This window comes from Variovorax brevis, from assembly GCF_030317105.1.
GTDB classification, from domain to species: Bacteria; Pseudomonadota; Gammaproteobacteria; order Burkholderiales; family Burkholderiaceae_C; genus Variovorax; species Variovorax brevis.
The window spans coordinates 280,440-337,351 of sequence record NZ_JASZYG010000007.1; the positions used below are offsets into that span (position 1 = coordinate 280,440).

Genomic DNA, 56,912 nt, shown 5'->3' on the forward strand with positions numbered 1-56,912 from the left:
GATAGCTGGTGGCCGCCCATGAACTTCGCGCAGGGCTTCGAGATCTGGCGCGAACTGGGCGTCGGATCCAACGGCATGTCGGTTGAATTCGCGGCGCTCACGGCCATCCACTACGTGCATCGGTTGATGTCTTATGTCGTCTTTGCGTCGATTGGTCTGCTCTGGTGGAAGCTGGCGCGCATTGAGGCATTGAAAACCCAGGCCCGCTGGCTCGCCGGCCTGGCCTTGATGCAGCTGGTCACGGGTTTGGGCAATGTTCTACTGGGCTGGCCGCTGGCGGCCGCCCTGCTGCACACGGGGGGCGCTGCGGCACTGGCCGTCGTGCTGACCTGGGCGCTGTGCGAAAGCCGTCGCGCCCGGATCGACGCGCCGTCGCGGCAGGCCCGTCGCGCGCCGCAAGCTGCCGGCGCTGGAAAGGTTTTTGAATGAGCACGACATGGGGCCGCCCCCAGCCAACTCGCGTCGCCCTGTGCGCCTGTGAGGTTTCGACATGAGTACGCCCCTGTCCGCGCAGAGCGCATCCAGCGCGAGCGTACTGCGCCAGTTCTATGCGCTGACCAAACCGCGCGTGGTGCAACTCATCGTGTTCTGCGCCTTCATCGGCATGGTGCTGGCCGTGCCGGGACTGCCGACGCTGGCCGAAGTACAGCGGGGCGTGTTGGCCTGCCTTGGCATCTGGCTGGTGGCGGGCGCTGCCGCGGCTTTCAACTGCCTTGTCGAAAAAGGCATCGACGCCAAGATGAAGCGCACCGCGTGGCGACCCACGGCGCGCGGGCAGCTGAGCGACACGCAGGCCTTGCTGTTTTCGGCGGGCCTTTGCGCACTGGGCTCCGCCGTTCTGTGGTTCACTGTGAACCCGCTCACGATGTGGCTGACTTTCGCGACCTTCGTGGGCTACGCGGTGATCTACACCGTGGTGCTCAAGCCGCTGACGCCGCAGAACATCGTAATCGGTGGCGCATCGGGCGCCATGCCGCCGGTGCTGGGCTGGGCGGCCATGACGGGCAGCGTTGATCCGGAAGCGCTCATTCTTTTCCTGATCATCTTCCTGTGGACGCCCCCGCACTTCTGGGCGCTGGCGCTCTACCGGGTCGAGGACTACCGCAAGGCCGGCCTGCCGATGCTGCCCGTGACGCATGGCAACGAGTTCACGCGGCTGCAGGTGCTGCTCTACACCTTCATTCTCTTCGCCGCCTGCCTGATGCCGTTCGTCTACGGCATGAGCGGTTGGCTCTACCTGGTGGTGGCCATCGGGGTGAGCATCGGATTCACCGGCTATGCATTTGCCCTGTGGCGGAACTATTCGGACGCGTTGGCGCGCAAGACCTTCCGCTTTTCGCTGATTCACCTGAGCGTGCTTTTTGCCGCGCTGCTGGTGGACCACTATGTCTTCTGAACCATGACCGCATCCATGAACAAGCGCAGTGCCCTCAAGATCCTCGCCTCGACGGGCTGGCTGGCCGGGGCATCAGCCGTGGGCCTGGGCCTTTCCGGCTGCATGGAAAAGAAGCAGAACTTCAACGCGGTCGACATCACCGGCGCGGATTACGCCAAGGATTTTTCGCTGAAGGACGTCGATGGCAAGACGCGCACGCTGGCGGACTTCAAGGGCAAGGCGGTGGTGCTCTTCTTCGGCTACGCGCAATGCCCCGACGTGTGCCCCACGACCATGGCCGAGATGAAGCAGGTCAAGGAGCAACTCGGCAAGGATGGCGACAGGCTGCAGGTGCTGTTCGTCACGGTCGATCCGGAGCGGGACACGCCCACCATCATGAAGGCGTACATGGAGGCTTTCGACCCCGCCTTCGTCGCTCTCATTCCAACGCCCGATCAGCTCGTCGCGCTCGCGAAAGACTTCAAGGTCTACTACAAGAAGGTCGAAGGCAAGACCCCAACGAGCTACTCGATGGACCATTCCGCAGCCAGCTTCGTGTACGACCCGCAAGGCCGGCTGCGCCTCTACGCCCGCTACGGCGCCGGTGTTCCGCCACTGGTGTCAGATCTCAAGACGCTGCTGGGCTGATCGGCAGGGGCCGGGGGTGGTGGAGCATCTCAAGTCGCGCAAGGGCGCATTCCGCATCGCGCTCATTGCGCCGGAGGTGCTCGACGGCCTCAACGAAGGGCTGCTCGAAACCGTCAATCTCAACGAATTCCTTGCGCTGGAACTGCCACGGCTTGCCCGCAACGTGGCGGGGCATGTCGGGCTCGACGCCTCGGCCGAGCGGCTGGTCGACACGCTGGCCATGCTCGGCGCCTTCAAGCCGATGCAGCGGCACGGTCACGTGGCCCGCGCGCTGTACGACATGACCGCAAGCCACGCGCAACGCGATGCCGTCGCGCATCGGCTGGCCACGCACGCCAGCGACGTGGCGCGCTGCTGGGCGACGCAGTGGGTCACGCTTTCGGGGCTGCCACTCGCCGGCCAACTCGAAGCCGTGCGGCGATTTGCCGCCGACCCGCATTTCGGCGTGCGCGAGTTCGCGTGGATGGCGGTGCGCGACGCCGTAGTGCGCCAACTCGACGAAGCCATCGTGCTGCTGCAGCCGTGGGTGCGCGATGGCGATGCCAACATTCGCCGCTTTGCCAGCGAACTGACCCGCCCGCGTGGCGTGTGGTGCGCGCAGATTGAAGCGCTCAAGGCTGAGCCGTGGCGCGCGCTGTCGCTGCTCGAACCCTTGCGTGCGGACGGAAGTCGCTACGTGCAGAACTCCGTGGCCAATTGGCTCAACGATGCGAGCAAAACGCAAGGCGAGTGGGTCGATCAGCTTTGCGCACGCTGGGAGCGCGAAAGCGACCAAGCTGCCACGCACTACATCGTGCGGCGGGCCTCCAGAACCTTGCGCAAGGGCGCATAGCCTTCGAAGACGAATAGCAAAAAGCCCGCATGCGCGGGCTTTTTGCTTGGAGAGCGTCGACCGATCAGACCGTCGCAAACGCACCCGGCCTCGACAGATGCAGGGCATGCATCCACGCACGGCGCAGCACCGCCGGCGAACGCGACTCTTCGGGAATCAGCAGGAAGCCGCGTTCACGAAGATGGATGCCCAAGCCGATCTGGCTGGTGACAACGGTCAGCGGGATGGCCAGCAGCAAGGGCAGGCCGACCGGCATGAGCCACATCAGCGCGCTGGCGTCGATCAGGGCGATGCCAACCGCCAGCAGGGCGATCACGGCGCTCATCGGAGCCAGCGAGGCGGCTGCGTCGCGCCAGCCCACAGCAGCGGCTTCCCGCGGAGGCGACTTCCATTCCAGCTTGATGCCCGTGACGGCGACCAGCACGAACAGCGAGTGGGCCAGCATGCGCACCGGCGCCTGGACGACGGCCATGGCGCTTTCCAGCACGGAGCTCTTCAGGATGCCCCAGATGCCGCCGTATTGCCGCTGCTCGCCGCGCATCACCACCGCAAGGATGCCGAGGAAGCGGGGAAGGAACAGCAGGCACAGCGTCCACAGCCACAGGCCGGCCAGTTCCATCGGAAGGGCGTCGATGCTGGCCAGCATGTTGGAGCCGGTAAGCCACAGGGCCGTGCCCAGCGTAAGAAACGCCAGCCACAGGGGAGCCGAAGCGTAGGCCATCGTGCCCGTCACGAACATGGCGCGGTGGACCGGGTGGATGCCCGGCTCGGCCATCAGGCGCGCGTTCTGCATGTTGCCCTGGCACCAGCGGCGGTCGCGTTGCAATTCGGCCAGCAGGTCCGGCGGTTGCTGTTCGTAGCTGCCGACCAGGTCTGCAACCAGCCACACGTGGTAGCCGGCGCGGCGCATCAGCGCGGCTTCGACGAAGTCGTGCGACATGATGCCGCCCGACATGCCGCCCGTGCCCTTGATGGGGGCCAGCGCGCAATGTTCCATGAAGGGCTCGACGCGGATGATCGCGTTGTGGCCGTAGTAGTGCGACTCGCCAAGCTGCCAGTACTGCATGCCCAGCGTGAACAGGCGACCCGTCACGCGGGAAGCAAACTGCTGTGCACGGGCGTGCAGCGTGACATGGCCGATGGCCTGCGTCGCGGTCTGGATGATGCCGGCCGTGGGGTTGGCTTCCATCAGCTTGACCATCGAGGTCAGGCAGTCACCGCTCATCACGGAGTCGGCGTCCAGCACCACCATGTAGCGGTAGTCCTTGCCCCAGCGGCGGCAGAAGTCGGCCACATTGCCGGCCTTGCGGTGCGTGCGGCGGGTGCGCAGGCGGTAGTACACCTCGACCTGCGGCTGGTTCTCGTTCTCTGCGAGCGCAGTGCGAAGACCTTCCCAGGCGGCGCGTTCGGCGGCCGCGAGTTCGGGGTCATAGCTGTCCGACAGCACGAAAACATCGAACTGCCTGGCGTGGCCGGTGGCGGCCACCGATTCGCAAGTTGCGCGCAGGCCGGCAAACACGGTTGCAACGTCTTCGTTGCAGATCGGCATGATGATTGCCGTGCGCGCTTCCGGGTTCATCGGATGGCTGGCGACCTTCTTGGCCGACAGCGCGTGCTTGTCACCGCGAACGGAGACATAAAAGCCCATCAGCGCCGTCACGAAGCCCGTGACCACCCAGCCCGACAGGAGGGCGTACAGCGAGATCTGGCCGTATTCGAGCCAGAGGTTGTCGTAGTCCGGCTGGATGCTGGCAAACAGCGTGGCGGCAATGGCCGTGCTCAGGATCGTGAGCATCAGGAACGCAAAGCGGCGTTGCTCCGCTGCGCGTTGCCACGGTTGCTTGACCTGCGGCGTGCCTTGGGTTGCCTTGACGGCCTTTCGACCGCCGCCGGCACCCAGCCTGACCAGCACGGCCGTGCCGATGCTGTTCCAGAAACCACGCCAAGGGCGCGGCACCATCGACCCGCGGTTGACGGGCGGTGCCGTCACCGAATTGGGGTGCCGTTCTTCGCGCACCAGGCTGCGACCGGCAAATTCGGTCTCATCCAGCACGCGAAGCTGGGAATAGTCGTTTGGCTTCATGTCGGCTTACCAGCGTTGCTTGTCGCGAACGGGGGTGTCGCCGATAGCAGGAAGGCGTTTGAAGACGCTGTCGGCGGCCATGCCGCTGCCAGCTTCCAGGGTGCCGAGTGAATGGCTCGTGGAACGGGTCCGCGAGAGGGAAAACTGCTTTTGACGCAGGCCATCGCGCTGTGCGCGCATTGCAAAGGATGGGCTTGTGAGTGCTGTCATGCCTCTACAGGGGCAAGCACTGTGCCAGCTTGGGAAAACGCTTTGGAATCAACGACTTGCGGCGCTTTTTCCTTGGTCGGAAGCGGTCTTCGCCCGATTTGCCTCTCAAACCCCCTGATTTTGTCGCCGGATCACGACAAGCATGGGGTCGCCGGAAAATTACTCTATATAAATCAACGATTTAACCCTGTCGCTCGTCAGCGACGCCGTCGCCGGGGGCCGTTCCGCCGTCCGCCTTGAAGAGGCCCGGCGTGAGTTCATGCTTCTGCAGGAGCCGGTAGAACTCCGTGCGGTTGCGGTCGGCAAGGCGGGCCGCGTCGGCCACGTTGCCGTCCGTGAGTTTCAAGAGGCCCACGAGGTAGTCGCGCTCGAAACGCTGCTTGGCCTGCGCATAGGTCTGCACCTCGACCGAGGGCACGCGCAACGCCCGCTGCACCAGCGCCAGGGGAATCAGGGGCGAGGTGGACAGGGCGCACACCTGCTCGACCACATTGAAGAGCTGCCGCACGTTGCCGGGCCACGCCGCCGTGGCCAGCGCCTTGAGCGCCTCGGGCGCAAAGCCCGACAGGCGCTTGCCGTACTTGCCCGCCAGCTTGTGCAGGAAGTGGTTGGCCAGCAGCGGAATGTCTTCCCGGCGCGCCGCCAGCGGCGGCAGGTTCAGCGTGACGACGTTGAGCCGGTAGTACAAGTCTTCGCGGAACTGGCCGGCTTCCATCGCTGCGTCCAGATCGCGATGTGTCGCAGAAATGATGCGAACGTCGACGTTGATCGACTGGCTGCCGCCCAGCGGCCGCACCGCGCGCTCCTGCAACACGCGCAGCAACTTGACCTGCAGGGCAGGCGGCATGTCACCGATTTCGTCCAGCAGCAACGTGCCGCCGTCGGCCTGCTGGAAAAGTCCCTTGTGGTTGGCCACGGCGTCGGTAAAGGCGCCCTTCATGTGACCGAAGAGCTCGGATTCGAGCAGCGCCTCCGGAATCGCGCCGCAGTTGACGGCGACAAAGGGCTTGTCGGCCCGCGCGCTGGCACGGTGGATGGCGCGCGCCAGCAACTCCTTGCCGGCGCCGCTGTCTCCGCGCAGCAGCACGCTGGCGTCGGATTTGGCGACCATGCGCGCCTCGGCCAGCAGTTCGGCCATGCGATTGCTGCGGCTGACGATTTCGGCGCGCCAGCTTTCGTCGACGCCCTTGCTCGGCGTGCTCGCGGGTGCGGCCAGCGCCAAGGCCTGGGCAATCTTGTCGAGCAGCTCGCGGGCGTCGTAGGGTTTGGTCAGGTAGGTGAACACCCCGCGGGCCGTGGCTTCGACGGCATCGGGAATCGTTCCGTGGGCGGTCAGCAAGATGACCGGCAGCGTGGGGTGGCGCTGGCGGATTTCGTCGAACAAGGCGAGGCCGTCGCGTCCAGGCAGCCGAACGTCGCTGAGCACCAGCTGCGGGTGCTCGATTTCCAGTTGCGTGAGGGCCGATTCTGCGGAAGTGACGGCCGTGACGTGGTAGCCCGCCCCGGTCAGTCGCATCGACAGCAGGCGCAGCATGTCGGGATCGTCGTCGACCACCAGCAGGCGGGCGCCGCGAACGCTTTGGGGCGTTTCGCTCATCGTCATTTATTTGCCATTCGCCGCCGGAGCGGCCGGTACGGGTGAGGGATTGCTCGGCCGCGTAAAGCTGCGTTCGATGGCGCGCAGGGCTTCGATGCGGTCGTTGAGCTGGTCGATGCGCCGGGCGCTGTCGCGCAACTGTTGCGCTTGCTTGTCGCGCTCGTCTTCGACGCGGCGTTGTTCGGCGTAGCGCGTCGCGAGCGTGCGGGCCAGTGGCTGCAGGGGCTGCGCGTCCGGCGACTGGCTGGTGGCCACACGCTGCATCAGGCCGGCGGCGCGGGCCAGATCGGCGGTTTGCTTCGTCTGCGCGAGTGCAAGCGCAAGCTGCATCTGGATCAGGGGAATTTCCCCGGGCTCGCCAATGCGGCTGATCTCGGCGTTGATTTCAGGCGGGCCCAAGGGGCGAACCTTGTCGGCATAGGCCAGCACGGCAGCCACCGGGCCGGCCGTTGCCGCCATGAACTGCAGGGCAGGCTGCGTTGCCGGCGCGGTGGGTTCCGCTTCGACGGGAACCACGCGCGGCGTGGCCGGCACGACGGGCGGCGGTGGCGGCGGCTGCACGACAGGCCGCGTGATGGGCGCACTGCTGCAGGCGACAAGCAGCACGGACGTGGCCACGACCCAGACGAAGGCGGTTCTGCGAACAGGGGATAAAAACATTGACAAAGGAAATCGGGGGCGCGTGAGGGGGACGGGTCAGGCGGTGCGCGGCAGTTCGATCCGGAAATGGGCGCCTGGACCGTCGGCCAGCAGTTCGACACTGCCGCCATGAGCTGCAATGTACTCCTGCACGATCGAAAGACCGATACCCGTTCCCTTGACCGCATGAACCGGTTGCCGTTCACCGCGAAAGAAGGGCTCGAAGATGCGTTCGCGATCGTTCTGCGCAATGCCGGGGCCAGCGTCGGCGACGTCGATGCGCGCCACGCCGGGCGCGCTCGACACCTTGACCGAGATGGTGCCGCCGCGCTCCGAAAAGCGGATCGCGTTGGACAGCAGGTTGGCGATTGCGGTGCCCACTTTCGTGGGATCGATCGTGACGTTGATGTCTTCGCCTTCGGCCTTGACGGACAGGCCCTGGGCCTGCCATTGCAGCCGCTGCGCGTAGATCTGCTCTTCGACCAGCGGGAGCAGGGTGGTGCGTTCGCGCCGCAGCTGCCGCGCCTCGAAGGCGGCCGCGTTGAAGCGCAGCAGGGCTTCGATCTGGCTTTGCAGCGTGACGGTGTTCTGTTGCAGGATCTGGGCGACCTCGCGCTGTGCCGGATTCAGTGCGCCTGTCACGCCGTCTTCCAGCAATGAAACACCTTCGCGCAGCGCGGCCAGGGGCGTCTTGAGTTCATGCGAGACGTGTCGCAAGAAGCGCGCCTTGTCGGCGTCGAGCTCGGTCAGGCGCAGGCGTAGCCATTCGAGCTGCTGCGACACCCGCCGCACGTCGGCCGGGCCGCGGATGTCGATGACTTCGTCGAGCCGGTTTTCGCCCAGGCCGATGATGGCGCGCTCCAGGCGCTTGAACGGGCGTGCCAGCCACACGCCGAAGGCCAGCGCCAGCGACACCGCCAGGCCGCTGGCGGCAAGCACCTGGCGCATCAGGCGCGTGCGGGCGCTTTCAATGCGCTCGGCCAGCTCCTTGTTCTGCGTCTCGATGAGCATCTGCGCCTGCTGCGCGACGTTGGTGTTGAGCGCGTCGAGATCGCGGAACTGCAGGGCCATTTCGCTTTCGCGCGCGAGGGCGGTTTCCTGCGGGCCGCTCATCAGGCCCTCGATGGAGGCGATCTGGGTGCGCCACGCATCGGCGGGCGCTGCGAGCAGGCCGTTGTCCACGAGCCGGTCGACCACCCCGTGCGCGTCACGCGCCGCGTCGTCGAAACGGCGGCGCAGCACGGCGTCGTTGAGCACCAGCGACTGGCGACCGGCACGCTCCATGGCGGCGCTGCGTTCGGCCAGCGTCTGGGCGGCGCCGGACAGGGTCAGCGCCCGTGCGGCCGCGTCGCGGCTTTGTGCCATGAGCGCGTCGTACTGAAACACCGAGCGCAGCGCCACGCCCACCAGCAGGGCGGTGATCAGCAGGAACGCAAAAAGCAGCAGCTGCTGGAACGAGCCGCGCGAGGATTTGAGCGGCGCCATCAGGCGGCGAGCGGAACTTGTTGTTCCCCGAAGGCCGCCGGTTCGCGCGTGGGCACTTCGCCGCGCAGCGTGTACGCCAGCGAGCGGGTGATGCGCAGGTCGATCATCTGGCCCACCAGCCGCGGGTCGCCTTCGAAGTTGACGACACGGTTGCACTCGGTGCGGCCCATCAGCTCGTTGGCGTCCTTGCGCGAGGCGCCTTCCACCAGCACGCGCTGGATGGTGCCCACCCGGCTTTCGCCGATGCGCTTGACGTTGCCGTCAATGACCCGCTGCAGCTGGTGCAGGCGCGCCAGTTTCACGTCATGCGGCGTTTCGTCATGCAGCGCCGCGGCCGGCGTGCCGGGGCGCGGGCTGAAGATGAAGCTGAAGCTGGCGTCGAAGCCCACGTCGTCGATGAGCTTCATCATCCGCGCGAAGTCGTCGTCGGTCTCGCCGGGGAAGCCGACGATGAAGTCGCTCGACAGCGCCATGTCGGGCCGGATCGCGCGCAGCTTGCGGATCGTGCTCTTGTATTCCATGGCGGTGTAGCCGCGCTTCATCGCCATCAGGATGCGGTCGCTGCCGTGCTGCACCGGCAGGTGCAGGTGGTTCACCAGTTGCGGCACACGGGCATAGGCCTCGATCAGCCGGGGGGTGAACTCGTTCGGGTGGCTCGTCGTGTAGCGGATGCGCTCGATGCCCGGGATCTCGGCGATGTATTCGATGAGCAGCGCGAAGTCGGCGATCTCGGCGGTGTCGCCCATCTTGCCGCGGTAGGCGTTCACGTTCTGGCCGAGCAGCGTGATCTCGCGCACCCCCTGGTCGGCCAGGCCGGCGACTTCGACGAGCACGTCGTCGAGCGGACGGTTCACTTCCTCGCCGCGGGTGTAGGGCACCACGCAATAGCTGCAGTACTTGGAGCAGCCTTCCATGATGGAAACGAAAGCGGTCGCGCCTTCGACACGTGCCGGTGGCAGATGGTCGAACTTCTCGATCTCGGGAAAGCTGATGTCCACCTGCGGGCGGTCCTGGCGGCTGCGCTGCGCGAGCAGTTCCGGCAGGCGGTGCAGGGTCTGCGGGCCGAACACCACGTCGACATAGGGCGCGCGCTTGATGATGGCGTCTCCTTCCTGGCTGGCCACGCAACCGCCCACGCCGATCAGCACGCCCTTGGCCTTGAGATGCTTCACGCGGCCGAGGTCGGAGAAGACCTTTTCCTGGGCTTTTTCGCGCACCGAACAGGTGTTGAAGAGGATCAGGTCGGCCTCGTCCACGTCTTGCGTGGGCTCGTAGCCTTGCGCGGCGTTCAGTACGTCGGCCATCTTGTCCGAGTCGTACTCGTTCATCTGGCAGCCGAAGGTTTTGATGAAGACTTTCTTGCTCATGGTGTGCCCGTCAGGGGGATGGCGGGGCGAACGGGTGTTGCGGTCATCGCAAACGCCGTCCGGGTCCTGCCCGTCAAAGGAAAAAGAGCGACACCGGCACTTTGCCGGAATGTCGCATCGAATGGGTCTCAAGCGTGGCGGGCGACCCGCTCACGTGCAGTTCTTACTGGCCGTAGCGCGGCAATTGGTCGAAGGGCGTGTTCCCGTCGTCGCGCGGTCCGGTGTTGGCCACGAAAGGCCAGAAATTGAAAAAGGGCCGCTCCGCGCTCTGGCGCTCGGTCCGCGCCTCGTCAGTCGACAGGAGCCAGACGCTGCTCACCAGCCCCATCGTGTCTTTCATGTAGTTCACGACGTAGGTTTGGCCCACCAGCGCCGCCGGCATCACGAGCATGCGCTGCGCGCTCTGGACGCGCGAGCCGGGCGACAGGCGCGCCGGCTGGCCGTCGAGCAGGACCTGTTGGGCGTTGACGAAGGTGATCTGGCCGCGCAGCGTGCCCACCGGGAAGTTGCGACCGCCAACGGCCGCTTCGTTCTGGGTCTGGATGGATTGATCCTGCGCCTGCGCAGGCGCGTGGAGCCACAGGGCCGAGGAGACGAGCAGTGCGTAGCCGACAGCTATAGAGGGAAGGTTTTTTGAAGGAAACTTGACGCAGCGATTCATGGGGTATATCCAGAGGCTGAACAGCCGATTTTAACGGTGCACCCGCGTCCGGCGGCCAATTGGCCCACGTGCCGCGCTGCACAGCGCTTTACATTTCTTTGCGGAAGCTATGGACCTTCTGGGGGGTTCGCTGGTCCAATAGTTTCCGCTGGTTACAAGTGTCCTCACAATACTGCGTTCCGTCGTCCCCACTGTTGTTTTTGCTCCATGAAGAAAAAAGTTGTCCTGCCCCTGCTGGGCGTGCTCGTTGTTGCAGCCGCGGCGGGCTGGTGGTGGAGCGGATCTTCGGCGCGGCAAGCCGCAACAGGGGCGAGTAGCTCCCAAGGCGCGGCCAACGGTTCTGCCAGCGGAGCGGGCAATGGTTCGGCGACGGGCGCCGCGGCATCCGCCCTGGTGACGCTTGCGCCGGCCGTGCGGCAGGACGTGCCCGTTACCGTACAGGTCAACGGCAGCGTGGTGTCGCTCAACAGCGTCGACTTGCGGCCGCTGGTGACCAACACCGTGCGCGAAGTGCATGTGAAGGAGGGGCAGTTCGTCAAGGCCGGCCAGTTGCTGTTCACGCTGGATGACCGGCCTGACCAGGCCAATCTGGCCAAGGCCCGTGCGCAACAACTCAAGGATGAAGCCACGCTGGCCGATCTGGATCGCCAGTACAAGCGCAGCCAGGAGCTCGTGGCGCAGAACTTCATTTCGAAGAGCGCCGCCGATTCCACCCTGTCGCAGCTCGACGCGCAGCGCGCCGCCGTGGCGGCCGACCGCGCCGCCGTCCAGTCGGCGCAGGTGGCGCTGGGCTATGCAACCTTGCGTGCGCCGATTGCCGGACGCATCGGCACCGTCGCGATCTACCCGGGCAGCCTCGTGCAGCCGACGACCTCGCTGGTCACCATCACGCAGCTCGATCCGATCGCCGTGAGTTTCCCGGTGCCGGAAGGCCACTTGCAGGATCTGCTGGCCGCTGCGCGCACCAACACGAAGGTCGAGGCCATCGTGCAGGGCCGCAAGCCGGTGACCGGCGCGCTCAACTTCGTGGACAACACGGTCGATCCGCAAATCGGCACGGTCCGCGCCAAGGCCGTCTTCGAGAATGCGGACCAAAGCCTGTGGCCCGGCCAGTTCGTGGAAACGCACGTCACGGTGCGCACCCTCAAGGACGCCACGGTGATCCCCGCGGCGGCCATCATGATGCTGGCCGATGGCAGCTCGGTCTACGTCGTGGACGCCGAGCGAAACGCCGCCCGCCGCAAGGTGCAGACCCTCCATTCCTTCGGCTCGCAAGTGGCCGTGAAGGGGCTGGAGCCGGGAGAGCAGATCGTCGTTGAGGGCAAGCAGAACGTGCGGCCGGGCGGCAAGGTGCGCATCGATCCCGCGTCGGCACCGTCGGCGCCTGCAGGTCCGGCGGGCCCCTCTCCGGCCGCCGTCCCCACCGGCCCCAACGCCGCCATCGCGACGCCGGACAAGGTCGCCCCCTCGAAAGTTCGGGAGCAGACATGAACATCTCCGAGCTGTGCATCCGTCGTCCTGCGATGACGGTGCTGCTGTCTGCCGCGGTGGTGGTCATCGGCATCTTTGCCTACTTCAGCATTCCCGTCGCGGCGCTGCCGAGCTACAACACGCCGGTCATCAACGTGTCGGCGCAGTTGCCGGGCGCGAGTCCCGACACCATGGCCTCGTCGGTGGCGCTGCCGCTGGAAAAGCAGTTCTCCACCATCCCCGGCCTGTCGACGATCAGTTCGGTCAACACGCAGGGCAATACCTCGATCACGCTGGAATTCGTGAGCAGCCGCGACATCGATGCAGCGGCCGTGGACGTGCAGGCTGCCCTGTTGCGGGCCCAGCGCCAGTTGCCGGCCGAGCTGACGCAGCTGCCTTCCTACCGCAAGGTGAATCCCGCCGATGCGCCGGTGCTGCTCATCGCGATGATTTCGGACTCGATGACGCCGTCCGAGCTCAACGACTATGCCGAAAACCTGGTCTCGCCCACGCTGTCGACCATCGACGGCGTGGCGCAGGTGGCGGTGTTCGGGCAAAAGCGCTTCGCGGTGCGCATCAAGGCCAATGCCGATTTGCTCAACGCGCGCAACATCACGCTGGACGAACTGGCCAACGCCGTTCGCATGGCCAACGCCAACACGCCGGTGGGCGTGCTCGACGGTCCGCGCCAGACCTTGACCATCCAGGCCAACCAGCAAATGCTCAATGCCGAGGCTTTCACCAAGGTGATCGTCGGACAGCGCAATGGCGCGCCGGTGCGGCTTGACGAGGTGGCCACGGTCGAGGACAGCTACGAATCCGTCAAGACCGGCAGCAGCTACAACGGCAAGGCCTCGGTCACGCTGGCGGTGCAGCGCCAGCCCAATGCGAACACGGTGCAGGTGGTGGATGCGGTGCGCGCACTCATGCCCCGCTTCCAGCAGCAGTTGCCGCAGTCGGTCGAGATGCACCTGGTCAACGACCGGTCGCTGTCGATTCGCGCGGCCGTGCACGATGTGCAACTCACGCTGCTCGGGACGATCGCGCTGGTGGTGATGGTGATCTTTCTTTTCCTGCATCGCCTGGTGGCCACGCTCATTCCCGCGGCGACGATTCCCATCTCGCTCATCGGCGCGGTGGCCTTGCTCTACGCCTTTGGCTACAGCCTGGACAACGTGTCGCTGCTGGGCATCACCCTGGCGGTCGGGCTGGTGGTGGACGACGCGATCGTGGTGCTGGAAAACATCATGCGCTACGTCGAAAAGGGCATGGAGCCCATGGCGGCGGCTTTGCGGGGCGCGCGCGAAGTGGGTTTCACCATCGTGTCGATCTCCATTTCGCTGGTGGCGGTGTTCATCCCGATCTTTTTCATGCCGGGCGTCATCGGCTTGCTGTTCCACGAATTCGCGGTGGTGGTGGCGCTGGCGGTGCTGGTGTCGGCCATCGTTTCGCTCACGCTCGTGCCAATGCTGGCCAGCCGCTTGCTGAAACACACGCCGCGGGCGGAAACTGCCGGCGACGAGCCCGCAAGCGGCGAAGCCTTGGCGCATCTGGACCACGAAGAGCAGCACCCGGAACCCGGCACTGCGGTGGGTCGGGCCTTCGAGCGCGGCTACCGCTGGGTGCACGCGTCGTACCTGCATTCGCTCGACTGGACGCTGCGCCATCGTGGGCTGATGCTGTTGCTCGCGGGCGCCACCTTCGTGCTCACGGCGTGGTTGTCCATCACCATCCCCAAGGGCTTCTTCCCCGAGGAAGACATCGGGCAGATCCAGATCACCACCGAGGCGTCGGAAGACATCTCCTTTGTCGCGATGGCGGCGCTGCAGGAGCGCGTGGCGCAGGCAATTCAGGCCGACCCGAACGTGCAGGACGTCAACTCCTTCATTGGCGTGGGCGGCGCCGCCTCGACGCAGAACACCGGGCGGATGTTTGCCGTGCTCAAGCCGCGCAGCGAGCGCCAGCCGATGACGCAAGTGCTCGAAGGCTTGCGCAAGCGCTTCCGCGACATCCCCGGCATCGCCGTCTACATGCAGCCGACGCAGAACCTTCGCCTGGGCGGCCGCGCCAGCAAGGCGCGCTACCAATATTCGCTGCAGAGCGTGAGCGCCGGCGCCCTGAGCGATTGGGCCGGCAAGCTCATGGAACGCATGCGCACCGATCCGGCCTTCCGCGACGTGACGAGCGATTCGCAGAACCGCGGCCTGCAGGCCACGCTGGACATCGACCGCGACAAGGCCGGCGTGCTGGGCGTGGCCATCGGCGACTTGCGTACCGCTCTCTACAACGCCTATGGCGACCGGCAGATCGGCAGCATCTATGGCGCCAGCAACACCTATCAGGTGATCCTTGCAGCGGCCGACAGCGATCGTCAGTTCGAGGAAGACATGGCGCGCCTGTCGGTGCGCAACAAGGCGGGTGCGCTGGTGCCGCTGTCCGCGTTTGCGACCGTCAAGCGAACCGTCGGGCCGACGGCCGTCAACCATCAGGGCCAGCTGCAGGCGGTGACGGTGTCCTTCAACCTCGCGCCCAATGTGCCGCTGGGCGACGCCACGGCCAAGATCGACCGTTTCACGGCGGAGCTGAAGATGCCCGCCTCGATCATCTCGAGCTACGGCGGCGATGCGGCCGTGTTCCAGAGTTCGCAGGGGAGCCAGGCGGCGCTGCTGATCATCGCGGTGCTGGTCATCTACGTGTTGCTGGGCGTGCTCTATGAGAGCTACATCCATCCGATCACGATCCTTGCGGGCTTGCCTTCCGCAGCCATTGGCGCCTTGCTGTCGCTGAAGCTGTTTGGCTTCGATCTCACGTTGATCGCCACCATCGGCATCCTGCTCCTGATCGGCATCGTGAAGAAGAACGCGATCATGATGATCGACTTCGCCCTCGACGCGCAGCGCACGCAGAACCTCGCCCCGGTCGACGCGATCCGCGAGGCCTGCCGGTTGCGCTTCCGCCCGATCCTGATGACCACGCTCGCGGCCCTGATGGGTGCCTTGCCGCTGGCATTGGGGCTGGGCGCTGGCGCGGAACTGCGCCAACCGCTGGGTGTTGCGGTGGTGGGGGGCTTGATCTTTTCGCAGGTCATCACGCTCTACATCACGCCGGCGATCTACCTTGCGCTGGATCGCTACAGCGGCAGCGGGCCGCTGCAGACGCTGCCCGGCGCAGCGCCTGAGCACAAGGTTGCTTCGGCCCAGGCGTGAATGGCAAGCGGGCCACTGCTGAAGGCCCGTTCGTTGTCAGCGAGGGGTAATCAGGCCGCCAGTCGCGCGTCGATGCGGTGTTCGGCTGCCAACGGTTGCGCCGGCGTGCCGGGAGTCGCAGTCCGGCGTTCGGTGGCGCCTGCGGCTGCGTCCCGAGGTTGCTTGGCCGCGACCTCGACCGCCCACTTTCGCACCTCGTCCAGCAACTTGCGTTGCGCCGCGAGCGTGGTGATGGTGTGGTCGACATCCGGCCAGAACTTGTAGCGAATACGCTGCAGGAAGGGCGGATTGCCCAATCCCTTCAGCAGATCGCGGTTGTGGTCGACCGAATGCAGCGTGGCTGAATACATGAGGTACATATCGACGCCGCGATCGACCAGCTTGGTCATGTCGCGTGTGAAATCAGCGGCTTCGTATTCCGGCGATCCGTCTTCGAAGATCCCGGTTTCCTCGGTTGACTGGGGTGCTGCGCGTCCCGCGAACCGACTCAGCACCTTCTGGCGCGCCGCTGCATCCAGCGGATTGGAAGCCCACTCCGTCCAGTCCACCCAGCCACGGAAGCTCCGGCGGATCGACGGGTTGAAGGGAAAAGCCAGGAGCCGGCGAATCTTTCGCTCGAGGCGCACCGCCTTCGTCAGGAAGATGTAGCCGTCGAACTTGGCCAGCCCCACGATGCGCGGGTCGGCCAGGGTCAACGCCATGCCGTTGGCGGCGCCCGAGCAAATGCCGAACACAATGAATTGCCGAAGGCCTGTGGAAGCCTGCAACTGGTCGATGGCCGCCTGCATGTCCAGCAGGGCCTGCGTGCGAAAGTCCGCGCGGCCACCGGAGGCGCGACTGTCCCCAACGCCCGAAAGGTCGATGCGCAGCGACGGAATGCCGACCGAAGCCAGCTCGCGCGCGGCCTTGACGTTGATGCGGCGCGGACCCATGCGTGGATTCACGCCGACGTTGAGCAGCAGGCAGCCCACGGAACTGGTGGGCGTGTTCACCGGTTGCGTCAGGACGCCGACAAGCGTGCCGTCCGGCCCGAAGGTCAGTGGTGTTTCATTGCTTTCCATTGAGCTCCCCCATCATTTTTTGCAGGGCCTCAGCTGGAACCATCTCATTGTTGGCAAACGGATTCGAGGTCCAGATCAGCGGATGCTTGAACGAAGCGTATTCGATTTTTGCGCCTGCGTGCTTGGCACCAATGGTCGATGCCCATCGCTTTGCTGCGTCGTCGTCGGGGTCAGCCATCAGGCTGATGTGGTTGGGAGCAAATTGCGCCGGGGAAGACGTGTCGAGGCCGGCCATCTGCTGACGCAACTTCGGCGAGATGGCAAAGCCCAGGCATTCCCCTTCGAAGATTTTCGTGTCGCGCGTGAGGGAGCTGCGCCACGCGGGGTCGGGAATGTTGTGGCTGAGTTCCAGCTCTTCGACTTGGGCGCGGTGAAGTTCCTTGAGGTAGGTGGTGCCGTCAAAAATGGCGTCCCATAGCACCAGCTTCTGGACGCGCGGCATGGATTGGGGTGCCGCTGCCAATGCCAGGTTGGCGCCCAGCCGAGCGCCGAACCAGGTCACTTGCGATGCGCCCGAGCGACGCAACAGTTCCCGGTGCGCCTCGCAGATGTCTTGCGCCCAGCCGGTCATCTCGCCCTGTTCGTCATCGCCGGGTGAATCGCCTGTGGCGTGATAGTCGAAGCGCAACACGGCGACGCCCTGGCGCGACAGGCGCTCGGCCATCAGTCGATAGAAACGGTGAATGCGCAAGGCTTCGTGGCCAAAGGGGTAGCACAGCAGCACCGCCGCGTTGGTGACGCGACGCTCCTCGGCGGGATGGAACAGGCCGAACATGCGGCGCTGCGAAGGGCCAAAGTTGATCGGTGTCATGGCGTGGCTTCGGTTGGGGGTTGCGCGAGCGCGCCACTCGATCGTTCGGATGGAACGGCCAGCAGAGCGATCGAGGCGATGGCTTTCACTGAAGCGAGTTCAAACGATTGGACGTCGGCCATCATCTCACTCGCCTCCGGCCACGGGAAGCGAACAGTATGGCAATTCTTCACGATTCCGGTCGCAGGCATGGGCCCCGCGGCAAAACCTGTTCCCAGTGCCTTCAGGCATGCTTCTTTTCGCGTCCATCCGACGAGGAATGCATGGGAGCGGGCAACATTTGCAAGCGAGCCCAATGCCTCGAGTTCCTGGGCATCGAAATACTGTTGGGCCATGTCCATGGCGTCTGGAACGTCCCGTGCGACTTCCACATCGACGCCCACGGGACGCGCGTCAGCTCCAATGGCGATCAGTCCGATCGCGTCGCTGTGGCTCATGTTGAAGCGGCAGGCGGGCACATCCAGCAGTTCGGGCTTGCCGTGCTCGCCGTAGCCAAAGCGTAACGACCCTGCCGTCAAGCCCGTGTGTTGTGCGAGTACGTGACGCAGCGCCAAGCGCGCCGTCACAAAGCGATGGCGATGCGTCGCGAACATGAATCGGGCGGCACGTGCGCATTCATCGGCAGACAAGCAGGCGCGATCCAGTTCATCGACTGGCGCGTCCAGATCCACCAACCACAATGCGCAACCTGCCTCCGATGCAATTTGCTGCGGTTGCTGCACGAAGATTTCTAACCCTCCGGCCGTTTAACTTATTTTCGACCAAACGCCGACATCATGCGTCCCAGAAGGCCGCGAGGCGCCGTTTCGTCTTGCACCGTTGCCGTTGCCAATTCTTCGACCTTTGCACCGGCGTTCGATGACAGTTGCGCCAGGCTCTCGAAAAGATAGCGCCGTGCCTCGATGCGAAATCCCATGGACTGCTCGGCCTGTTGCACCGCGCGCATGGCCAGCAGTGAATCGCCGCCGAGGTCGAAGAAGTTGTCCGTCGCGTGGATCTCATTGACGTCGATGCCCAGCACGCCGGCCCAGACCTGCGCGAGCCGGGCCTGCTCCGGCAGCAAGAGCTGTCGTGCGTTGGCGCGTTGAGCGGCCAGTCGGAGTTGGGCGTCGGTTGCCTGAACGTCGCTCGCATTCAATCGTTGCAGCAGGGCTCCCGCTTGCGAATCGTCGTTGGCCGCAAGGACGTCGAGCTTTGCGTCGGGCATCGCGGCAAGCTTGTGCAGCAATTCCACATAGCGGTCACGGAACGCTTCACCTGTCTCGGGCAGGTAGATTTCCGCGTTGTACATGAAGGCGCCTTCGATGCCGTTGGGCTTGTCCAGGAGCCACACGCCCAAGTCGTCCGTCGCGCCGCTTTGCAGCAGGTGGATCTGCTGATGGCGCAGTGCGCCCACCTGCTGGGGGCGGTCACGTGCGTCCTGGTACGAGAACATCGCCTGGTACATCGCGCTGCGTTGCGCGCGCTGGGTGAACTCCGGTTCGGACGCAAGGCGTTCAAAGGGAACCTGCTGGCTGTTCATCGACGACACCACTTCCCGCTTGATGCCGGCCAGGAATTGACCGAGCGAGAGCTGGCCATCAACCTCGAAGGGCAAGGGCAGCAGGTTGTTGAAGAAGCCCATGACCGATTCGAGTTCGGGCGCCTCGCGTCCGCGGACAGGCGTTGCAATGACGACCGAAGGCGAGCCGGTAGCCTGGCTCATCATCAGCACCAGCACGGCCAGCGTGAGCATGTTCAGCGTCACGTTGTGGTCGCGCGAGATGTCCCGCAACCGCTCCGTCGTGGCCTTGTCGATGTGCATCAGGTAGCTGCGCCCTTCGCCCGTCATGCCCGCGCGGCGCGGCATGTCGGTGCGCGGCGAAGGCGAAGGCCGCGCCTTCGCAAAGCGCTGCTTCCAGTAGCCCAACTGTGTGGTGGCGTCTGCGCTTGACAGCCAGCCCTTGTACCAACTTGCGTAGTCGCCGTAGGTCACGGCAAGTTCAGGCAAGGGGCTCGGCCGGCCATTGGAGAGGGCGGCGTAGATTGACGACAACTCGCTCAGGAAAATGGCGAACGACCAGCCGTCCCAGATCAGGTGATGCGGAACAAAGGCAAGCGCATGCTCCTCATCGGCCAGCTGATACAAGGCCAGCACAAAGAGCGGGCCGCGGTGAATGTCCATGGGCGCGTCGGACACCGCTTGCAGGCGTTCGCGCAATGCCGCTTCGCGTTCGCCGTGCGGAATGTGGCGCAGGTCTTCGAAAGGCAGCTCGACGTCGAGCGTTTCCTTTACCAGTTGCGCCGGTGCGCCGGTTTCGGGGTCGACGCCCATGTAGCTGCGCAGGGCCGGCTGACGGCGAACGATTTCCTGTAGCGTGGCTTCCAGCGCTTGCCGGTCGAGCGGGCCTGTCAGGCGATGGGCCGAAGGAACGTTGTAGACCGACCGCCCCGGATGCAACTCTTCGAGGAATCGAATGCGCTCCTGCATCGGCGTGAGCGGCGCGCTGCCCTGGCGAGCGCGACGAACGACGTTTTCGCCGGACTTGATGTTTCCTCGTTCCTTGAGCTGGTCGATGGCAGCCGAGAGACGCTGTGCGCTGGGTGCTTCGAAGAGCAAGCCCAGCGGCACCTTCATGTCCAGCGCACGGCTGAGTTGCGAGGTCAGTCGCGATGCCAGCAGCGAGTGGCCGCCCAGCGCGAAGAAGTCGTCGTCCATGGAGAGCTCTGGAAGATTGAGCACTTTCTCCATCAGCGACACGACGAGGCGCTCCATGGCGCTCGACGGTGCGATGCGGGCCGTGCTTACCGCCGAGGCGGCGCGCACGTCGGGCGGTGGCAGCGACTTGCGATCCAGCTTGCCATTGGGCAGCTGCGGCACGGCGGCGAGTTCGACGAAGTGCGCCGGCACCATGTAGTCGGGCAGGAAGCCCGCGAGATGGCGCTTGAGATCCGACGCGGCCGGCATGGCGCCGCGGGGCACAACGTAGGCCACGATGCGCACATCGCCGGGCACGTCTTCGCGCGTGATCACCAGGCTCTGCGCCACGCCGGGGTGCTTGCCCAGGTTCGATTCGATCTCGCCCAGTTCGATGCGGTAGCCGCGCACCTTGACCTGGTGATCGGCACGGCCAAGGCATTCGAGCACGCCGTCCTTGCGCCAGCGACCCAGGTCGCCGGTCTTGTACCAACGCTGCTGTGCATCGGCAGATGTCGGATCGGGCAGGAAGCGCTCGGCCGTGAGGTCCGGCCGATTGAGGTAGCCCAGCGTCACGCCGGCACCGGCAATATAGAGCTCGCCCACCACGCCGACCGGCAAGGGTTGCAACTGCGCATCCAGCACGTGGAATGCGGTGTTGGCGACAGGGCGGCCAATCGGAACCACGGTGTCGACGTAGTCGAGGCGATGGAAGCTGGACCAGACGGTGGTTTCGGTCGGCCCGTAGCCGTTCCACAGGGCGCCTACGCAATGCAGCAGCTTCCGGCCGAGATCGGGCGGAAGGGGCTCGCCGGTGCAGATGGCCACCAGGTCCTGGCGGCCGGGCCAGCCGGCATCCAGCAGCAGGCGCCACGTCGACGGCGTCGCGTCGATGAAGTTGACGCCTTCGCGTTCGACGAGTTCGCGCAGCCTGTCGCCGTCGGAGGCTTGCGCCTTGTCGGCGACGACGATGCGTGCGCCAACGCTCAAGGGCATGATCACTTCCGACACCGCGATGTCGAAGGACAGCGTTGTGACGGCGAGCACGGTGTGCTTCGCCTCCATGCCGGGGGCCTTGCGCAGGCTGGTCAGCAGGTTGACGACCGTGCGATGCGGCACGCGCACGCCCTTGGGCTGTCCTGTGGAGCCCGAGGTGTAGATGACGTACGCCACGTCCTCGGCGGTGCCGCGCGATACAGGCGCCGCATTCGTGGCCGCCACGCCATCCGCGAGCACGATTTCGACCGGCTTGTCCGCCCAGGAGGCTTGCGTGCTCTCGTCCGCGACGAGCACGCGAAGTCCGGCATCCCGCGCCATGAAGGCCAGACGCTCTTGCGGAAAGGACGGATCCAGCGGCACATAGCCGGCGCCCGCCTTCAGGATGCCCACGAGCGCGACGAGCATGTGTTCGCTGCGCGCGCAGCAAAGACCCACCAGCTCGCCAGCACCCACGCCGCGCTCTTGCAGCACCAGTGCGAGCGCGTTGGCGCGTTGGTTCAGTTCGCGATAGCTCAGTTGCTGCGCGCCCGCCACGATGGCGATGGCGTCGGGGGTGGCGGCTGCCTGATCGGCGATCAGCGATTCGATGCGTGCCGCGCGGTCGTACGGCGCTTCGGTTGAATTGAACGCGGCCAGCAGGTTCCGGTCGGCGTCGCCCAGTGCAAACGCCTGTGTGACGCTGATGCCCGCGTCTGCGACGAAACGCTCGAGTGCAGTCTGGAACATCTCCAGCCAACGGCGCACGCTGCATTCATCGAAGAGGCCGGTGTTGTACTGGCACTCAAGCCGCAGGCCCTGTGGCGTCGGCGCGCAATTGACGAACAGCTCGAAGTTCTCGAACTGGCGCGGATTGACGCTGAGGTCGACCTCCAGACCCGGGTAGGCGCTGGCGGACATCGCTGCATCGCGATCGAGGTTGAACATGACGCTGACCAGCGTCGGGCGGCTCGGATCTCGTGGAAGCGCCAGCTTTTTCAGCAGGGTGCCATAGGTCACCGTGTTGTGCTCGAAGGCGTCGAGCAGCGTTGTGCTCGACTGCCGCACCAGGTCCTTCATGGAGAGGCTGGAATCGACGTTGACGTGGATCGGCAAGAGGTTCACGCAATGGCCGACGAGGTTCGGCATGTCGTTCACGGCCTGCCCGGCGGAAGGCACGCCGATGATCAGGTCGCCTTGCTGCGTCAGGCGGTGCAGCGTGCCGGCGAATGCGCCGAAGAGCGTTGCAAAAAGGCTCGCGCCGCAAGTCCCGCCCTGCTTGCGCACTTTCTGGATGAGGTCGCCGTCCAGCATCACGTCCAGGCGATCGGCCTGGAAGGTTCGCATCGCAGGACGCGGACGATCCGTTGGCAGGTCGGTCAGTGGCGCATGGCCACCGAATCGGTCCAGCCAGAAGCGCGTGTTCTCCTGCGCTTCAGCAGAACGCGACAGGTCGCCTTCCTGGCGCACAAACTGCTCGTAGGTTGCCGGCGGATCCAGCTCCGGTGCGAGACCCAGTTGCTGTGCATAGAGCAGGCCGATGTCTTCCACCACCAGGCCCCAGGACCACCCGTCGCAAACGATGTGGTGCGTCGTCAGCAGGAGCTCGTGCTGTTGCGGCTCGCAGCGGTAAAGCGCTGCGCGAAAGAGCGGGCCGTTCTCGAGGTCGAAGCGCGTCGCGACGGATTCGGTGCGCGCCCGCGCCAAGGCCTCGGCGCGAGCGGCTGGCTGCAGCGCGCCGAGATCGTGCCTGGCGAGTGCAAATGGCGTGGGCTCGTTGATCATGAGCTCCATGCCGTCGGCGGCCACGGTCGCACGCAGGGATTCATGGCGCGCGACCACTTGATTCACGGCCGTTTGCAAGGCCTCGAAATCAAGTTCACCGCGCAGCGTCAGGCTGATGGATTCGTTGTACGCCAACGAAGCTTCGGGTGAAAGCTTGTCGGCGAGCCAGATCTCGCGTTGCGCCTCGGTCGTACCGATGACGCGTTCAATGGCACCACAGGCAAAAGGATCAAATTCGGGCGTTATTGATGGGAGTTCTGCAGTTCTCATCGGCTCTTTTTTTATACCTCGACGCGCCTGAACTTGCCTGGCGATGCGGGGTCGGGGATGAACCACGCGGGCTGTCCGTCCTTGTCGCGGCCAAGGCGCGCGTTGGGCAAGGGCGGGCGCGATGCATCCATGCTGGTGTTCGACGCCGGGACATTGCGTGGCAGGAATTCCGCCTCTTGCATCTCGGCCACAGACTCCTTGAACGCCGACTTGATCAGCGCGATGTCTTGTTGTGTGTGGGCAGTGGTCATGAAGCAAGGGAAGTTGTCGAGGATGTGGACTCCTCGGCTTCGCATCATCGCAAAGAGCAGGTCTTGCAGGGGGTGGTCCTCGAGCCACGTCACGCGCCAAAGCGAGGAGAAATACCGGATCTCTATGGGAGCGCCTACTTCGCGGCAAAAGGCCGTGAGCTCGTCCGCCATGGCTGCCGTATGCAGGTTAAGAGTTGTTTGCAATGCATCACCGGCTTGCTTCAAATGATCCAGCGAAACCTTGCATGCGGACAGCGCCAACGGATGCCGAACGAAGGTGCCGGCGAAGTAGGTGACGCCCACGGTCGGCATGGAATCGTCGCCGTATTGCCAGCCGCCGCCGTCCAGGGAATCCATGTACTCGCGCTTGCCGGCGATGACGCCGACCGGGAAGCCGCCGCCAATCACCTTACCGTAGCAGGCGAGGTCTGCACGAATGCCGAAGATCGCCTGCGCGCCGCCGAGGTGCGAGCGAAAGCCCGTGATGACCTCGTCGAAGATCAGGCAGCTGCCGGCCTTCTCGGTGATGGCGCGCACTTCGCGCAGGAACTCGCGCGGCTGGAAGTCGGGGCGACGGCTCTGCACCGGTTCGACCAGCACCGCGGCCAGGTCGTCGGCATTCGAGCGAATGAACTCCAGCGCCTCCGGCGTGCCGTAGTCCAGCACGCGAACATCGCCGAACATGCCTTGCATCACGCCGGGCGCGGCCGACATGCCCTTGGCGTTGCGGCCGGCACGCACCAGCACTTCGTCGAAGGTGCCGTGGTAGGAGCCGGTGAAGAGCACGACGGTGTTGCGACCCGTGACGGTGCGTGCGATGCGGATGGCGGCCATCACCGATTCCGAGCCCGTGTTGCACAGCGCTGCGCGATCGAAGCCCGTGAGGTCGCAGATCTGCTGCGTGACTTCGGCCGCCAGTGGATGCTGCGGGCCGATCTCGTAGCCCAGGTCCAGCTGCTTGCGCACGGCATCGTTGATGAAGTCGGGCTGCCAGCCGAACAGGTTCATGCCGAAGCCATTGAGCACGTCGACATATTCGTTGCCGTCCAGGTCCCACAGGCGCGAGCCCTTGGATTTTTCGACCACCACCTGGTAGACGATTTCCTTGGTCGCCGGCCGGAAGCCGTTGACGACGCGCGGATCCGCCATGTGCGGGCGATTGGCGGCGGTGAATTCCTTGCTCTTGCGCGTGCGCTCCACATAGCGGCGAATGAACGCCGCGAGCCGCGCCTTCTGGCGCTCCGTCGGTTCCTTGGCCTGCGTATGGATGCGGGCAATGGCGCCAAAGGCCTTCTTGACGTCGTACTTGATGGGGCCTTGCGGTGCGTCCGATGCGTCTGCCGGGGCGGTTTGCTGTGCGGCAGTCGGCGTTGTGACCGCGGGTGCGGCCGGCGTCTGGATGACTGCGGGCGCACTGGCCGTCGCGACTTGCGCGACCGGCGTCGCAACAGGCGCCGCCATCGGTGCACTCGCGCCGGACAGCAGCGCGAGTTGCTGCTGCATCAATTGCATTTGTTGCGCGATGACCTGCTGGACCAACGTGCCCGCGCCGGCCGGCACCGTCATCGTGGGCACGGGCATCGCGACCATGGCGGGAGCCGCCTGCTGGGCCACCGGCGCGACAACGGGGGAAGCCACGGCCACGGGTGCGACCGCCGCCACTGCCACAGGCGCCGCCACCGGTTCGGGCGGGAGCGTCGCATCCAGGAACTCACCAAGCGAATCAAAGCTGCGATAGGTTTCCATCAACTGGCGGAAGCTCAGGTTGACCTTGAATGTCTTCTTCACCTGAAGCGCAGCCTGCGTGAGCGTGAGCGAGTCCAGGCCCATCTCGACGAAGGGCATGCTGCCTTCGGCTTCGGCGAGGTCGATGCCCGAGATGTCCTCGAACAATTCGCGCAGGCGCGAGGTCAGCGAGGGGAGGCGGGCAGGTGTGGCGGTGGTCATGGTCGGCTCCGGAATGGCGGGGGTCGGCAAGGTTGGAACTGGCAGGGCTTCGACGGCCGGGGCGGCCACCGTTGCAGGCGCGGCAGCGGTGGCGATCTCCACCCACAGGCGCTTGCGTTCGAAGGGATAGGTTGGCAGGCACAGCCGAAGCTTGTGCAGGCGTGGGTCGAGCGGTGCGAGGTCGATCTCGGCGCCGAGTGCCCACAGGCGTCCGGCAGCCAGGCGCGATGCGCGTTCTTCTTCCGCGGGAGAATCGGCGAGCAACGAGAGCGACGTGGCAGGTTGCGCCTTCGTCCCGTGCTGGCGAACCAGCGTTGCAAGCGTGTTGCGCGGGCCGAGTTCGACGAACAGCGGATTCGAAAGCTTGGCCAGCACTTCGCGAACCGCCGGCGAGAAGCGCACGGTCTCGCGCAGGTGGCGGGCCCAGTAGTGCGGATCGGTGGCTTCCTGGTCGGTGAGCAGGCGGCCGGTGAGCGTCGAATAGATCGGCAGCGTCGGCGCTTTCAGTTCGATGTCGCGCACCAGCGCTTCGAAGGCCGGCACGGCCGGATCCATCATGGCAGAGTGGAAGGCGTGCGAGGTTTGCAGCACCTTGGCGACCACGCCGTCGGCTTCGAGCACAGCGCGCAGCTTTTCGATTTCATCGGCCGGTCCCGCCGCCACGCAGGCCGTGGGGCCGTTGTCCGCGGCCAGCGAGACGGTGGCAGGCAGGCGCGGCAGCAGATCCGATGCGGGCAGCCGCACCGACAGCATCACGCCAGCCGGCAAGGCTTGCATCAGCGCGCCGCGCCGTGCCACCAGGCGCGCGGCGTCGTGCAGGCTCATGACGCCGGCGAGCACTGCGGCGACGAACTCGCCCACGCTGTGGCCGATGAGGGCTTGCGGTTTGATGCCCAGCGACAGCAGATGCTTCGCCAGCACATATTCCAGCGTGAACGTGGCCGGTTGGGTGACGGAAGTTGGCGCCAGCGCCGCGGGGTCGGGCGAGAACATGCGCTCACGCAGATCGAAGTCGAGAACGCCTTCGAACCCACGCAAGCAATCATCGAACGCCGCACGGTGTGCGCGGCCGCTGGCATAAAGGGACTTCCCCATGCCGGCGTACTGCGCGCCTTGGCCGGGGAACACGAATACGGGTTGCGGCAGGCGCGCGCTTGTCGCACCCGCGGTGCGCGCGGGCGAGTCAGCCTTGCGCAGTGCCTCGACGGCTGAGGCCACCGAGTCGGCAACGACGCAGGCGCGCTGCGCGAAATGCTTGCGGCCGATGCGCAGTGTGTGCGCCACGTCCGCAAGTGAAATGTCGGGATTGGCTTCGAGGTGGTCCGCCAGGCGCGTGCTCGCGGCGGCCAGCGCTGCGGGGCTGCGTGCGGACAGCATCAGGAGCTGCAGGCCCACGCCGGGATCCGATGGCGCGCGCAGGGGCGCTTCTTCCACGATGACGTGCGCGTTGGTGCCACCCACGCCGAAGGAACTCACGCCGGCGCGGCGTGGCGCATCCGAACGCGGCCACGGCGAAAGCCGGTCGTTCACGCGGAAGGGCGTGGACGCAAAGTCGATGGCCGGGTTGGGCGCCTCGAAATGCAGGGAAGCCGGAATGTGCCCGGTGTGCAGCGAGAGCGCCGTCTTGATCAGGCCCGTGGCGCCGGCCGCCATGATCAGGTGACCGACATTGCTCTTGACCGAGCCGATGCGGCAGAACTCCGTGTCCGCGGTGTGCCGCGCGTAGGCCTTGGTGAGCGCCTCGATTTCCACCGGATCGCCCATCGGCGTGGCCGTGCCGTGCGTTTCGACGTAGGAGATGCTGCGCGCGTCCACGCCGGCGCTGGCCAGTGCCGCGCCGATCACCTTGCTCTGGCCGTCGACGCTCGGCGCGGTAAAGCTCGCCTTTGCGCCACCGTCGTTGTTGATGGCCGAGCCGCGCAGCACGGCGTAGATGGGGTCGCCATCGGCCAGCGCGTCGGACAGGCGCTTGAGCAGCACCACCGCCGCACCGTCGCAAAACACGGTGCCCTGCGCGTTCTTGTCGAAGCTGCGCGTATGGCCGTCCGGCGACAGCATCGCGCCTTCCAGGTACATGTAGCCACTGCGCGGCGGGCAGTTGATGGCCACGCCACCGGCCAGTGCCATCGTGCATTGGCCCGTGCGCAGGGCGTGAAAGGCTTCGTGCACCGCCACCAGGGACGTGGAGCAAGCCGTGTGGATGCTCACCGCCGGCCCCGTCAGGTTGATGCGGTTCGCCACGCGCGTGGCAATGAAGTCCTTCTCGTTGGCCAGCATGACCTGGAACTCACCCACCGCCTCGACTAGGTCGGGCCGTGTGGACAGGTGCTTCTGGAAATAGGTGGCGTTGTTCATGCCGCCGTACACGCCCACCGGCTCTTCGCAACGGTCGGGTGCGTAGCCACCGCGTTCCAGGCATTCCCAGCAGATTTCAAGAAACACGCGCTGCTGCGGATCCATGAGTTCGGCTTCCTTCGGGTTGATGCCGAAGAAGGCCGCGTCGAAATCCTCGATGCCGTCGATCACGCCGCGGGCCCGCACATAGGCCGGGTCGGCGCGCAGGGCGGCGCTCACGCCGGCATCGAGCGTCGTGTCGTCAAAGAAGGTGATGGATTCACGGCCGGCCACCAGGTTGTTCCAGAAGCCTTCGACATCGTTGGCGCCGGGAAAGCGGCCGGCCATGGCGATGAGGGCGATGGGCTCTTGCTGGTCCGCCGGTTGCGATGCGGCGCGCGCACCGGGTTGGTTGCCGGCGCGGGGCGCCTCTTCGTCGGTGGCTGCAGCCAGCGCCTGCGGCGTCGGCTGGCGAAAAAAGAGATTGGCCGACAGCTTGCGCGCACTGCCTTCCTGCAGGTCGGCCAGCACGCGATGCACGCGCAGCGAATCGCCGCCCAAATCGAAGAAGTTGTCGAGTCGGCCGACTTGCTCGATGCCCAATGCCCGGGCAAAGGCGGCACACACGCGCAATTCGGTGGGCGTGCGGCCTTCCTCGTAGGCCTGCGCCAGTTCAGGCCGCACGCGGGGCGGCGCGGGGAGGGCACGGCGGTCCAGCTTGCCGTTTTCCGTCATCGGCAGCGCGGCGACTTCCACGAAAGCGGAAGGGACCATGTACGCCGGAATGCGGTCGCCCAGATGCGAGCGCAGTTCAAGCGCCGAGATGGAAGCATCGGCCTGCGGCACCACATAGGCCACCAGGCGCGGCTCCGTACCGCCATCTTGCCGTGCCACCACGGCACAGCCTCGCACGCTGGGGTGGTGCAGCAGTTCGCTTTCGATCTCGCCGGTCTCGATGCGAAAGCCGCGGATCTTTACCTGCTGGTCGATGCGACCCATGTATTCCAGATCGCCGTCGGGCAGGCGCCGGGCCAGGTCGCCCGAGCGGTAGGCGCGCAGCACCTGGCCGCTGGCCGGGTCGGTCCAGGCGATGAATCTCTCTGCCGTGAGTTCGGGCCGGCGCAGGTAGCCATTGCTCACGCCACCACCGCTGACGATGATTTCGCCCGCCTCGCCCACCGCCACTGGCGTCAGCGTGTCGCTGACGAGGTCGATGCGCAGGTCGGGAATCGGCTTGCCGATGACGCTGCCACGTCCGGCTGCGACGTCGGCGGCGTCGATCGGCCGGTAGGTCACGTGCACCGTGGTTTCTGTGATGCCGTACATATTGACCAAGCGCGGCTGCGTGTCGCCATGACGGTCGAACCAGGGGCGCAGCATCTGCAGTTCCAGCGCCTCGCCGCCGAAGATGACGTGCTTGAGGCGGAAGTCTTCGGCAGGGCGACGTTGCTGGCCGTCCGCATCGATCAGCGTGCGGAAGGCCGAAGGCGTTTGATTGAGCACGGTGACGCCTTCGCGCACCAGCAGATCCAGGAACTCTGAAGGCGAGCGCGTCACGGCCTGCGGCACGACGACCACGCGACCGCCGTAGGCCAGGGCGCCCCAGATTTCCCACACCGAGAAATCGAAGGCATGCGAATGGAAGAAGGTCCACACGTCGCTGGAATCAAAGCCGAACCAGGCATGCGTGGCGTCGAAGAGCCGCGTCATGTTGCCGTGGGTCACCAGGCAACCCTTGGGCGTGCCGGTCGAGCCGGAGGTGTAGATGACGTAGGCCAGCGAGGCCGGATCGGCGTCGCCAGTATCCTGCGCGGACATTTCGGCAAGGCTTTCGTCGTCCATGAGGATGATCGGCGCCGCGACCGCTGGCAGTTCCGCCTGCGAAGCGCTCGATGTCAGGATCGCCACCGGCTGCGCATCGCCCAAGACGAACTCCAGACGCGCCCGCGGGTAGGCCAAGTCGATGGGCAGGTAAGCGGCGCCCGATTTCAGGACCGCCAGCAACGCGACCACCATGTCGATGGAACGCTCCATGCCGACCGCCACGAGTTGGTCGCGCCCCGCCCCGGCCGCGCGCAGGCGATGTGCGATGCGGTTGGCGCGCTGGTCCAACTCGCCGAAGCTGATCGTCACGCCGTCGCACGTGACGGCAGGCGCGTCCGGCCGCGAGGCCGCCTGCTGCGCTATCCGCTGGTGAATGGGGGTAAAAACCGCCCGATCGTCACTTTTGGATTGAATTGCCGGATTTTCCATGCCATGCACCCCTGGTTGCGACGTACGCTTTGGACAACAGCCGCAACACGATGTATCTGCCGCGGCGGGAAATTGATGTCGCGTTCCCTACGCGGTCCAGTCCATATTGCCCTCTGGTCTCACCCAACGCCATTCACCAAACGCGCTGCCCAAAAGGCATAGACACAATCTGTTGACAGCAACAATCGAAGCAATTCGTTGCGATTCATCATTTGACAAACCACTTGCTGGACGGGGTTTGGATGATTCTGCGTGAGTTTCGCGGGATTGAATACTAAACGGTGACAGAGATAGTTGCTCTTGTTACCAAAAAGTTCTCGTTTCCCTCAAGCAAGGGAAATGCCAACCGGTGCGGAAGTTGGCACGAGCCCGCGGGGCTCGTCAGGCGCTGGTTTCGTCGAGCGCGTCGTCGTCCAGATGGGCCTCATCGGCCCAGCCCACCAGCGTGAGGCCTTGGGGCGTCCAGAGCATGCGGTTGATGGAGGCGTTGTTGAGTTGCCACGTGCGTGGCGCCTGCAACTCCTGGCGGGTGGCAGCTCGGTAGAGCACGTCCATCACGCCGCCGTGGGCCACCAGCACCACCAGCTCGCCAGGGTGGCGGGCGGCCAGTTCCTCCGCGACGTGGGTCACGCGCTCGCGGAATACCAGCAGGCTTTCGCCCCCTTCCGGTGCAAATTCGGGATCGCGCTGGCGCCAGCGTTGCGCTTGCTCGGGCAATTCGCTCTGGATGTCGTGAAAGGTCCGTCCCTCGAAGAGGCCGAAGCAACGCTCGCGCAGGCGCGGTTCGGCAATCACGGGCAGTTCGCCCTGCCGGGCGATTTCCTGCGCCGTCTGCCACGCACGGGCGAGGTCGCTGGAATAAATGACGGAGATGGGTTCGTCGGCCAGCGCCTGTCCCAGGCGCTTGGCCTGCCATTGGCCCCGGGCGTTCAGCTCGATGTCCAGCTGGCCCTGGATGCGTGTGTCCACGTTCCAGGCGGTTTCACCGTGGCGGACGGCAATCAGTCGGGTCGGCTCCATCCGTGCTGATCTTATCGGGCCGCCGGTGGGGCAGCGGCGGCCGCCTGAGGCGCGATGCTCGAGGTACTTGCCGTCGGAATCTGGATGTCCACGCGCCTCACGCCCGCCGGCGGATTGGGAAAGCCCTGCATGGCGGCCTGGAACATCACGGCAAAGACGGGGCCGCTGAGGTTGTAGGGGCCGTCGTTGTAGGCCCGCGTTTCATAGACGATCTGGTTGGCCGGCAGTTCGCGCAGAACGACGCTTACCTCCCGCGTGTACCAGGGGTTGCTTGCATAGGCGGGTCCGTACCAGCCGGCCCAACCGCCGCCGTACCAGCCGGGGCCGTAGCCGCGACCGTAGGGCCAGCCGCGGCCGTAGCCCATGCCGCCATAAAAATAGGGAGCGCCCCACCCGGGGTAGAACCAGGGGTCGGCCCAAGGCGAAATCTCGACCGAGACGCGGGCGGCAATCTGCGCGGAATAGCGGGGCGACGCGTCGTCGCGCGTGAGCCCGACGCTCTGCAGCGCGGCGCTGGCCATGGCTTCAAGCTCTTGCTGGGTCGCTTCCTGGGCCTGTTGCGAGGGCAGGCGTTCGAAGCGGTAGGTCGCTTGCGCGGGCGAGCCCTGAAGCTTGGAGAAGGTCGAGACCTTGCTGTCGACAGTCCAGCTGGTGGCGCAGCCAGTCAACAGCGCTGCAGCGGTGAGCGGCAGGAAAAGGGCGGTCAGCGTGTGCTTCATGGGTTCCCCCTCTCAGGTGACGACCAAATGCTGCAAGACCGCATCGCTCATCAGCCCTGGACGATCCGCATGGGCGACGAGGGCGCCGGAAATTCGGGTGCGTCGAATGCCTGGTCGCCATTGGCGTCCGGCACGCCCGTTGCCCTCAGACTCTTGAAATCGTGAAGCGTTCCGTCGAGCAGGTGCGAAGGTGTCACGTTCTGCAGCGCGTTGAACATGTTTTCAAGGCGCCCGGGGGTTTTTCTTTCCCACTCGCGCAGCATTTCGCCGACCTGCTTGCGTTGCAGGTTCTCCTGGCTGCCGCACAGGGTGCAGGGAATGATCGGGAATTCGCGGTGCTGCGCCCAGCGCACCAAGTCTTTCTCCGCCACGTAGGCCAGCGGACGGATCACGATGTGCTTGCCGTCGTCGCTCACCAGCTTGGGCGGCATGCTCTTGAGCTTGCCCGCGAAGAACATGTTGAGGAAAAAGGTTTGCAGCATGTCGTCGCGGTGGTGGCCCAGCGCGACCTTGGTGGCGCCAAGCTCATCGGCGACGCGGTACAGGATGCCGCGTCGCAAGCGGCTGCACAGGCCGCAGGTGGTCTTGCCCTCGGGAATCACGCGCTTGACGATGGAATAGGTGTCCTGCTCCTCGATGTGGAAGGGCACGCCCAGGGTAGTGAGGTAGGTCGGCAGCACCTCTTCCGGAAAGCCGGGCTGCTTCTGGTCGAGGTTGACGGCGACGATGTCGAAGTGGATCGGCGCGCGAGCGCGCAGCTTGAGCAGGATGTCGAGCAGGGCGTAGCTGTCCTTGCCACCCGAGACGCACACCATGACCTTGTCGCCGTCCTCGATCATGTTGTAGTCGACGATGGCCTTGCCGACCTGGCGGCACAGGCGCTTTTCGAGCTTGTGGGTTTCGCGCTCGATCTTCAACGAGTTGTTGGCGGCTGACGATGAATCGTCGATCCACACCGCATCGATGCGTTCTGGCATCACGGCGCTCATGATTTGCTCCGGAAGACTTCCACACCGACGGACTCGCAGTCGGGGTAGACGTCAGGCTTGGCAGTGGAAACGCGAGCGGCTTTCACCTTGGGATGCTCCAGTACTTGCGTCAGGATGTCATCGCAGAGCGTTTCCTGCAACTGCACATGCCCCTTGGAAAGGCGCGTGGCGACGGTGCGGCGGATGAAGTCGTAGTCCACCACTTCGTCCAGGTCGTCGGCGATGGGGGTGGACACTTCCAGCGGCACGTAAAGGTCGACGTTGATGATGACGCGCTGCTCGGCGCGCTTCTCGAATTCGTGCACGCCGATGTTGATCCAGACCTCGTAGTCGCGCAAGAAAACGCGCCTGCAGGTCAGCAACAAGGGGTCGAGGGCGGCGGTGGTCATGGGTTGGAATCTGAAGATGATGCGTTGAGCAGTTCGTCGACGACGAACATGATGTCGCGCGGCGACGGCACGAGGTGCTGGCCGTTGTCCACGCTGAGCGTCGTCCCGGTGATGCTGGGCGTGTCGGCCAGGAAGACGCAGCTTCGGGCGACATCTGCCGGGTCGATCGGGCGGCGCAACAGGTTGGCGCTGGCCGCCTTGCTGAAATTGTCGCCGGTCTGCGGTCCGCTGGCATACAGGATGCCCGGCGCGACACCGCAGACGCGCACCGCCGGAGCGAGTGCTTGCGCCTGCAGCGACACCGCGCGCTCCAGCGCCAGCTTGGAAACGGTGTACGAAAAATAGTCCGGGTTGAGGTTGAAGACCTTCTGGTCGAGGATGTGAATGGCGCAGCGATCACCGCCGCCCGCGCTTCGCGCCAGCAGCCGGGCGAAGGACAGGGGCGCGATCAGGTTCACGCCCAGTTGGCGCTGCGCCGAGTCGACGTCGAAGTCCAAGCCGCTGTCCGGCTCGAAGGCGGACGCGTTGTTGACCACGCAATCGAGGCCGCCCTGGGCCGCGATCTGCTCGACCAGCGCCTGTCGCCCGACTTCCAGCGTGATGTCGGCCTCGATGGCGATCGCTGAAAATCCCTGGGCCCGCAGTCCTTCGCACAGCGCCTGCGCCGCCGGTCCGGACGCGCGGTATTGGCACCACACCTGCCAGCCGGCTCGCGCAAAGGCTTCACAGATGGCGGCGCCCAGCCGCCGTCCGCCGCCGGTGACGAGTACCTGTCGCGCAATGGAAGCACTCACCTGATAATTTCCCGTATGAATTTGGAGACTGGCGCCCAGCGCGCCGACCCGTTGACCCGGATTATCGATGCCACGCTGGAGCGCGCCGGCGGCTGGCTGCCCTTTGACCGCTTCATGGCGCTGGCGCTGTACACGCCCGGCCTGGGCTACTACGCCAACAGCTCCGCGAAGTTCGGTCACATGCCGGCCTCGGGCAGCGACTTCGTCACCGCGCCGGAACTGTCGCCACTGTTCGGCCAGACCCTGGCGGTCGCGGTGACCGATGCGCTCGAGCACACCGGCACCGGCGAAGTCTGGGAATTTGGCGCCGGTTCAGGCGCGTTGGCCAGGCAACTGCTGGCGGAACTGGGTGATCGCATCACGCGCTACACCATCGTCGATCTCTCCGGCACCTTGCGCGAACGCCAGCAGCAGGCGTTGGCTCCTTGGGGCGACATGGTGCAGTGGCTGAGCGAACTGCCCGCTTCGATGCAAGGCGTCGTGGTGGGCAATGAGGTGCTCGACGCGATGCCTGTCAAGCTGCTGGCGCGCGTGTCAGGCGAGTGGTTCGAGCGCGGCGTCGCGCGCGGCGGCGATGGCGTCTTGACCTATGCGGACCGGCCCACCGACCTGCGTCCGCCCATTGAGATCGAGGGCCGACACGATTACCTCACCGAAGTCCACCATCAGGCCGAGGCCTTTGTCGCCACGCTCGCGGATCGCCTGAAAAAGGGCGCGGCCTTCCTGCTCGACTACGGATTTCCGGAATCCGAGTACTACCACCCGCAACGCCACATGGGCACCGTGATGTGCCATCGCGGGCATCAGGCGGACGGCAATCCGCTGGCCGACGTGGGCGACAAGGACATCACGGCGCACGTCAACTTCACCGGCATCGCGCTGGCCGGCCAGGATGCGGGGCTGCAGGTGCTGGGTTACTGCAATCAGGCGCGCTTTCTCATGAATTGCGGGCTGGTGCAGAAGATGGAAAGCGCCGATCTGCCGCAGCGCACAATGGCCGCCCGGCTGATCCACGAGCACGAAATGGGCGAACTCTTCAAGGTGATCGGGTTTGCCGCCGGCGAAGCTTGGGACGCTGTCGGCTTTCGCGAAGGCGATCGATCGCACACGCTCTGAGCCGCTGAGTGGGCTCCTACAGGATGAACGGCACCAGCGCGGGGACTTTCTTGCTGTACGCCACATACTTGTCGCCGAACTGCTCGCGCATCCAACGCTCTTCCAGCCGCAGCTTGCGCCACAACGCGAGCGCCGCGATCAGCACGGCGAGCGCGCCGCGCCATTCATCGACAGCCACCGCGGAGCCCACGAAGGCCAGCAGCAGCCCCGTGTAGATCGGATGCCGGACGATGGCGTAGGGGCCGGTGCAGATCAACTCATGGTCCTGCTTGACCGTGACGATGGCGCTCCAGTTCCTGCCGAGATGGCGGCGTGCCCAGACGGTGAAAAGCAGGCCGGCGGTCACAAGAACCGTGCCGGTCAAGAAGAGCCAGGGGGACCGCGGGGCAATGGGAGCGTCGAGCCATGCGATCTGCACGCCCGGCGCCCACACCAGCAGCACCGCAATGCCAAGCGGAACCACATGCGTCAAGCGCGACGACAGCGACTCGCGCTTCGCCGTGGCTTTCACGTTTCCGGACATCAGCCACCAATAGACTGCCCATGCCATCCACATCGCAGGGATGAGACAGAGCCGGGCAGTCGCCATCACGAAGATGTCGAGGCGACAGGCTCAAAGCGCGGCACTTGGCGCCCGTTGACTTCGATCTGCCCGAAGAACATGGCATGCGGGCGCACCCACAGGCCCGTGGCGTTGTACAGCGGCCGGTAGACCACCAGCGGCTCCAGCGTTTCGCTGTGCCGCGCGACGCCCACGACCTCGTATTCGTTGCCCTTGTAGTGGCGGTAGCGGCCCAAGGGCGTCGGTGGGAGGGGAGGAAGATCGCTCATGCCGGCTTCATGCGGTCACATTGCGAACTTCGGCCGCGAGCCGGTCGAGGTTCTGCTCATTGGCCTCGGTCACGATCGGCGCGATGCGCTGGACTTCGGCGGCGGTGTCGAACACCTGTCGCCAGCCGACGAGCGTCTTCTCGCCTTGCGCCTCAAAGGTGATCGTCATCCAGAAATGATGGCCCAAGGTGTGTTCAAAGACGACGCGCTCCTGCGGCACCACTTCCTTGAATATGGATTCGTTGGGGTAGTTCTTGCCGTCAGGTCCGTGCAGGATGAATCGCCAGGCGCCGCCGGCACGCAGGTCGAACTCATGAAAGGTGCTGGAAAAGCCCTTGGGCCCCCACCAGCGCGCGAGATGCGCGGGGTCGCTGAACGCCCTGTAGACGCGCTCGCGTGGCGCATCGATCAATCGTGAGTGAACGAACTCGCGGTCCGCGGTGGACCCGGATGGATCAGGTTGCTGCGTGCTCATGCCGCCATGGTACGGCTGCCGCCAGCGTGCGTGTCAAACCCGCGAAATGATGCGAACGACTGCCTGCCGGTAATCAGCGAAGCCCATTCGAAGGTAAAGCCGGTGTGCGCTTTCGTTGCTGCACATGACGTGGAGAAAGGGCACTTCGTTGCGCTGCAATTGGCGGCGAATGAGCTTGTCCATCAGCCGACGCGCCAAGCCGCGCCCCTGAAAATCCGGATGCGTGCAGACGCCGCTGATCTCGTGCAGCGCCCCTGCGCGTGTGCGCTCGCCGGCCATGGCGATCAGTCGTTCGACTTCGAGGAGGCCGAAGTATTCGCCCAACTCGATGGTCCTGGGCCCGAACGGTCCCGGGCGCGTCAGGGCCGCCAGCTCGACCGCCTGCGCACTGTGCTGCGGACCGAGCGGGACGGCTGCGAGTGTTTCGTCCTCTGCGGGCATCGACGGGGACTGCCACACCATCTTGTGCATGCTGGCTTCCGCGTCGATCTGCCAGCCGGACGGTGCGGCGCCTGACCATCCGTCGCAATACAGCTGCTCACCCGGCGCGCAATGACGCGCCAGCGCGTCGAGGTTCGGCTGCGCGGGGACGGCGAAGCCGACGATGGGGGAGAAACCTTGCGCGTAGCGGCGCACGTCGTCTGAACCGACGGCGTACCTCGCGTGTGGCCCGGCGAGGCAGTGCCAGAAGATGTTGTCGAGGAGTTGGGTCATCGAGGGACCATCTGGGCAATTGTGTTCATGGGGCGTTCCGTCCGCGCCATTGTGCAAAACCCCGGGCCGCTACCGCTTGCGCGCGACCAGCACCATGCTCTTCCAAAGATACGGCACACGCCCCACGCCCGAGAATCCAATGACCTCGAAGCCGTTGTCCTCCAGCAGCTGGCTCAGCGTCCTGCGGCTCCAGAACTTGATGTGCCCACCGTGCCAAAGCGGGGTGTGATGCTTGTCCCACTTGTCGAACAGGGAGAGCGCCATGTTCTTGAGGTAGCCGTGATAGGGCGTCGTGATGACCAGGTGGCCTCCCGGTTTCAGGCAGCGCTTTGCATACGTCGGCAGCAAGTGCGGCGAGAAGAGATGTTCGATGACTTCGGTCGAGACCACCGCGTCGAAGAGTTCCTCATGCGCCATCAACCTTGCGGGATCGTCTTGCACGCCGAAGTTGTAGAAGGCAAGGCCGGGGTGCGATCGTTTCGCGACTTCGACGCCCTTGCGGTCGTACTCGACGCCGACCGCCTGATAACCGCTGGCGGCGAGTTCGGCACACAAGGCGCCGTTGCCCGATCCGAGGTCCAGCACGCGCCGAACGGAAAGCGTCTGCAGCACTTCAATGATGCGGGGGCCGATGTAGTCGCACGAATGCGGCCCTTGGGGCGTGGACCACCCGAAGTCATCGACGACGTTTTCAGCCGCCGTTCGCCCTCGTTGGATTGATGAAGGTGATCCTGACCTGGCGGTCGCCGGCCCACGGTGCGGCCGAACACGACGGCGTCCTGCTTCTGACATTTTTCAAGCTCCCTGACTCAATGGTTTGTTTTTTTGAGCCCGCGGACTCTACCACCGTGTGAGCCAGCATTTCGTGGCGATGCGTGGCGTTGCACCGCGCCACCTTGCGCAGGCTATGGGAGCGTGCGCGTCATGAAGACGCTGTGCGGATCATCGACGTAGTCGGCGAAGGGAGCGCAGGCTTCAAAGCCGAAGTCGGCGTACAACCTGCGCGCCGGCTCAAAGGGATCCATAGACCCCGTTTCCAGGCTGAGCCGTGCGTAGGAACGCCGGCGCGCTTCTTCAAGAATGTGCGCCAGCATCGCCCTTGCCGCGCCCCTGCGTCGATGGGTTTGCGAGGTTCGCATGGACTTGATTTCGCCGTGCGAAGGGTCCAGTTCCTTGAGCGCGCCGCAGCCCAGCAGGTCGCCGCTCTCCGACCAGATCGTCCAGAAAGTAACGTCGGGACGGCGCAAGCCCGTGAGGTCCAGCGCATGAACACTTTCAGGCGGCGAGTGTTCAGCCATGTCGCGCAAGTGTTCCTCCAGCAGCGCATGAACCTGCGGGCCTGAAAGATCGTCGAGTCGGATGTGCATCGATTCCATGGGGCAACTTTAGCGGCCCCCTGCAACCGGGCCAGTCGGCACTTCAGAGTGCGTGATCGACGGACGCAAACACGCGCAAGCCGTCAGCGGTACGGACCAGGATGTAGGACTCGCGCCAGAAGCTCACGACGGTGTCGTCCTGGCGGCAAAGTTCCCACGTGACCGTCGCCAGCGCGCTCCTGGTGCCCAACGGCATCAGCTCCAGATCCTTGTACCGGCAGGCGCGGACGCCAAGGGCCAGGTAGTCGTCCATCATGCTCTGGAAGTGGCTGGCCATCTCCGGTGCGGAGTCAAAGTATTTGATGGCCCCGTCTTGCCGGAGCGCGCTGTAAGGCGTGAGGTATCGACGCGCGATCTCGGGACCATCGAAGGTCTTGAAGACGTCGACGCACTCTTCAAAGTACGTAACGACCTCGTTTCGCATGGAAGCAGCATCGGGTGCTTCCTGGGGTTCGGAACTGACCGGGAACGTAGGCGGATCCTGGCGCCAGGACAGCGCCATTGGCTGGACGAAACTCATCGTTCGAAGTCTGCCGCCCGGTCGGGAGCCAGGCAAGCGTCAGTCCGTCCGTTTGACCGTTGGTGACAGTGTCTCCGAAGGAAAACTGTAACGTTGCCGAATTTCCGCGTTCACCGCCGCCTCGACGCTAAGCGAAGGGCGGCCCCTTGAGTTCGACAACGTTGCCTTCGGGGTCGGCGAGGTAGACCGAGGGACCCAGGCCCTCGGCACCGTACCTCGACTCCACAGGGCCGGCCTTGATGCCATGGACGGCCAGATCGCGGCGAATGGCCGCTTCGTCGAACGGCTCCACGCGAACGCAGAAGTGATCGAGGTTTCGCGCCTCCCGTCCGGGTGCGGCGCCGCCGGCGCGGCCGAGCGCGCCGTCAACGGTGACCAGGTCGATGATCGAGCGTCCGGCGCGCAACTGGATCAGGCCGATCGCGTCCTGTCGCCGCTCCAGCGTGCAGCCCAGAACGTCGCAGTAAAAGCGCATCATCTTGTCGAGGTCGACCACGCGCAGCACGAGATGGTCTATTTCGCGGATGTGGATCATGCGGGCGTCGCAGGAGTGTCGTGGTCGATGGAAGCAAAGACGCGCAATGCCCTGCTCACGCGCGCCAGGTTGTACGACTCGCGCCACGTGCTCAGCACGCTGCCGTCGTCGCGGCACAGGTCCCAGGTGACCGTTGCCAAGGCGCATTGCGTGCCGATGGGCACCACCTCGAGGTCCCGGTAGCGGCAGGACCGGCAGCCCTGGTCGTGATAGCCGTCCACCACACGCTGGAAATATCGTGCGGTGTCAGCGCCGGACGCAAAGCAGTCGATGCTTCCGTCGGCATGCAGCGCTGAATAGGGCGAGAGATAGCGCTGCGCAATCACGCCACCGTCGAAGCTGCGAAACGCTTCGACGAAAGCATCGAAGAAGGCTGCGGCTTCGTCTTGCACGGTGCCGTCAGTCGAACTCGCGCGCATAGCTGTGGGTCAGGATTTCCCATTGGTGACCTTCGGGCTCGTTCCAGTAGATCATCCTGCCGCCGTAGTGGGTGTTGACTTGCTTGTCGACCGGGCCGCGGACCGAACTGCGGTAGTCGATGTCGGCAGCCTGGATCCTGCCGAGGATCTGGTCGAACTCGTCTTCCCCGACCCGAAAGCAGAAGTGCTCGACGGGGAAGGGCTCGTCGGTGCCATAGAAGTCCAGCGTCAGGCCGTCGTTGATGTAGACGGCGAAGAAGGGCCCTTCACGTGCGGGGCCGCAGCGCACGCCGAGCAGCTCAGCCAGGCGCTTTGCCGACGCGTCGCGGTCGTGGGCGGACACGATGGCGTGGTCGAGATGAATCGTCATCTGGCGTGCTCCTTTCAGGAATTCGACTCGCGGGCAGGCGCCATGTTCTACCTGAGCTCCTTGCGGATGACCAGCTTCAGGCCGGACCAGATGTCGCTCACGGCGCAGACTTTCACATCGACGAAGCCCAGCGGCAGGGCCACTTCGCGAACGGTGTCTTCGGTGATGTCGGTCGGCACCTTCGCCGTCTTCTTGGGCCACGACGCCCAGACGGTGGCATCGGGGCGGATCGCGTGTCGCAAGCCCTTGAGTTCGGTCTCCAGCGTGGAGCGGCGGTACGCGAAGACGTGGATGAGATCGGTCGCCCCGGACACGGCTGCATCGAAGTGGACGTCCGCCGGAAGCGGTTCGAGGAGGTGCGCGTAATCGCTGGGTGCGTGCATCGTCACCACCCGGCTGCCAGCGACGATGCCGAGCTTCTTCGCCAGGTGCGTGCCTGAGTAGCCAGCGGGTTTGATGTCACTCATGAGTTCAACGCGCGTCGAAGTGGGGGTGCGGGTTGTCGAACGCCACAAGGATAGCGTCCAAACCGATATCAGGGGAGCGCTGGATCCATGGCCTTTGTCGTGACGGATGCCTGCATTGGATGCGATGGCTTGGACTGAACCGAAGCTAGCCATCGTGCGCGATGGCGGCCAGAAAGTTCGCCGCAGGGAGCGCCCTACAAGGGTGGGCGCGCTTGCCGCACCCATTCCTGCACCGACGCACGCTCCCACTGGCGACGCGCGTAAACCGCCAGCTTCTCAGGCACCGGTTCGCCATGCATCGCCAGCCGGTTGAGCATCAGCGCTAGGTCGACGTCGGCAATGCACCACCGGTCGAACAGGTGCTCCGACGCGTCCGGCAGCAGGGCGTTCGCAAACGAAAAGAGCTTCCCGGCGGCCGCCTGGGCGTCAACTGAAAGCGGCGCCAACTTCTTGCCGTAGAAAACGACCTCGGTCGGCCGCTCCTGGCGGATCGGCATGAGATCGCTGCGCAGCCAGGCCTGGACCTGACGGGCTCTCGCCCGCTGCTGGGCGCCCGCAGGATAGACAGACGTTGCCGGAAAGACTTCGTCGATGTACTCGGTGATGGCGGAAGACTCCGACAGGGTGAATCCGTCGTGGATCAGGGTCGGAACGCGCCGCGTCAGCGAGGTCGCAGCGTAGGCCGGCGCTTCATGGGCCCTGGCTTCAAGATCGACGGTCGCGAGTTCGAAGGGCAGCGACTTCTCGCGCAAGGCCACGAAGACCGACATTGCATACGGACTCGTGAACTGCGAGTCGACATGGAGAAGAAGTTTCGTCTGCGGCATGCGTCTCCCGTCGCGTTGTTGAGAACTGCCCATGATAGGCAATGCGATACGGCGCGCCGCCTACCGCCACGCATTTCCCACCTGGATGTACACCACGTTGTCCTCCGGCCCCTTGGCGTAGTCGAGCCCGACCCACAGGCCCAGTCGCTTTGCGAGCAGGTAGCGGAATCCCACTCCCTTCGACACCACGTTCGAGGCCTCGTTGAACGTCGTCTGCCGGCCCCACGCGCGGCCCGCGCCGACGAAGCCGATGGCGGCCCAGCGCGGCGTGAAGTCCCAGCGGATTTCCGTTTCCACCACAAAGGTATGGTCGTCCTGATAGCGCGCCGCCGGCACGCCGCGCAGGTCGATGAAAGGCAACTGATAAAAGGGCACCCGCCCGCTCGCGCTACGCGCATCCAGTCGCCCACCGATGATCAGGTTCTTGAGCACGGGCCAATACCCGAACGCGTGGCCCCGATACGCCTGGAAGGTGGTGTCGCTGCCCCAGTCCGGGTTGTAGAAGGTCGCGTCGAGGGCGCCGGTCCAGCCCTTGCTGGGCGTGAAGATGTTGTCGCGCGAGTCGTATTCCAGCGTCAGCCCCAGGCCGGAACTGCGCCGCGACATTTCGTCGGGTTGCAGGCGCGCGTTGGGGTCGTTCAGGTCCAGCTTGCTGCCGAGGTCCAGGAAGATCCATCGAAAGCCCAGCCAGCTGTTGCTGTCGCCCAGGCGGCGCAGGATCTGCTGGCTCGACATCCAGCCGTCCAGCGAGTAATTGATGCTGCGCGTGCCGCCGCCCAAGTCGCCGCCTATCCCGTAGAAGGCCAGGTTGACGTCGGTGCGCCCGATGCCGCCGCGATAGCGCCAGCGGTCGTCGTCAAAGCTCGTCATGCCACCGGCGAAGGCGGCCTTGGTGCCGTTTTCGGTGGCCGCGGCGCCAACGACCCAGATGTCGGGCGGCGTCATGTGTCCGGTTTCCGCGGCCCTCTCGGCGCTCTCGCGCAGCGAATTGCGCACGAACATCAGCGCCACGCCGCCGCCATAGCCCACGGCCGGCTCGGTGATGACGATGGGAATGGGCAGGAAGCCCTTGCGATCGACAAGCCAGTTCGACAGGTCTGCATGCCCATCGTCCTGGTCGATGAAGCCATCCATGAACGCGTGACCCGGTTGGCTTAAACCCGCAAGAAGCATTGCGGTGGCGGCAATCTGGCGTACGCGTTCCTTCCAATGCATCGGGTCGGCCTCCGGAGGATTGACCGGGCATCCTAAGTCAGCAACCGTCAAGCGCCAACTTGCGCGGCCCGAAACTTCGCGTCTAATTCCGACCATGACCCACGCCATTCCTGACGACGTCCTGTCCATTGCCAATGCGCTCGCCGATGCGGCGGCGGCGCAGTCGATGCGCTATTTCCGCACGCCGCTGGACATCATCACCAAAGCCGACGAAAGCCCCGTCACGCTCGCGGATCGCGCGGCGGAAACCGCGATGCGCGACATTCTTTCTGCGCAATGCCCGGCCGATGGCATCTATGGCGAGGAACACGGCCGCGAACGGCTGGAGGCTGGCCGCATCTGGGTTCTCGACCCCATCGACGGCACGCGCAGCTTCATCACCGGCTCTCCGCTGTGGGGAACGCTGATCGGCGTGCTGGAGGCCGGCCGCGTTCGCTTCGGCATGGTCGACATGCCGGTGCTCGGCGAGCGCTGGCATGGCCTGCAGGGCGCCGGCGGCAACGTGGCGATGCGCAACGGCCAGCCCGTGCACGCCAGCGCCTGCACCGGGATCGGGCAGGCGCGCATCGTGACGACCTCGCCCGACATCTTCAACGCCGACGACTGGAAAGCCTTCGACAGGCTGAGCCGCCAGTGCGCCATGCGCCGCTTCGGTGGCGACTGCTACGGCTATGCACAACTCGCCGGCGGCACCATCGATCTGGTCGTGGAGACGGGGCTGCAGCCCTATGACTACCTGGGCCCGGCAGGCTTGATCGAGGCGGCCGGCGGCGTGATCACCGACTGGAACGGGCAGGCGCTCGGCCTCGAATCCGACGGTCGGGTCGTGGCCGCCGCCACACCCGAACTCCACCGGGCTGCATTGGCAATGCTCGCGGCCTAAACTGCATCCATGATTCGCTGGCTGCTCGTCGTCATCCTCGCGCTGCTGCTGTTCAACGGGCTGGCGGCGTGGTTGCGCCGCTTCGGCTTCGGCCGGCTGCCGGGCGATTTCGTGTTCCGCGCCTTCGGCCGCGAATGGCATTTACCGCTGGGCAGCACCATCGTGCTGAGCATGATCGCCGCCGCGATCGCGCGCTGGATCTGATGACGACAACCATGAACCCCCGACAAGGAAAGCCCACACCATGAGAGCCTGCGTCGACATCGGCGGCACCAAGGTCGCCGTGAGCCTGTCCAGCGACAGCACGACGCCGCTCATGGCGCGCCGCAGCGAGCCCACCGCCAAGACCGGCAACAACGATGCAGTCGCCGTGCAGATCCTGCGGCTGATCGACGAGGCCTGCGCAGAGCAGGGCATCGACGCCGACTCCATCGATTGCGTGGGCGTATCCACCTGCGGGCCCTTTGAACTGCATGGCGGCATGGTCGAACTGGCGACGCCCAACATCTGCGGCGGCATCGCCGGCCCGGCGCGCGGGCTGCCGAATCAATGGCGCACGGCGCTGCTCGAAGCGCCCCTGGCCAAGCGCTTTCCCCGCGTGCGGGTCGAAAACGACGGAGTGGCCGCGCTCGAAGCCGAACGCCGCTGGGGTGCCTTGCAGGGGTTGGACCACTGCGCCTACGTGACGTGGAGCACGGGCGTGGGCGTGGGCTTGTGCGTCGATGGCCGCATCCTTCGCGGCAAGAACGGCAACGCGGGCCACGCAGGACACAGCTTTGTGGTCGACGATGCCAGCGGAGCGCTGTGCGGCTGCGGCAACATGGGCGACGTCGAGGCGCTCATCGCCGGCAATTCGATCGCCCGCCGTTTCGGGCAGCCGCCGGTGGATCTCTTTGCTGCCGCGGCGAAGGGGGATGCGAACGCGCTGAGCATTACCGACGCGTTGTGCCACGTGATGGGCCGCATGCTCTACAACCTGATTGCCACGCTCGACCTGCAGCGCATCAGCCTGGGTGGCAGCGTGTTCTGGAACAACCGCGACTTTCTCTTGCCGCGCCTGCAGGCGCAGATCGCGGGGCACCTGCCGCCGCTGACGGATGGCGTGGTGCTGGTGCCGGCGGGGTTGGGCGACAGGGTGGGCGATCTGGCCGCGCTGGCACTGCTCGATTAGCGCTCGCTTTCTGCGGACTTGAGCGCCTCCAGGAAGGTGTTGCGCCACCAGTGCACGTCGTGCTGGCGAATGCGCGTGAGGAGCTTTTGATGGCGCAACCGGCGCTCCTCGATCGGCATGCGCAGGGCGTGCTGCACGGTCTCTGCGGTGCCGTGCGTGTCGTAGGGGTTCACCAAAAGCGCTTCCTTCAGCTGCTCGGCCGCGCCCGCGAATCGTGAGAGCACGAGCACGCCCGGGTCTGCCGGATCCTGTGCGGCGATGTATTCCTTGGCGACCAGGTTCATGCCGTCGCGCAGCGGCGTCACCAGCCCCACGGCGGCGGCGCGGCACAGGCCGGGCACGCGTTTGCGCGCGACCATGCGGTGGATGTAGCGCACGGGCATCCAGTCGAGTTCGCCGTAGTCGCCGTTGATGGCGCCACACAGCGATTCCAGTTCGCGTCGAATGTCGGCGTAGGCGTCGACCGTCTCGCGCGTGGGCGATGCAATCTGGATCAGCGTGGCGCTGCGCCGGTTCTCGGGATAGTTGGCCAGCAGTTCGCGAAAGGCCCGCACGCGCTGCGGGATGCCCTTGGAATAGTCCAGCCGGTCGATGCCCAGCAGCAAACGTCGGCTCGAATACTCGCGCTTCATCGTCTCGTACATGTCGCGCGCTTCCTTGGCGTGCGTGAGCGCGGCGAACTCGTCAACGTCGATGCCGATGGGAAAGGCGCCCGCGCGCACCGTGTGGCCGTAGGCGCGATACAGGTCCTGGCCCACCACCTCGCCATGCGCTTCGTTGCGCACGTAGTGCTCGAAGTGCTGCACGTCCTGCTTCGCCTGGAAGCCGATCAGGTCATAAGCGAACAACGAGCGCATCAGCCAGTCGTGCTGCGGGATCGCCGCGATGATGATCTGCGGCGGCAGCGGGATGTGCAGGAAGAAACCGATTCGGTTCTTGCAGCCCATCGCGCGCAACTCGGCCGCGAGCGGAATCAGGTGGTAGTCGTGGATCCAGATGATGTCGTCTTCTTTCAGCAGCGGCATCAGCTTGCGCGCGAACAACTGGTTCACGCGCCGATAGCCGCCGATGAATCCGGCGTCGAAGTGCGCCAGGTCGAGGCGGTTGTGAAACACTGGCCATAGCACGTCATTGCTGTAGCCCAGGTAGTAGCTGTCGTGGTCGTCGCGGCTCAGGTCGATGGTGGCCAGCGTTACCTTGCCGGCCTGCTGCTTGTGCAATTCACCTTCGCCGGTCGGGCCGTCCTGCACGATGGTGCCGCTCCAGCCAAACCACAGGCCGCCGCTTTGCTGCAGCGATTCGCCCAGTGCGACGGCCAATCCACCGGCCGCCGGCTTTCGTGGGTCCGCGAGGCGGTTGGAGACAACAACCAGCCGACTCATGCAGGACCTCTGCGGCCGCCGCCGGGCCGCCCCAAGGCGAGCCGCGCCTCCCCCTCGGGGGGTGGAGTTACAGGAGCGCAGCGAGTGAAAAGCCGGGGGGCCTTCATATTGCCGTGTCCCAGGGGGCGGACAGGCGCACGGCTGCGTTGATGATGCCGACCATCGAATAGGTTTGGGGGAAGTTGCCCCACATCTCGCCCGTCACCGGATGTGTGTCCTCTGACAACAGGCCCAGTGGGTTGCGCGCCGCGAGCATGGTTTCGAAAATCTGCCGGGCCTCGGCCTTGCGTCCGATCTTGGACAGCGCGTCGATGCGCCAGAAGGTGCAGATGTTGAAGGCCGTCTCGGGCTTGCCGAAGTCGTCGGGCGCTTCGTAGCGGCGCATGTAGGGGCCGTCGCACAGCGACTTTTCCATGGCGTCGACGGTGGAGATGAAGCGCGGGTCGCGCGCCTCGATGATGCCCACCTCCACCATCAGCAGGATGCTGGCATCGAGTTCATGGCCGCCGAAGCTTTCTGCAAAAGCCTGCCGTTCCTCGCACCAGGACTTCTCCAGGATTTCCTCGCGCATGCGGGCGGCGTGGCCATGCCAGTAAGCGGCGCGTTCGGGCTGGCCGATGGTGCGGGCAATCTTGGCGAGCCGATCGCACGCGGCCCAACTCATCAGTGCGGAACTCGTGTGCACGCGGGCGCGCGTGCGCAACTCCCACATGCCGGCATCCGGCGTGCCGTAGACGCGGATCGCGTGCTCGCCCACCCGCTCCAGATGCGGAAACTCTGCAGCGCCAGCGCGCCGCAGCAAGCGGTGGTCGTGGAAGGCCTGCGCCGAGCCCAGCACGATGTTGCCGTACACGTCGTGCTGGAAATGCTCCTGCGCCTGGTTGCCCACACGCACCGGCCCCATGCCGCGGTAGCCACTGAGGCCTTCGACGAAGGACTCCGGCAACTGGCCCTCCAGCCCGATGCCGTACAGCGGCTGGATATGGTCGCCGTGCGAGCCGATCACGATGTTGCTCAACCATCGCAGGTAGTCTTCCATCGTGCCGACTTCCGACAGGCTGTTGAGGGCGCGCACCACAAAGAAGGCGTCGCGCAACCAGCAGTATCGGTAGTCCCAGTTGCGCTGGCTGCCCGGCGCTTCGGGAATGCTGGTGGTCATCGCCGCGACGATGGCGCCCGTGTCCTCGTAGAGCGACATCTTCAGGGTGATGGCGGCGCGGATCACCGCATCCTGCCACTCGAAGGGAATGGCCAGTCGCTTGCTCCAGGTGCGCCAATAGGACAGCGTTTCCTGCTCGAAGTGGCGCGCCGTGTCGGCAATGCCGTCGGTCAGGGTTTCGTCCACGCCGAAGATGAAGTTGTATTCGCGTGTGACCACGAAGGGCTGGCGCCCCAGGATGTACGAGACCGACGCGTCGGTGTTCAGGCGCAGCGTGAAGTCCGGGCCCACGTAGCGGATGTGATTGCTCCCGCGCGTCAGCGTCGGCTCGAACTCGCCCCACTGGAAGCGCGGGTCCAGCGCGACGCGGATGCGTGGCGCGCCCGAGATGGCCTTGACCCGACGCACGATGGTCAGCGGCCGGAAGTAGCGCGAGCGGGAATAAAAGCGCGGCGCGAAATCCGTGATCTCGATGCCCTGGCCTGCGCTGTCGAAAAGACGGGTGCGCAACACGGCGGTGTTGGGCTCGTAGCGCTGTTCCGAGGAAGCGAAGTCCTCGAGTTCGATCGCCCAGGCGCTGGCCTTGTCGCCATCGTGCAGCAAGGCATTGAACACGGGCTCGCCGTCAAAGCGGGGCAGGCAGGACCACACGATGCGCCCGCGCTGGTCGACCAATGCGCTGAAGGCGCAGTTGCCAATCACGCCCAGCGAGAGCGACGCCGCAGCCGGCGGCGGGAAATTCCCGCGTGCGACCGGCTTGGCCAGCGCCGAGTCATCGACGGATTCACTGTGTTCGGGGCCGGCGGCGGCCGCGAGGGCTTCGCCGGCGCGGGTGTCGGATTCCTTCAGCGCTTCAGTCATACCCAACTCCTCGGACTATTTCTTGTTCATCTGAATTTGCTTCTGCGCCGCCGCCAGCCACTCGAACACCGCCAATGGCGAATCGAGGCGATGGCGCGCCAGGCTCGGCCCCGTGCCCACCTTGATGGCAATGCCGCCGCGTGGCTGCACCACCGCAAAACCGCTTTCGTCGGTGGTGTCGTCGCCTGCGAACACCGGAACGCGGCCCACGAAGGGCGCTTCGTGCATGAACGCGTCGATGGCGACGCCCTTGTTGATGCCCGCGGGCTTGACCTCGAACACCGACTTGCCATGCAGCAACTCGAACTGCGGCTGGTTGGCGATGACGCGCGTCAGCGCGTCGCGGCACAGCCCTTCCAGGTCCGGCGCGCGCCGGTAGTGCAGCGCGACGGCGGCGTGCTTGCGTTCGACCAGCAGGTCAGGGTGTTCGCCGGCCAGGTGGTTGGCGGCGTCGAGCACTGCCAGAAGATCGGGCGCGCGGTGTTCACGCATTTCGCCGGTCGGGTCGCGTCGCTGCACGCCATGTTCGCCTGCGGCCGGCAGCCGCAAGGGCGCGAGAAAGCGGTCGAGCACGTCGATCTGCCGCCCGGAGACGACCGCCAGCGCGCCGTCCAGCCACTCGTGAAGATCGGTCAAAAGGCCCACAAGGCCCTGCGGTACCTCGATGGCCTCAGGCGTCTCGGCGATGCCGACCAGCGTGCCGTCGAAATCGAGGAACAGTGCGGCGTCGGGAGTGAGGCGAGGAGGCGACTGCATCGTGAAAGACCTTAGCAGAGTCGTGTGATGCCATACGTCGGCCAATGCCGTCAATTGCGCTCACGGCCGGGTCGACGACAGCGCATGCAAAACGGCAGCCGTCCGTGCGCGATGGATGGCTGCGCCGATTTCCGGTCCCTTCGCACCGCTTTGCTGCGCGGCCAGTGCGATGGGTTCGGTGGCCACATCTTGCGCCGCACGCAACGCGGCTTGCAAGCGTTCGCGCGGCGGGTAGTGACTGGACGCATCTTTTGAGGCGGCGCGCGCGATGCATGCGCAGGCCAGCAGAGTCTCGTCGAAGCGTTCAGGCTTGCGGATGGCGTCGCAGCGCTCCAGCAGGCGCATGAGCTCGCTGGCCTCGAAATCGCCGCTGCGGTCGATGTGGCCGTGCTCGCGCGAAACCACCTCGGCCAGTTCACGGACCTCGACCGGCACGCGCCATCGCTCGCACAGCGCGTGCAGGGGCTTGGTGTGCAGGCGGTGGACGAGGCAGGCGAAGCGCACGGCCAGCGATGTGCCCATGTGCGCGGCCATGTCGATCACTTGCATCAACGCGGTGTCGGCATCGATTTCGGGCAGCATCACACCGAGCGCGCCGCAGTCAACCAGCACATCGAACATGCGCGAGGGCTGGGCTTCCATCAGTCCGCGGGACAGTTCTTGCCACACGCGCTCTGCCACCAATGCGTCAATCTCGCCGTCCTTGACGATTTCACGCATCAAATTCCGTGTCTCGGCGGCGACAGAAAAATCTGTAAAACGTGCCGCAAAACGTGCCACGCGCAGGATCCGGACGGGGTCTTCGCGGAACGCGTCGGTGACGTGCCTGAGAACTTTGTTCTGAATGTCCCGTCGGCCGTGAAACGGGTCGATCAGGTCTTCGGATTTGAACGCTCCATCGCCCAGGGCCGTTGCCAGTGCTTCGGGAAGTGCTATCGAATTGATAGTAAGGTCGCGGCGGCTCAGGTCCTGTTCCAGCGTCACGTCCGGTGCGGCGTGAATGGTGAAGCCCCGGTAGCCCGGCGCGCTCTTTCGTTCGGTGCGCGCCAGCGCGTATTCCTCGTGCGTCTGCGGATGCAAAAAGACGGGAAAATCTCTTCCTACCGGCAAGAATCCTTGCGAGATCATTTCTTGGGGGGTGGCGCCGACCACGACCCAGTCCCGATCCATGCCCGACAAGCCGAGCAATCGGTCACGCACTGCGCCGCCAACGAGGAAGGTTTGCATGCGATGAGAGTTTAGGGGTGCTGCCCCTTCGGTAGCCGGTTTTCCCCACGAGAGCGCGAGCGCAGGCTTTTTGGACCTGTCGCAATCGCCATTTTCAACAACGGAGTTTCTTCTCGATGAAAAAGAGTTTTGTAGCGCTGGCTGCCTTGGCCGCGCTGGGTTCAGGGAGCGCGTTCGCGCAAAAGGCGGGTGACTGGGTCGTTGGCGGAGGCTGGCTGCACATGGCACCGCAAGATTCGAGCGAGCCGCTGACCGTCACGTCGCCGGTGCACAGGGTCGTGCCGGATTCGGGCGCCAGCGTCACCGATTCCGACACGCTGGGCCTGACCGCAACGTACTTCATCGACGGCAACTGGGCCGTTGAAGGCGTGGTGGGCATTCCGCCGAAGTTCGAGCTCAACGGCGAAGGCTCGCTGGCGCGCGTCGGCGAGCTGGGCACGGCCCGGCAGTGGAGCCCGACCCTGTTGGGCAAGTACTACTTCGGCAGCGGCCAGGATGCATTCCGCCCCTACGTTGGCCTTGGCGCCACCTATGTCTGGTACAGCGACGTGCAACTGTCCCAGGGCCTGCAGAACACGCTGGGCGGCCTGGCCAGCCAGATCGCACAGCGTCCGCTCGCCACCGTCACGACCGCCAAGCTGGACAGCAAGCTGGCTCCGGTGGTGAACATCGGCGCCGCCTACCAGTTCGACGCGCACTGGGGCGTGTCGTTCTCGGTCTCCTACATTCCGTTGAAGACCACGGCCAAGCTGACGACGACCACCACCACGGGCGTGCCGGTCGCAACCAGCGAAGCGAAACTGAAGCTCAACCCGATCGTGCCGTTCCTGGCCGTGACCTACCGCTTCTGATGCGGTAGTGACGAGCCTTGCCGCCCGCGCTGCTGCTGCTGCTCAGCGCGCGAGCCGGTAGGGCTCTTCGAACTCCCGGAAGTCCTTCTCGGCCAGCGCGGCATCGATCCACGCCTTGACGCCGGGCAATGCCTGCAGGCGCTGCATGTAAGCCGTGATCTCGGCCGGAACCGGCAGGGCAAAGCGCGTAAGGCGGATCATCACCGGGGCGTAGTAGGCGTCGGCAATGGTGAAGCGCCCGAAGAGCATGCCGTCGGCATGGCTCGAAGCATTGGCCGCCAGCAATTCACTCCACATCTGGACGATGCGTGCCACGTCGGCGCGCACGGCGGCGTTGTCGCGCCAGATCAATGCGCCTTGGTGCGCCAGATCCGCCTCGACGTTCATGGCGCAGGCGCTGCGCAATGCGCCAAAGCCGGCATGCATCTCGGCGCAGATGCTGCGGGCGCGTGCGCGCTGCGCGACGTCGGTGGGCCACAACTGCTTGTCCGCGCAGCTTTCCGCGAGGTGTTCAGCGATGGCGAGCGTGTCCCAGATCACGAGGTCGCCATCCACCAGCACCGGCACCGAGCCGGTCGGGCTCCCGATGGCCGCCATCGTGCGCTTGAAGCTCGAATCCGCGTCGAAGGAGTCGAAGCGCACCGTCACTTCCTCGAAGTCGATGCCGGCTTGCTTCATCAGCACCCAGGGGCGCATGGACCAGGACGAGTAATTCTTGTTGCCGACGTAGAGCTTTCGCATGGCACAGTTCTTTCGAAAAAAGACAAGGACAGCCTGCGATGCTATCGGCGTCGTGCCCGCGCCGTCATGACGAAATCAGGGCGAATTGATGCGCGCGCAGCGCTCGTCAGCGCTTCGGATCGCCGCTGTGGTCGTCGTCTGTCTTGCGCGGCTGACCCAGCATGGCTCGCAGTCCGTCCGAGATGGCGGGCACCAGCGCCAGAACGGCCAGCGCCAGCAGCGCGCTGACAATGGCCGTGACCTCGCGGCCCAACCCGCACGCCAGGCCGATGGCCGCCGTCATCCACAGGCCGGCGGCAGTGGTCAGGCCTTGCACGCTTTGTTCGTCCTTGCCGTGCTTGAGGATGGCGCCCGCACAAAGGAAGCCCACGCCGGCCACCAGTCCCTGGATGACGCGGCTCATGTCGGCCGGCTGGATGCCGGCCTGCTGCGGCACGAGCACGAAGAGGGCCGAGCCGATGGCCACCAGCATGTGGGTGCGCGTGCCCGCCGCCTTGCCTTGCGTCTCACGCTCGAAGCCCAGCGCGAAGCCGAGCACGGCCGCGAGCAGCAGGCGCAACACGATACGCGTGAGCTGGGCGACATCGCCCACGTCGGAGAACTCGCTGGCGACCGTCTCGGCGACGGCGTTCCACCCACTGCTCAAGGCAGATCCTTGTTGACCTCGGGAATGCGTTCGTCGCGCGGGCCGACATTGCCCAGGCGCGCCTTGATCGACTGCGGCTTCCCGCTCAGCAGCGCGGCGTAGTTGGTGGTGTTGGCCAGCACCTTCTTGACGTAGTCGCGCGTTTCCGTAAACGGAACGTTCTCGGCCCAGATGGCAGCTTCCATGGTCGGGCCGTTGCGCCACGAGCGCGGCCGGCCCGGGCCGGCGTTGTAGGCCGCGGCGGCCAGCGGCATGGAGCCGTCGAAGTCGTCGAGTGCGAGCTTCAGGTAGTTGGTGCCGATGGTGATGTTGGTTTCGCGGTCGTTGATCTGGTTGGGCGAGAAGTCGGACATGCCGATCTTGCGGGCCGTCCATTTCGCGGTGGCGGGCATGACCTGCATCAGGCCCGAAGCGCCGACACCGGAGCGCGCATCCATGATGAAGCGGCTTTCCTGCCGGATGAGCCCGTAGACGTAGGCCGGATCGAGGCCGATCTCGCGGCTCTTGCGCACCACCGTGTCGTGGTAGGGCATGGGGAAGCGCTGCTCCACGTCGATCACCCCCTTGGTGCGTTCACTTGTGTTGATGCAGCGGTCCCACACCTCGCGCTGGCAGGCAAAGTCGGCGGCGGCAAGCAACTCGCGGTCGTTCATGCCGCCCTTGGTGTGCAGGTTGGTGGCGTAGTTCCACTCGCGCGTGCCTTCGGGCCGAAGGCCGATGGCGATGGCGTAGAGCGCACGGTTGAGCGCGGGGTTTTGGCGGGCGGCGCCCTTTTCCTCAGCGGTGAGCGGCGCGGGACGCGTCGGCACCACGGCGGGCTGGCCGAGTTCCTCGAGTGCAAGCAGTTCGTAGAAGCCGCGGGTGCCTGCAATGCTCTGGTACAGCGCGCCAGCCTGCGCACGCCGCTCGTCGCCGCCGTAGTTGGCGAGTGCCCGTGCCTTCCAGTAGACCCAGGTCGGGTCTTGTTGCGCGTCGTCGCTCATGGCGTCGATGGACGCCTGCACTTCCTTCCACTGGCCCATGCGCAGAGCCGAGCGCGCCTTCCACGCCAGCATGTCGTCGCTCAGGTCGCTGCTCTTGGTGACGTTGGCAAAGTAGCCCGGCGCCATCGGGGAGAGCTTGTTGGCGGCCTGCCGCCCGATGGCTCCCCACAACCAGTTGCGCTCCTCGGCGCTGAGCATGGGGCCCCACTTGTTTTCCAGCTGCTGGGCAGCCATGTCGGGATCGGCAATGGCGATCTTGACGAGCGCGAGCACCACCATTTCCTTGCGCGACTTGGCGGCGACCACCGCACGGCCGGCGAGGAACTTGGGCGCGCTGGCGTTGACTTCGTCGAACAGCGGCACGGCGTCAGGCGCCACGAGGTTGATGGCGTCGCGTGCGGCGCGGGGGCGGTTCGCCTCGATGGCCAGCCGCGCCTTCTTCCAGGCGTCGTTCGGCGACATCACCTGCGCGGCGATCATGCGGTCGGCGGCGGTGAGGCAGCCGTCGTCGGCTTCGCGCTGCGCCAGCCAGCTGCGGCGCACTTCGTCGGCCTGTGCCTTTGTGACGCTGCCACTGCTCGAGGCCGCGGCCAGCACGGCGTAGCAGTTGACTTCGCGGTCATCGCCCATGCGGTAGCCGGGGTGCATGGCAAGAAAGCTGTTCCAGTCGCGCATCTTGCCGAGCTGAAGAAGCCAGTCGTTGCGCATCCGGTCTTCCTGGTAGGTGCCGGGGTAGCGGGCCAAAAAGTCCTGCACCTCGCCGGAGCTGGCTTCGGGCAGGCGGGCCTTCAATTCCCAGTAGGCGGCCCAGGGTTCGAGCACGCTGCCTCGGGCTTGGGGCAGCAGGGTGGTGAGCCGTGCCTTGTCGCCGCGCTGGAATGCCTGCTTCATTTGCAGCACGGCATCATCGCCAGAGGCTTGCGCCAATGCGGATTGCGTCAGCGCGCCGGTCAATAACAGGGTAAAAAGGGTTGCGCCGCGAGGTGCAAAAATACGTCGAAACAGCATCGGGGGATTATGGACAAACCACAGGGCGCCGATACCTCGGCCACCGCCACATTTCTCAAGAAACAGTTGCGTAGTGCTCTTGTTGAGCAGCGCCTGCAAATGCCGGATCGACAAGTGCGCGCAAACTTGTTGCAGCGGGTGATGCGCATCTGGCTGGTGGGCCGGCCAGATACGGTCATTGGCGCTTATTGGCCGATCAAAGGTGAATTCGACCCCTTGCCGGCGTTGCATCGGTGGAAAGAAGACGGCGAATTGCAGGGAAATCCCACGCAACGCCGAATTGGCCTGCCGGTCATGAACCGGCAACACAAGACGCTGACTTTTCACGCCTGGTATCCGGGATGTCCGATGGAAGAAGACGCCTACGACATTCCCAAGCCCAAGGACACCGAACTGATCGTGCCGACGCTGCTGTTCGTGCCTTGCGTGGGCTACAGCGCCGGCGGCTACCGCCTGGGCTACGGCGGCGGTTTCTATGACCGCACGCTGGCCGCGCTGGAGCCTCGCCCGTTCACGGTGGGCCTGGGCTTCTCCAACGGCCTCGTGGAGAACTTCGAGCCGGAGGCGCACGATCTGCCCCTGGACGCCATGCTGAACGACGAAGGCGTCGTCTGGCCCGCCGGCTGAGCTTGGGTTGCAGAGACCGCTGATCCGCAGTCCGCGCAGCGCGCCTTCGCAGCGGATCTGATCAGGGCCTGCTTAGTCGAGGTCGACCAGATCGGGATCAGGCACCTCGCCAATGGTGGTGCGCGTGAGCTGCGCCTGCGCTTCCAGCCAATCGGAAAAAGCGCGCACCTCGGACCGCATGCCACTGCGCGGTCCGGTCAGCAGCCAATAGGACATGGGCGAATCCATTCGACTGGTCGGCAGCACTTCAACCAAGTCGCCGTTGGCCAGGCTGTCCGACACGAGTGAGCTGCGAGCCAGCACCACGCCCTGGCCGGTGAGCGCCGCCTGCACCATCTGATAGGCGTAATTGAAATAGAGCCAGCGCTTGGGTTGCTGGCGGCCCATGCCGTTGCGTTCGAACCAGCGCCGCCAAGTGAGCCATTCGAGGTGCGTGCGGTGCGCGTCGCCGGCCTCGATGAGCGTGAACTGCGCAATGTCCTCCGGCTTCTGGATCGACGGATTGCTCTTGATGAGCCAGGGACTCGCCACCGGCGTGAGCGTTTCGCCAAACAGGCGCACCGCATCGGCTGGCATGTTCGTCGCGGGGCCGTAGCGCAGGGCAATGTCCACGTCCGCCACGTCCAGGTCGACCGCGACGTCGCTTGCGTCGATGCGGATGTCGATGTCGGGGTTGTCGCGCTGAAAGGCCTCCAGGCGCGGAATGAGCCACATCGAGGCAAAAGACGCAAAGGTGGTCAGCGCCACGCTCTTGCGGCCGGCGCTCTGGCGGATCTGCCGCACCGCGCCGTCGATGCGCGGAAGCGATTGCTGTACGGCGAGCAACAGTTGCGCGCCTGCGCTCGTGAGTTCCACGGCGCGCGTGTGGCGCAGGAACAGCGACACGCCGACTTCTTCCTCCAGCGACTGGATCTGCCGGCTCACCGCCGACTGCGTGAGCGCCATCTCCTCCGACGCAGCACGGAAGTTCAGGTGGCGGGCCACGGCCTCGAAGGCGCGCAGGTGCCCCGCAGAAATGGGCCGGGAGCGCAGGTGGGTCTGGGAGTGCTGCATGGGCATTGATGCGGAAACGGAATCATTAGGCTACCGCGTTTTCATTGGACCGGGAAGGCGGTCGGCGAGATCATTCATTCCCGAAACGCGCTATTGCCTTTCGCAGCTACGTACCAAGGAGTACCTCATGTCTGCCACCTGCACCGCTTCCTCGATTCCCGCCCTGACCCGGCCCCTGCCGGTGCCCCCGGCCGTGCGCCGTGGCGCATGGCAGCTCGCGGCCAAGCAGGCCATGACATTGCGCGCCGGTTCCCGCAGCGTGCTCAAGATCCGCCAGGGCCGTGTGTGGATCACGCGCGACGCCAGTCCGCAATGGGGCAGCGAAGACATCGTGCTCGGCCCGGGCGAGTCGCTCACGCTGGCCAAGGGCGAGCGTCTCGTGATGGAGCCGTGGGACAGCTACGGCGTGACCTACACCTGGGACGCTGCCTGACATCCGGGCGATGGGCCGACCCCGTGCCGGCTCAGCCCTGAATGTCGAACTGCGCGCGCAGCGCCAGGAATCGCTGCAGCGCCGCTTCTCCCATCAGCCCGCCGAGGCTGTCCACGTCCTCGGTTTCGGGCGGTTCCGCAAAACCCATCTCGAATCTCTTGTACCGCCGCTGCGCCAGCACGCCGCGGTAGATCACCCGGACGTCGGTGTGACGCGGGTCGCTGGCAATGCGCTCCCAAAGGCGCCCCACGTTGGCCGGTGGCCCTTCGATGTGCTGCAAGAAGCGCATTCCATCAAAAACCAGAAGTCCGGTGATGCCGTTGGCGGCGTTCGCGGCGCGCGCGCGGGCAAGAATGGCTGGAACCACGGCCGGCGTTTCATGGGGGGCGATGACGCTGCCGTAAATGACTTCGTAGAG

General features: G+C 65.4%; 51 protein-coding genes (2 of these 51 cut by a window edge). 13 read left to right on the top strand and 38 right to left on the bottom strand.

Translation table 11 applies throughout. From position 1 onward, the window contains the following. From QTI66_RS23170 to QTI66_RS23185, 4 genes are all read left to right on the top strand, one after another. Nucleotides 1-429: the 3' portion of a COX15/CtaA family protein gene (locus QTI66_RS23170; RefSeq protein ID WP_286562292.1), read on the top strand. Its footprint begins 780 nt before the window's first position; the window shows 429 of its 1,209 coding nt (coding positions 781-1,209); its start codon lies beyond the left edge, outside the window; the stop codon is at nt 427-429. Between the two features lie 61 nt (nt 430-490). Next, nucleotides 491-1,396, top strand: coding sequence for a heme o synthase (gene cyoE, locus QTI66_RS23175; protein ID WP_286562293.1), 906 nt, complete (start codon nt 491-493; stop codon nt 1,394-1,396). A 15-nt stretch (nt 1,397-1,411) separates the two neighbouring features. Next, on the top strand, nt 1,412-2,023 hold the full coding sequence (locus QTI66_RS23180; protein WP_286562294.1) for an SCO family protein: 612 nt from the start codon (nt 1,412-1,414) through the stop codon (nt 2,021-2,023). A 16-nt stretch (nt 2,024-2,039) separates the two neighbouring features. Further along, on the top strand, nt 2,040-2,855 hold the full coding sequence (locus tag QTI66_RS23185; protein ID WP_286562295.1) for a DNA alkylation repair protein: 816 nt from the start codon (nt 2,040-2,042) through the stop codon (nt 2,853-2,855). Nucleotides 2,856-2,919: 64 nt separating this feature from the next. On the opposite strand, the gene mdoH is transcribed toward QTI66_RS23185, so the two are convergent. The 6 genes from mdoH to QTI66_RS23215 all read right to left on the bottom strand — a co-directional run bounded on the left by mdoH (nt 2,920) and on the right by QTI66_RS23215 (nt 10,897). Then, on the bottom strand, nt 2,920-4,938 hold the full coding sequence (mdoH, locus tag QTI66_RS23190; RefSeq protein ID WP_286562297.1) for a glucans biosynthesis glucosyltransferase MdoH: 2,019 nt from the start codon (nt 4,936-4,938) through the stop codon (nt 2,920-2,922). A 391-nt stretch (nt 4,939-5,329) separates the two neighbouring features. Beyond that, nucleotides 5,330-6,751 (bottom strand): sigma 54-interacting transcriptional regulator, encoded by a 1,422-nt coding sequence (locus QTI66_RS23195; protein ID WP_286562298.1) that lies wholly within the window; start codon nt 6,749-6,751, stop codon nt 5,330-5,332. Continuing rightward, nucleotides 6,752-7,351, bottom strand: coding sequence for a hypothetical protein (locus tag QTI66_RS23200; RefSeq protein WP_286562300.1), 600 nt, complete (start codon nt 7,349-7,351; stop codon nt 6,752-6,754). It lies immediately after the preceding gene. Between the two features lie 90 nt (nt 7,352-7,441). Next, nucleotides 7,442-8,869: a sensor histidine kinase gene (locus tag QTI66_RS23205; protein ID WP_286562301.1), complete on the bottom strand. Its 1,428-nt coding sequence runs from the start codon at nt 8,867-8,869 to the stop codon at nt 7,442-7,444. Further along, a complete protein-coding gene (gene miaB, locus QTI66_RS23210) occupies nt 8,869-10,236 on the bottom strand; it encodes a tRNA (N6-isopentenyl adenosine(37)-C2)-methylthiotransferase MiaB (RefSeq protein WP_286562302.1) in 1,368 nt (455 codons plus the stop codon). Before miaB ends, QTI66_RS23205 begins: the two co-directional genes overlap by 1 nt. A 163-nt stretch (nt 10,237-10,399) precedes the next feature. Further along, complete coding sequence (locus QTI66_RS23215) at nt 10,400-10,897, bottom strand: hypothetical protein (RefSeq protein WP_286562303.1); 498 nt, start codon at nt 10,895-10,897, stop codon at nt 10,400-10,402. Between the two features lie 207 nt (nt 10,898-11,104). Here QTI66_RS23215 and QTI66_RS23220 point away from each other — a divergent pair, with 207 nt between their 5' ends. After that, nucleotides 11,105-12,388, top strand: a complete 1,284-nt coding sequence (locus QTI66_RS23220) for an efflux RND transporter periplasmic adaptor subunit (protein WP_286562304.1) — start codon at nt 11,105-11,107, stop codon at nt 12,386-12,388. After that, complete coding sequence (locus tag QTI66_RS23225) at nt 12,385-15,573, top strand: efflux RND transporter permease subunit (RefSeq protein ID WP_286562305.1); 3,189 nt, start codon at nt 12,385-12,387, stop codon at nt 15,571-15,573. Before QTI66_RS23220 ends, QTI66_RS23225 begins: the two co-directional genes overlap by 4 nt. A 50-nt stretch (nt 15,574-15,623) precedes the next feature. Here the strand turns inward: QTI66_RS23225 and QTI66_RS23230 are convergent, their stop codons facing one another. The 10 genes from QTI66_RS23230 to QTI66_RS23275 form a co-directional block, all read right to left on the bottom strand. Continuing rightward, nucleotides 15,624-16,634, bottom strand: coding sequence for an alpha/beta hydrolase family protein (locus tag QTI66_RS23230; protein WP_286562306.1), 1,011 nt, complete (start codon nt 16,632-16,634; stop codon nt 15,624-15,626). Then, nucleotides 16,621-17,445 carry a serine aminopeptidase domain-containing protein gene (locus tag QTI66_RS23235; RefSeq protein ID WP_286562307.1) on the bottom strand — a complete coding sequence of 275 codons (825 nt, stop codon included), beginning with the start codon at nt 17,443-17,445 and terminating at the stop codon, nt 16,621-16,623. Before QTI66_RS23235 ends, QTI66_RS23230 begins: the two co-directional genes overlap by 14 nt. Next, nucleotides 17,442-18,167: a 4'-phosphopantetheinyl transferase family protein gene (locus QTI66_RS23240; RefSeq protein WP_444815037.1), complete on the bottom strand. Its 726-nt coding sequence runs from the start codon at nt 18,165-18,167 to the stop codon at nt 17,442-17,444. Before QTI66_RS23240 ends, QTI66_RS23235 begins: the two co-directional genes overlap by 4 nt. A 29-nt stretch (nt 18,168-18,196) precedes the next feature. Beyond that, entirely contained in the window at nt 18,197-23,218 is a 5,022-nt protein-coding gene (locus QTI66_RS23245; RefSeq protein WP_286562309.1) for a non-ribosomal peptide synthetase, read from the bottom strand. Further along, a complete protein-coding gene (locus tag QTI66_RS23250; RefSeq protein WP_286562310.1) occupies nt 23,164-29,937 on the bottom strand; it encodes a polyketide synthase in 6,774 nt (2,257 codons plus the stop codon). The genes QTI66_RS23245 and QTI66_RS23250 overlap by 55 nt, the downstream gene beginning before the upstream one ends. A 381-nt stretch (nt 29,938-30,318) precedes the next feature. After that, nucleotides 30,319-30,957, bottom strand: a complete 639-nt coding sequence (locus QTI66_RS23255) for a histidine phosphatase family protein (RefSeq protein WP_286562312.1) — start codon at nt 30,955-30,957, stop codon at nt 30,319-30,321. A gap of 11 nt (nt 30,958-30,968) precedes the next feature. Continuing rightward, nucleotides 30,969-31,676, bottom strand: a complete 708-nt coding sequence (locus tag QTI66_RS23260; protein WP_286562313.1) for a DUF4136 domain-containing protein — start codon at nt 31,674-31,676, stop codon at nt 30,969-30,971. Between the two features lie 50 nt (nt 31,677-31,726). Next, on the bottom strand, nt 31,727-32,641 hold the full coding sequence (ttcA, locus tag QTI66_RS23265; protein ID WP_286562490.1) for a tRNA 2-thiocytidine(32) synthetase TtcA: 915 nt from the start codon (nt 32,639-32,641) through the stop codon (nt 31,727-31,729). 20 nt (nt 32,642-32,661) lie between these two features. Beyond that, nucleotides 32,662-33,054, bottom strand: a complete 393-nt coding sequence (locus QTI66_RS23270) for a dihydroneopterin aldolase (RefSeq protein WP_286562314.1) — start codon at nt 33,052-33,054, stop codon at nt 32,662-32,664. Then, on the bottom strand, nt 33,051-33,848 hold the full coding sequence (locus tag QTI66_RS23275; protein WP_286562315.1) for an SDR family oxidoreductase: 798 nt from the start codon (nt 33,846-33,848) through the stop codon (nt 33,051-33,053). Before QTI66_RS23275 ends, QTI66_RS23270 begins: the two co-directional genes overlap by 4 nt. A gap of 15 nt (nt 33,849-33,863) precedes the next feature. Between QTI66_RS23275 and QTI66_RS23280 the strand changes: the two genes are divergently transcribed. Beyond that, nucleotides 33,864-34,964, top strand: coding sequence for a class I SAM-dependent methyltransferase (locus QTI66_RS23280; RefSeq protein WP_286562317.1), 1,101 nt, complete (start codon nt 33,864-33,866; stop codon nt 34,962-34,964). Nucleotides 34,965-34,980: 16 nt separating this feature from the next. Here QTI66_RS23280 and QTI66_RS23285 read toward each other — a convergent pair whose 3' ends face one another. The 13 genes from QTI66_RS23285 to QTI66_RS23345 all read right to left on the bottom strand — a co-directional run bounded on the left by QTI66_RS23285 (nt 34,981) and on the right by QTI66_RS23345 (nt 42,632). Continuing rightward, nucleotides 34,981-35,514 (bottom strand): methyltransferase family protein, encoded by a 534-nt coding sequence (locus QTI66_RS23285; protein ID WP_286562319.1) that lies wholly within the window; start codon nt 35,512-35,514, stop codon nt 34,981-34,983. Nucleotides 35,515-35,552: 38 nt separating this feature from the next. Next, nucleotides 35,553-35,795 carry a DUF1653 domain-containing protein gene (locus QTI66_RS23290; RefSeq protein ID WP_286562320.1) on the bottom strand — a complete coding sequence of 81 codons (243 nt, stop codon included), beginning with the start codon at nt 35,793-35,795 and terminating at the stop codon, nt 35,553-35,555. A 7-nt stretch (nt 35,796-35,802) separates the two neighbouring features. Then, nucleotides 35,803-36,270 carry an SRPBCC family protein gene (locus tag QTI66_RS23295; RefSeq protein ID WP_286562322.1) on the bottom strand — a complete coding sequence of 156 codons (468 nt, stop codon included), beginning with the start codon at nt 36,268-36,270 and terminating at the stop codon, nt 35,803-35,805. A gap of 33 nt (nt 36,271-36,303) precedes the next feature. Next, entirely contained in the window at nt 36,304-36,984 is a 681-nt protein-coding gene (locus tag QTI66_RS23300; protein WP_286562324.1) for a GNAT family N-acetyltransferase, read from the bottom strand. Between the two features lie 69 nt (nt 36,985-37,053). After that, entirely contained in the window at nt 37,054-37,596 is a 543-nt protein-coding gene (locus QTI66_RS23305) for a class I SAM-dependent methyltransferase (protein ID WP_286562325.1), read from the bottom strand. 293 nt (nt 37,597-37,889) lie between these two features. After that, nucleotides 37,890-38,351, bottom strand: coding sequence for a GNAT family N-acetyltransferase (locus QTI66_RS23310; RefSeq protein ID WP_286562326.1), 462 nt, complete (start codon nt 38,349-38,351; stop codon nt 37,890-37,892). Nucleotides 38,352-38,403: 52 nt separating this feature from the next. Further along, a complete protein-coding gene (locus QTI66_RS23315; RefSeq protein ID WP_286562327.1) occupies nt 38,404-38,784 on the bottom strand; it encodes a DUF6841 family protein in 381 nt (126 codons plus the stop codon). 223 nt (nt 38,785-39,007) lie between these two features. Beyond that, nucleotides 39,008-39,415 (bottom strand): VOC family protein, encoded by a 408-nt coding sequence (locus tag QTI66_RS23320; RefSeq protein ID WP_286562328.1) that lies wholly within the window; start codon nt 39,413-39,415, stop codon nt 39,008-39,010. Then, entirely contained in the window at nt 39,412-39,807 is a 396-nt protein-coding gene (locus QTI66_RS23325; RefSeq protein WP_286562330.1) for a DUF6841 family protein, read from the bottom strand. The genes QTI66_RS23320 and QTI66_RS23325 overlap by 4 nt, the downstream gene beginning before the upstream one ends. A gap of 7 nt (nt 39,808-39,814) precedes the next feature. Then, nucleotides 39,815-40,204, bottom strand: a complete 390-nt coding sequence (locus QTI66_RS23330) for a VOC family protein (RefSeq protein WP_286562331.1) — start codon at nt 40,202-40,204, stop codon at nt 39,815-39,817. Nucleotides 40,205-40,251: 47 nt separating this feature from the next. Continuing rightward, nucleotides 40,252-40,671: a DUF3052 domain-containing protein gene (locus QTI66_RS23335; protein WP_286562333.1), complete on the bottom strand. Its 420-nt coding sequence runs from the start codon at nt 40,669-40,671 to the stop codon at nt 40,252-40,254. 194 nt (nt 40,672-40,865) lie between these two features. Continuing rightward, on the bottom strand, nt 40,866-41,498 hold the full coding sequence (gene yfcF, locus QTI66_RS23340; protein WP_286562335.1) for a glutathione transferase: 633 nt from the start codon (nt 41,496-41,498) through the stop codon (nt 40,866-40,868). Nucleotides 41,499-41,558: 60 nt separating this feature from the next. Beyond that, entirely contained in the window at nt 41,559-42,632 is a 1,074-nt protein-coding gene (locus QTI66_RS23345) for a BamA/TamA family outer membrane protein (RefSeq protein WP_286562336.1), read from the bottom strand. Between the two features lie 175 nt (nt 42,633-42,807). Here QTI66_RS23345 and hisN point away from each other — a divergent pair, with 175 nt between their 5' ends. The 3 genes from hisN to QTI66_RS23360 are packed head-to-tail and all read left to right on the top strand — an operon-like array spanning nt 42,808 to nt 44,767. After that, the gene (gene hisN, locus QTI66_RS23350; RefSeq protein WP_286562337.1) at nt 42,808-43,596 is read left to right on the top strand and encodes a histidinol-phosphatase; all 789 of its coding nucleotides are present in this window, start codon (nt 42,808-42,810) and stop codon (nt 43,594-43,596) included. A gap of 9 nt (nt 43,597-43,605) precedes the next feature. After that, nucleotides 43,606-43,800: a DUF2905 domain-containing protein gene (locus tag QTI66_RS23355; RefSeq protein WP_286562338.1), complete on the top strand. Its 195-nt coding sequence runs from the start codon at nt 43,606-43,608 to the stop codon at nt 43,798-43,800. A gap of 40 nt (nt 43,801-43,840) precedes the next feature. Further along, entirely contained in the window at nt 43,841-44,767 is a 927-nt protein-coding gene (locus QTI66_RS23360; RefSeq protein WP_286562339.1) for an ROK family protein, read from the top strand. Here QTI66_RS23360 and otsA read toward each other — a convergent pair. The 4 genes from otsA to QTI66_RS23380 form a co-directional block, all read right to left on the bottom strand. Next, a complete protein-coding gene (otsA, locus tag QTI66_RS23365) occupies nt 44,764-46,149 on the bottom strand; it encodes an alpha,alpha-trehalose-phosphate synthase (UDP-forming) (protein ID WP_286562340.1) in 1,386 nt (461 codons plus the stop codon). The two genes, QTI66_RS23360 and otsA, sit on opposite strands and share 4 nt — an antisense overlap. 103 nt (nt 46,150-46,252) lie before the next feature. Further along, entirely contained in the window at nt 46,253-48,169 is a 1,917-nt protein-coding gene (locus QTI66_RS23370; RefSeq protein WP_286562341.1) for a glycoside hydrolase family 15 protein, read from the bottom strand. 15 nt (nt 48,170-48,184) lie between these two features. Continuing rightward, nucleotides 48,185-48,925 (bottom strand): trehalose-phosphatase, encoded by a 741-nt coding sequence (gene otsB / locus QTI66_RS23375; protein WP_286562342.1) that lies wholly within the window; start codon nt 48,923-48,925, stop codon nt 48,185-48,187. Nucleotides 48,926-48,985: 60 nt separating this feature from the next. Further along, on the bottom strand, nt 48,986-50,152 hold the full coding sequence (locus QTI66_RS23380; RefSeq protein ID WP_286562343.1) for a tRNA nucleotidyltransferase/poly(A) polymerase-related protein: 1,167 nt from the start codon (nt 50,150-50,152) through the stop codon (nt 48,986-48,988). Nucleotides 50,153-50,268: 116 nt separating this feature from the next. Here QTI66_RS23380 and QTI66_RS23385 point away from each other — a divergent pair, with 116 nt between their 5' ends. Further along, nucleotides 50,269-51,003, top strand: a complete 735-nt coding sequence (locus QTI66_RS23385; protein WP_286562345.1) for an OmpW/AlkL family protein — start codon at nt 50,269-50,271, stop codon at nt 51,001-51,003. Between the two features lie 42 nt (nt 51,004-51,045). Here the strand turns inward: QTI66_RS23385 and QTI66_RS23390 are convergent, their stop codons facing one another. The 3 genes from QTI66_RS23390 to QTI66_RS23400 form a co-directional block, all read right to left on the bottom strand. After that, nucleotides 51,046-51,744 (bottom strand): glutathione S-transferase family protein, encoded by a 699-nt coding sequence (locus tag QTI66_RS23390; RefSeq protein WP_286562348.1) that lies wholly within the window; start codon nt 51,742-51,744, stop codon nt 51,046-51,048. Between the two features lie 106 nt (nt 51,745-51,850). Further along, nucleotides 51,851-52,390: an MgtC/SapB family protein gene (locus QTI66_RS23395; RefSeq protein ID WP_286562349.1), complete on the bottom strand. Its 540-nt coding sequence runs from the start codon at nt 52,388-52,390 to the stop codon at nt 51,851-51,853. Further along, complete coding sequence (locus QTI66_RS23400; protein WP_444815038.1) at nt 52,387-54,381, bottom strand: lytic transglycosylase domain-containing protein; 1,995 nt, start codon at nt 54,379-54,381, stop codon at nt 52,387-52,389. The genes QTI66_RS23395 and QTI66_RS23400 overlap by 4 nt, the downstream gene beginning before the upstream one ends. A gap of 9 nt (nt 54,382-54,390) precedes the next feature. Here QTI66_RS23400 and QTI66_RS23405 point away from each other — a divergent pair, with 9 nt between their 5' ends. After that, entirely contained in the window at nt 54,391-55,008 is a 618-nt protein-coding gene (locus QTI66_RS23405) for a 5-formyltetrahydrofolate cyclo-ligase (protein ID WP_286562351.1), read from the top strand. Between the two features lie 72 nt (nt 55,009-55,080). Here QTI66_RS23405 and QTI66_RS23410 read toward each other — a convergent pair whose 3' ends face one another. Continuing rightward, nucleotides 55,081-56,061 (bottom strand): LysR substrate-binding domain-containing protein, encoded by a 981-nt coding sequence (locus QTI66_RS23410; RefSeq protein WP_286562353.1) that lies wholly within the window; start codon nt 56,059-56,061, stop codon nt 55,081-55,083. A gap of 127 nt (nt 56,062-56,188) precedes the next feature. On the opposite strand from QTI66_RS23410, the gene QTI66_RS23415 reads away from it, so the two are divergent. After that, a complete protein-coding gene (locus QTI66_RS23415) occupies nt 56,189-56,494 on the top strand; it encodes a DUF2917 domain-containing protein (RefSeq protein ID WP_286562354.1) in 306 nt (101 codons plus the stop codon). A 31-nt stretch (nt 56,495-56,525) separates the two neighbouring features. Here QTI66_RS23415 and QTI66_RS23420 read toward each other — a convergent pair whose 3' ends face one another. Then, on the bottom strand, nt 56,526-56,912 hold the 3' portion of the coding sequence (locus QTI66_RS23420) for a BLUF domain-containing protein (RefSeq protein WP_286562355.1). It continues 12 nt past the right edge of the window; 387 of the gene's 399 nt are visible here — the last part of the coding sequence; its start codon lies beyond the right edge, outside the window; its stop codon occupies nt 56,526-56,528.

Excerpts from the sequence above, each read along its gene's own strand:
- cyoE (WP_286562293.1), top strand. The coding sequence starts at position 491 with ATGAGTACGCCCCTGTCCGCGCAGAGCGCATCCAGCGCGAGCGTACTG.
- QTI66_RS23180 (WP_286562294.1), top strand. The coding sequence starts at position 1,412 with ATGAACAAGCGCAGTGCCCTCAAGATCCTCGCCTCGACGGGCTGGCTG.
- mdoH (WP_286562297.1), bottom strand. The coding sequence starts at position 4,938 with ATGAAGCCAAACGACTATTCCCAGCTTCGCGTGCTGGATGAGACCGAA.
- QTI66_RS23195 (WP_286562298.1), bottom strand. The coding sequence starts at position 6,751 with ATGACGATGAGCGAAACGCCCCAAAGCGTTCGCGGCGCCCGCCTGCTG.
- QTI66_RS23205 (WP_286562301.1), bottom strand. The coding sequence starts at position 8,869 with ATGGCGCCGCTCAAATCCTCGCGCGGCTCGTTCCAGCAGCTGCTGCTT.
- miaB (WP_286562302.1), bottom strand. The coding sequence starts at position 10,236 with ATGAGCAAGAAAGTCTTCATCAAAACCTTCGGCTGCCAGATGAACGAG.
- QTI66_RS23215 (WP_286562303.1), bottom strand. The coding sequence starts at position 10,897 with ATGAATCGCTGCGTCAAGTTTCCTTCAAAAAACCTTCCCTCTATAGCT.
- QTI66_RS23220 (WP_286562304.1), top strand. The coding sequence starts at position 11,105 with ATGAAGAAAAAAGTTGTCCTGCCCCTGCTGGGCGTGCTCGTTGTTGCA.
- QTI66_RS23225 (WP_286562305.1), top strand. The coding sequence starts at position 12,385 with ATGAACATCTCCGAGCTGTGCATCCGTCGTCCTGCGATGACGGTGCTG.
- QTI66_RS23230 (WP_286562306.1), bottom strand. The coding sequence starts at position 16,634 with ATGGAAAGCAATGAAACACCACTGACCTTCGGGCCGGACGGCACGCTT.
- QTI66_RS23235 (WP_286562307.1), bottom strand. The coding sequence starts at position 17,445 with ATGACACCGATCAACTTTGGCCCTTCGCAGCGCCGCATGTTCGGCCTG.
- QTI66_RS23250 (WP_286562310.1), bottom strand. The coding sequence starts at position 29,937 with ATGGAAAATCCGGCAATTCAATCCAAAAGTGACGATCGGGCGGTTTTT.
- QTI66_RS23255 (WP_286562312.1), bottom strand. The coding sequence starts at position 30,957 with ATGGAGCCGACCCGACTGATTGCCGTCCGCCACGGTGAAACCGCCTGG.
- QTI66_RS23260 (WP_286562313.1), bottom strand. The coding sequence starts at position 31,676 with ATGAAGCACACGCTGACCGCCCTTTTCCTGCCGCTCACCGCTGCAGCG.
- QTI66_RS23270 (WP_286562314.1), bottom strand. The coding sequence starts at position 33,054 with ATGACCACCGCCGCCCTCGACCCCTTGTTGCTGACCTGCAGGCGCGTT.
- QTI66_RS23280 (WP_286562317.1), top strand. The coding sequence starts at position 33,864 with ATGAATTTGGAGACTGGCGCCCAGCGCGCCGACCCGTTGACCCGGATT.
- QTI66_RS23285 (WP_286562319.1), bottom strand. The coding sequence starts at position 35,514 with ATGGCATGGGCAGTCTATTGGTGGCTGATGTCCGGAAACGTGAAAGCC.
- QTI66_RS23290 (WP_286562320.1), bottom strand. The coding sequence starts at position 35,795 with ATGAGCGATCTTCCTCCCCTCCCACCGACGCCCTTGGGCCGCTACCGC.
- QTI66_RS23295 (WP_286562322.1), bottom strand. The coding sequence starts at position 36,270 with ATGAGCACGCAGCAACCTGATCCATCCGGGTCCACCGCGGACCGCGAG.
- QTI66_RS23300 (WP_286562324.1), bottom strand. The coding sequence starts at position 36,984 with ATGACCCAACTCCTCGACAACATCTTCTGGCACTGCCTCGCCGGGCCA.
- QTI66_RS23310 (WP_286562326.1), bottom strand. The coding sequence starts at position 38,351 with ATGCACATCCGACTCGACGATCTTTCAGGCCCGCAGGTTCATGCGCTG.
- QTI66_RS23315 (WP_286562327.1), bottom strand. The coding sequence starts at position 38,784 with ATGCGAAACGAGGTCGTTACGTACTTTGAAGAGTGCGTCGACGTCTTC.
- QTI66_RS23320 (WP_286562328.1), bottom strand. The coding sequence starts at position 39,415 with ATGATCCACATCCGCGAAATAGACCATCTCGTGCTGCGCGTGGTCGAC.
- QTI66_RS23330 (WP_286562331.1), bottom strand. The coding sequence starts at position 40,204 with ATGACGATTCATCTCGACCACGCCATCGTGTCCGCCCACGACCGCGAC.
- QTI66_RS23335 (WP_286562333.1), bottom strand. The coding sequence starts at position 40,671 with ATGAGTGACATCAAACCCGCTGGCTACTCAGGCACGCACCTGGCGAAG.
- yfcF (WP_286562335.1), bottom strand. The coding sequence starts at position 41,498 with ATGCCGCAGACGAAACTTCTTCTCCATGTCGACTCGCAGTTCACGAGT.
- QTI66_RS23345 (WP_286562336.1), bottom strand. The coding sequence starts at position 42,632 with ATGGATGGCTTCATCGACCAGGACGATGGGCATGCAGACCTGTCGAAC.
- hisN (WP_286562337.1), top strand. The coding sequence starts at position 42,808 with ATGACCCACGCCATTCCTGACGACGTCCTGTCCATTGCCAATGCGCTC.
- QTI66_RS23355 (WP_286562338.1), top strand. The coding sequence starts at position 43,606 with ATGATTCGCTGGCTGCTCGTCGTCATCCTCGCGCTGCTGCTGTTCAAC.
- QTI66_RS23360 (WP_286562339.1), top strand. The coding sequence starts at position 43,841 with ATGAGAGCCTGCGTCGACATCGGCGGCACCAAGGTCGCCGTGAGCCTG.
- otsA (WP_286562340.1), bottom strand. The coding sequence starts at position 46,149 with ATGAGTCGGCTGGTTGTTGTCTCCAACCGCCTCGCGGACCCACGAAAG.
- QTI66_RS23370 (WP_286562341.1), bottom strand. The coding sequence starts at position 48,169 with ATGACTGAAGCGCTGAAGGAATCCGACACCCGCGCCGGCGAAGCCCTC.
- otsB (WP_286562342.1), bottom strand. The coding sequence starts at position 48,925 with ATGCAGTCGCCTCCTCGCCTCACTCCCGACGCCGCACTGTTCCTCGAT.
- QTI66_RS23380 (WP_286562343.1), bottom strand. The coding sequence starts at position 50,152 with ATGCAAACCTTCCTCGTTGGCGGCGCAGTGCGTGACCGATTGCTCGGC.
- QTI66_RS23385 (WP_286562345.1), top strand. The coding sequence starts at position 50,269 with ATGAAAAAGAGTTTTGTAGCGCTGGCTGCCTTGGCCGCGCTGGGTTCA.
- QTI66_RS23390 (WP_286562348.1), bottom strand. The coding sequence starts at position 51,744 with ATGCGAAAGCTCTACGTCGGCAACAAGAATTACTCGTCCTGGTCCATG.
- QTI66_RS23400 (WP_444815038.1), bottom strand. The coding sequence starts at position 54,381 with ATGCTGTTTCGACGTATTTTTGCACCTCGCGGCGCAACCCTTTTTACC.
- QTI66_RS23405 (WP_286562351.1), top strand. The coding sequence starts at position 54,391 with ATGGACAAACCACAGGGCGCCGATACCTCGGCCACCGCCACATTTCTC.
- QTI66_RS23410 (WP_286562353.1), bottom strand. The coding sequence starts at position 56,061 with ATGCAGCACTCCCAGACCCACCTGCGCTCCCGGCCCATTTCTGCGGGG.
- QTI66_RS23415 (WP_286562354.1), top strand. The coding sequence starts at position 56,189 with ATGTCTGCCACCTGCACCGCTTCCTCGATTCCCGCCCTGACCCGGCCC.